This is a genomic window from Citrobacter sp. CK185, assembly GCF_030333565.1.
Classification (GTDB): Bacteria; Pseudomonadota; Gammaproteobacteria; order Enterobacterales; family Enterobacteriaceae; genus Citrobacter_B; species Citrobacter_B koseri.
Map to the genome: position 1 here is coordinate 576714 of NZ_JAOWFR010000023.1, position 57671 is coordinate 634384.

48 protein-coding genes (2 of these 48 cut by a window edge) are annotated in these 57671 nt (G+C 56.3%); 16 read left to right on the top strand and 32 right to left on the bottom strand.

The genetic code is table 11. The features are described from left to right. Positions 1–1993 carry the 5' portion of an autotransporter adhesin EhaB gene (ehaB, locus tag OGV79_RS10395; protein WP_214319084.1) on the bottom strand. The gene continues 929 nt to the left of window position 1, outside the view, so only the first 1993 of its 2922 coding nucleotides appear in the window; it begins with the start codon at positions 1991–1993; the stop codon falls past the left edge of the window. 494 nt (positions 1994–2487) lie between these two features. Here ehaB and hemB point away from each other — a divergent pair, with 494 nt between their 5' ends. Both hemB and olsF read left to right on the top strand, forming a co-directional pair. Further along, on the top strand, positions 2488–3462 hold the full coding sequence (gene hemB / locus OGV79_RS10400; protein WP_199976778.1) for a porphobilinogen synthase: 975 nt from the start codon (positions 2488–2490) through the stop codon (positions 3460–3462). Positions 3463–3630: 168 nt separating this feature from the next. Further along, positions 3631–5346, top strand: a complete 1716-nt coding sequence (olsF, locus tag OGV79_RS10405; protein ID WP_286468301.1) for a bifunctional ornithine lipid synthase OlsF — start codon at positions 3631–3633, stop codon at positions 5344–5346. 97 nt (positions 5347–5443) lie between these two features. Here the strand turns inward: olsF and tauD are convergent, their stop codons facing one another. From tauD to tauA, 4 genes are read right to left on the bottom strand one after another with little or no spacing between them, the layout of a single operon-like run. Further along, entirely contained in the window at positions 5444–6295 is an 852-nt protein-coding gene (gene tauD / locus OGV79_RS10410) for a taurine dioxygenase (protein ID WP_112002459.1), read from the bottom strand. Next, complete coding sequence (gene tauC / locus OGV79_RS10415) at positions 6292–7119, bottom strand: taurine ABC transporter permease TauC (RefSeq protein WP_012133629.1); 828 nt, start codon at positions 7117–7119, stop codon at positions 6292–6294. Before tauC ends, tauD begins: the two co-directional genes overlap by 4 nt. Beyond that, positions 7116–7883, bottom strand: a complete 768-nt coding sequence (gene tauB, locus OGV79_RS10420) for a taurine ABC transporter ATP-binding subunit (protein ID WP_286450923.1) — start codon at positions 7881–7883, stop codon at positions 7116–7118. The genes tauC and tauB overlap by 4 nt, the downstream gene beginning before the upstream one ends. 10 nt (positions 7884–7893) lie before the next feature. Beyond that, positions 7894–8856 (bottom strand): taurine ABC transporter substrate-binding protein, encoded by a 963-nt coding sequence (gene tauA / locus OGV79_RS10425; RefSeq protein ID WP_115615023.1) that lies wholly within the window; start codon positions 8854–8856, stop codon positions 7894–7896. Between the two features lie 343 nt (positions 8857–9199). On the opposite strand from tauA, the gene OGV79_RS10430 reads away from it, so the two are divergent. The 6 genes from OGV79_RS10430 (at position 9200) to fbpC (ending at position 16993) form a co-directional block, all read left to right on the top strand. After that, positions 9200–9829 carry a response regulator transcription factor gene (locus OGV79_RS10430; RefSeq protein ID WP_047458568.1) on the top strand — a complete coding sequence of 210 codons (630 nt, stop codon included), beginning with the start codon at positions 9200–9202 and terminating at the stop codon, positions 9827–9829. Next, complete coding sequence (locus OGV79_RS10435; RefSeq protein WP_012133636.1) at positions 9829–11370, top strand: MASE1 domain-containing sensor histidine kinase; 1542 nt, start codon at positions 9829–9831, stop codon at positions 11368–11370. Before OGV79_RS10430 ends, OGV79_RS10435 begins: the two co-directional genes overlap by 1 nt. Before the next feature lie 85 nt (positions 11371–11455). After that, a complete protein-coding gene (uhpC, locus tag OGV79_RS10440) occupies positions 11456–12760 on the top strand; it encodes an MFS transporter family glucose-6-phosphate receptor UhpC (protein ID WP_199971308.1) in 1305 nt (434 codons plus the stop codon). Further along, positions 12757–13788 (top strand): ABC transporter substrate-binding protein, encoded by a 1032-nt coding sequence (locus OGV79_RS10445; RefSeq protein WP_012133638.1) that lies wholly within the window; start codon positions 12757–12759, stop codon positions 13786–13788. The genes uhpC and OGV79_RS10445 overlap by 4 nt, the downstream gene beginning before the upstream one ends. A 68-nt stretch (positions 13789–13856) precedes the next feature. Next, positions 13857–15935 carry an ABC transporter permease gene (locus OGV79_RS10450; RefSeq protein WP_214143496.1) on the top strand — a complete coding sequence of 693 codons (2079 nt, stop codon included), beginning with the start codon at positions 13857–13859 and terminating at the stop codon, positions 15933–15935. Between the two features lie 11 nt (positions 15936–15946). After that, a complete protein-coding gene (gene fbpC, locus OGV79_RS10455) occupies positions 15947–16993 on the top strand; it encodes a ferric ABC transporter ATP-binding protein (RefSeq protein ID WP_024130614.1) in 1047 nt (348 codons plus the stop codon). A gap of 79 nt (positions 16994–17072) precedes the next feature. Here fbpC and mmuM read toward each other — a convergent pair whose 3' ends face one another. Further along, a complete protein-coding gene (gene mmuM / locus OGV79_RS10460) occupies positions 17073–18005 on the bottom strand; it encodes a homocysteine S-methyltransferase (RefSeq protein ID WP_286468302.1) in 933 nt (310 codons plus the stop codon). A 421-nt stretch (positions 18006–18426) separates the two neighbouring features. On the opposite strand from mmuM, the gene OGV79_RS10465 reads away from it, so the two are divergent. Together OGV79_RS10465 and OGV79_RS10470 are read left to right on the top strand one after the other, a co-directional pair. Further along, complete coding sequence (locus OGV79_RS10465) at positions 18427–19509, top strand: LacI family DNA-binding transcriptional regulator (protein WP_060815881.1); 1083 nt, start codon at positions 18427–18429, stop codon at positions 19507–19509. Positions 19510–19630: 121 nt separating this feature from the next. Further along, positions 19631–22708: a beta-galactosidase gene (locus OGV79_RS10470; protein WP_286468303.1), complete on the top strand. Its 3078-nt coding sequence runs from the start codon at positions 19631–19633 to the stop codon at positions 22706–22708. A gap of 96 nt (positions 22709–22804) precedes the next feature. On the opposite strand, the gene prpE is transcribed toward OGV79_RS10470, so the two are convergent. The 4 genes from prpE to prpB all read right to left on the bottom strand — a co-directional run bounded on the left by prpE (position 22805) and on the right by prpB (position 28402). After that, positions 22805–24691 (bottom strand): propionate--CoA ligase, encoded by a 1887-nt coding sequence (gene prpE / locus OGV79_RS10475; RefSeq protein WP_200026832.1) that lies wholly within the window; start codon positions 24689–24691, stop codon positions 22805–22807. 33 nt (positions 24692–24724) lie between these two features. After that, a complete protein-coding gene (locus OGV79_RS10480) occupies positions 24725–26176 on the bottom strand; it encodes a bifunctional 2-methylcitrate dehydratase/aconitate hydratase (RefSeq protein ID WP_248623424.1) in 1452 nt (483 codons plus the stop codon). Between the two features lie 39 nt (positions 26177–26215). Beyond that, positions 26216–27385 carry a bifunctional 2-methylcitrate synthase/citrate synthase gene (prpC, locus tag OGV79_RS10485; RefSeq protein WP_024130617.1) on the bottom strand — a complete coding sequence of 390 codons (1170 nt, stop codon included), beginning with the start codon at positions 27383–27385 and terminating at the stop codon, positions 26216–26218. Positions 27386–27523: 138 nt separating this feature from the next. Then, positions 27524–28402: a methylisocitrate lyase gene (prpB, locus tag OGV79_RS10490; protein WP_024130618.1), complete on the bottom strand. Its 879-nt coding sequence runs from the start codon at positions 28400–28402 to the stop codon at positions 27524–27526. A 265-nt stretch (positions 28403–28667) separates the two neighbouring features. Between prpB and prpR the strand changes: the two genes are divergently transcribed. Beyond that, the gene (gene prpR / locus OGV79_RS10495) at positions 28668–30254 is read left to right on the top strand and encodes a propionate catabolism operon regulatory protein PrpR (RefSeq protein WP_012133650.1); all 1587 of its coding nucleotides are present in this window, start codon (positions 28668–28670) and stop codon (positions 30252–30254) included. Positions 30255–30515: 261 nt separating this feature from the next. Here prpR and yahO read toward each other — a convergent pair whose 3' ends face one another. Beyond that, a complete protein-coding gene (gene yahO, locus OGV79_RS10500) occupies positions 30516–30791 on the bottom strand; it encodes a DUF1471 family periplasmic protein YahO (RefSeq protein WP_012133651.1) in 276 nt (91 codons plus the stop codon). 198 nt (positions 30792–30989) lie between these two features. Between yahO and OGV79_RS10505 the strand changes: the two genes are divergently transcribed. Further along, positions 30990–31622 carry a LysE family transporter gene (locus tag OGV79_RS10505; protein WP_115181929.1) on the top strand — a complete coding sequence of 211 codons (633 nt, stop codon included), beginning with the start codon at positions 30990–30992 and terminating at the stop codon, positions 31620–31622. Here OGV79_RS10505 and OGV79_RS10510 read toward each other — a convergent pair. From OGV79_RS10510 to OGV79_RS10555, 10 genes are all read right to left on the bottom strand, one after another. Continuing rightward, positions 31588–32757, bottom strand: coding sequence for a multidrug effflux MFS transporter (locus tag OGV79_RS10510; protein ID WP_115181930.1), 1170 nt, complete (start codon positions 32755–32757; stop codon positions 31588–31590). The genes OGV79_RS10505 and OGV79_RS10510 overlap by 35 nt on opposite strands. An 18-nt stretch (positions 32758–32775) precedes the next feature. Beyond that, positions 32776–34140, bottom strand: coding sequence for an efflux transporter outer membrane subunit (locus OGV79_RS10515; RefSeq protein ID WP_012133654.1), 1365 nt, complete (start codon positions 34138–34140; stop codon positions 32776–32778). Positions 34141–34143: 3 nt separating this feature from the next. Further along, positions 34144–37251, bottom strand: a complete 3108-nt coding sequence (locus tag OGV79_RS10520) for an efflux RND transporter permease subunit (RefSeq protein ID WP_286468304.1) — start codon at positions 37249–37251, stop codon at positions 34144–34146. Beyond that, positions 37251–38372: an efflux RND transporter periplasmic adaptor subunit gene (locus OGV79_RS10525; RefSeq protein ID WP_012133656.1), complete on the bottom strand. Its 1122-nt coding sequence runs from the start codon at positions 38370–38372 to the stop codon at positions 37251–37253. The genes OGV79_RS10520 and OGV79_RS10525 overlap by 1 nt, the downstream gene beginning before the upstream one ends. A 160-nt stretch (positions 38373–38532) precedes the next feature. Next, entirely contained in the window at positions 38533–39099 is a 567-nt protein-coding gene (locus OGV79_RS10530; protein WP_047458599.1) for a TetR/AcrR family transcriptional regulator, read from the bottom strand. A 188-nt stretch (positions 39100–39287) separates the two neighbouring features. Further along, positions 39288–40181, bottom strand: a complete 894-nt coding sequence (locus OGV79_RS10535) for a MurR/RpiR family transcriptional regulator (protein WP_012133660.1) — start codon at positions 40179–40181, stop codon at positions 39288–39290. A gap of 2 nt (positions 40182–40183) precedes the next feature. Further along, positions 40184–41131, bottom strand: coding sequence for an iron-siderophore ABC transporter substrate-binding protein (locus OGV79_RS10540; RefSeq protein WP_012133661.1), 948 nt, complete (start codon positions 41129–41131; stop codon positions 40184–40186). A 15-nt stretch (positions 41132–41146) separates the two neighbouring features. Then, the gene (locus tag OGV79_RS10545; protein WP_047458603.1) at positions 41147–42199 is read right to left on the bottom strand and encodes a FecCD family ABC transporter permease; all 1053 of its coding nucleotides are present in this window, start codon (positions 42197–42199) and stop codon (positions 41147–41149) included. Continuing rightward, positions 42196–43209: a FecCD family ABC transporter permease gene (locus OGV79_RS10550; RefSeq protein WP_049008662.1), complete on the bottom strand. Its 1014-nt coding sequence runs from the start codon at positions 43207–43209 to the stop codon at positions 42196–42198. Before OGV79_RS10550 ends, OGV79_RS10545 begins: the two co-directional genes overlap by 4 nt. Then, positions 43206–44033, bottom strand: coding sequence for an ABC transporter ATP-binding protein (locus OGV79_RS10555; RefSeq protein WP_012133664.1), 828 nt, complete (start codon positions 44031–44033; stop codon positions 43206–43208). The genes OGV79_RS10550 and OGV79_RS10555 overlap by 4 nt, the downstream gene beginning before the upstream one ends. A 449-nt stretch (positions 44034–44482) precedes the next feature. Here OGV79_RS10555 and OGV79_RS10560 point away from each other — a divergent pair, with 449 nt between their 5' ends. The 4 genes from OGV79_RS10560 to mtr all read left to right on the top strand — a co-directional run bounded on the left by OGV79_RS10560 (position 44483) and on the right by mtr (position 49857). Beyond that, on the top strand, positions 44483–46645 hold the full coding sequence (locus tag OGV79_RS10560; RefSeq protein ID WP_060816139.1) for a TonB-dependent siderophore receptor: 2163 nt from the start codon (positions 44483–44485) through the stop codon (positions 46643–46645). Between the two features lie 221 nt (positions 46646–46866). After that, positions 46867–46962 carry a tryptophanase leader peptide gene (gene tnaC / locus OGV79_RS10565; protein WP_024130621.1) on the top strand — a complete coding sequence of 32 codons (96 nt, stop codon included), beginning with the start codon at positions 46867–46869 and terminating at the stop codon, positions 46960–46962. Positions 46963–47087: 125 nt separating this feature from the next. After that, positions 47088–48476, top strand: a complete 1389-nt coding sequence (tnaA, locus tag OGV79_RS10570; RefSeq protein WP_012133668.1) for a tryptophanase — start codon at positions 47088–47090, stop codon at positions 48474–48476. Between the two features lie 136 nt (positions 48477–48612). Then, a complete protein-coding gene (mtr, locus tag OGV79_RS10575) occupies positions 48613–49857 on the top strand; it encodes a tryptophan permease (RefSeq protein WP_024130622.1) in 1245 nt (414 codons plus the stop codon). An 80-nt stretch (positions 49858–49937) separates the two neighbouring features. On the opposite strand, the gene OGV79_RS10580 is transcribed toward mtr, so the two are convergent. The 11 genes in view from OGV79_RS10580 to fliD are tightly spaced (at most 43 nt apart) and all read right to left on the bottom strand, a layout consistent with a single transcriptional unit that may run on beyond the window. Then, on the bottom strand, positions 49938–50588 hold the full coding sequence (locus OGV79_RS10580; RefSeq protein WP_115591170.1) for a hypothetical protein: 651 nt from the start codon (positions 50586–50588) through the stop codon (positions 49938–49940). Further along, the gene (parM, locus tag OGV79_RS10585) at positions 50581–51615 is read right to left on the bottom strand and encodes a plasmid segregation protein ParM domain-containing protein (protein WP_196491298.1); all 1035 of its coding nucleotides are present in this window, start codon (positions 51613–51615) and stop codon (positions 50581–50583) included. The genes OGV79_RS10580 and parM overlap by 8 nt, the downstream gene beginning before the upstream one ends. Positions 51616–51658: 43 nt before the next feature. Beyond that, positions 51659–52471, bottom strand: a complete 813-nt coding sequence (locus OGV79_RS10590; RefSeq protein ID WP_502873214.1) for a C40 family peptidase — start codon at positions 52469–52471, stop codon at positions 51659–51661. A gap of 16 nt (positions 52472–52487) precedes the next feature. Then, positions 52488–53435, bottom strand: coding sequence for a putative lateral flagellar export/assembly protein LafU (gene lafU, locus OGV79_RS10595; protein ID WP_012133673.1), 948 nt, complete (start codon positions 53433–53435; stop codon positions 52488–52490). After that, positions 53435–54298 (bottom strand): flagellar motor stator protein MotA, encoded by an 864-nt coding sequence (gene motA, locus OGV79_RS10600; RefSeq protein ID WP_012133674.1) that lies wholly within the window; start codon positions 54296–54298, stop codon positions 53435–53437. Before motA ends, lafU begins: the two co-directional genes overlap by 1 nt. 7 nt (positions 54299–54305) lie before the next feature. Then, positions 54306–55001 (bottom strand): FliA/WhiG family RNA polymerase sigma factor, encoded by a 696-nt coding sequence (locus tag OGV79_RS10605; protein ID WP_012133675.1) that lies wholly within the window; start codon positions 54999–55001, stop codon positions 54306–54308. 19 nt (positions 55002–55020) lie between these two features. After that, positions 55021–55491 carry a flagellar basal body-associated FliL family protein gene (locus OGV79_RS10610; protein WP_012133676.1) on the bottom strand — a complete coding sequence of 157 codons (471 nt, stop codon included), beginning with the start codon at positions 55489–55491 and terminating at the stop codon, positions 55021–55023. Between the two features lie 13 nt (positions 55492–55504). Beyond that, positions 55505–56578, bottom strand: a complete 1074-nt coding sequence (locus OGV79_RS10615; RefSeq protein WP_012133678.1) for a flagellar hook-length control protein FliK — start codon at positions 56576–56578, stop codon at positions 55505–55507. Further along, complete coding sequence (locus OGV79_RS10620) at positions 56578–56883, bottom strand: hypothetical protein (RefSeq protein WP_199971300.1); 306 nt, start codon at positions 56881–56883, stop codon at positions 56578–56580. The genes OGV79_RS10615 and OGV79_RS10620 overlap by 1 nt, the downstream gene beginning before the upstream one ends. Continuing rightward, entirely contained in the window at positions 56880–57272 is a 393-nt protein-coding gene (gene fliS, locus OGV79_RS10625; RefSeq protein ID WP_012133681.1) for a flagellar export chaperone FliS, read from the bottom strand. Before fliS ends, OGV79_RS10620 begins: the two co-directional genes overlap by 4 nt. Before the next feature lie 22 nt (positions 57273–57294). Next, positions 57295–57671: the 3' end of a flagellar filament capping protein FliD gene (gene fliD / locus OGV79_RS10630; RefSeq protein WP_286468305.1), read on the bottom strand. Its footprint extends 952 nt past the window's final position; the window shows 377 of its 1329 coding nt (coding positions 953–1329); the start codon falls outside the window, past its right edge; its stop codon occupies positions 57295–57297.

The following is a 57671-nucleotide window of genomic DNA, read 5'->3' on the forward strand; positions in this document are numbered from 1 at the left end:
TGTTGCCTTCCTGCTGAGCCTGATAGGTGTATGCCCCCAGGTCAGCTTTGTTCGCTGCGGAGAAGGTGGCTTTGCTGTTCTTGTCGTTAACGTAGATCAGCTCTTTGCCTTTGTAATCAGCGACAGAACCTTCACCGGTCGCGTTATCGATACGCACTTTGTAGTTACCGGTTGCCGCAGCAACGTTATCACCCACGTTATCGACTTCAGATTGATCGCCAGTCCAGGCATCGCCATTACCGTTGATGGTCAGGTGACCATCAGAGTTCATCGCGATCACACCGTAGCCGTAGTTAGACTTAGTGATGTCGTTAGTACGATCGTTAGTCAGATCGGCATCCAGCACAAAGCTGTTGCTGTGAACGTTGAAGACACCTGCATTCACGTTACCGTTAGCATCGGTGTAGCTGGTCAGATTCAGGGTATCAGCTTGCAGCGCATACGCGGTGCTGTTGCCCACATCCAGAACGCCGTTGTTGGTGACGTTGATGGTGTTTGCATACAGTGCGGCATCGTACACGCCCCAGCCAGCAGACACATCATCAGCAATCGTGACGGTACTGTTGTTGATTGTCAGTTCATCAGTTGCAACATGACCATCTTCATTGATATTCAAGGCCGCGCCGCCGGTCAGGGAGATGCTGTCAGAAACCAGATCAGAGTCTGCCACATTCACGACGGAACCGCTGTTGATGCTCAGCGTATCAATCAGCGAGGTTTTCGTGGTATCCCACTGTGAACCACCGTTCAGCGTCACATTGAACAGGCCGCTTTGATAGACTTCGTTACCAACAACATGACCATCTTCGCCATACGCGGTGTCATTATTGTCAATGCCGTAAGTAGAGGAAGGCCACAGGCTGTTAGCCGCAATGTCGATCAGCGTCGCAGTGGCATCGGTGCCCGCAGCAAAGCTGTCGTACACGCCATCGCCATCAGAATCAACCTGATGTACGGACATTGCCGCGCCAACCCACTTGCTGCCGTTGTTCAGCGTAACATCCATACGGTCAGTGCCATCCCAACCGTTGGTGTCCAGGTCAGCGTCCGTATCGCGATAAGTATCCGCCCCGTTCGGGAAGAAGTTTTCGTCAAAGTTGCTGGAGAAAACAACGTCGCCCATCAGGGTAGAATTGCTGAGGTTAACAGTGGTCTGCATTGCGTTATCCGCATTCGGATGCGCAATCGCCGCAATCGCCACGTCATCAGCAGTATAAGAATCGCTGTAATCGCTCGCGTTGTTGGTGTTACCGAACCAACCGGAAGTCCCTTCATCTGACCATGAGCCAGAGGTCACCGTAGAGTCAGTCACCGTGACGGTGTTGTTGAACACTTCAGCGCTGTTGACGCCGGTGCTAACGGTATTATCGTCAATGTCTTCCCACTCATAACCCTGAGTCAGCGTAATACCCGCAACGTGGGAATTATTTTTGATGACCAGGTCAACTTCCTGATCCAGCGTAATCGCAGTACCCAGGTTGTAAACGTCAACAACATGCGTATCCGCCGTACCATCAGTGTACGTGCCATTATAGGTATAATGCTCGTAGTTATCATCGATGGTTGAGTTATCAACAGTCAGCGCCAGACGGTCATAAACATAACCGGTCGCATCGCGACCCACGCAATCGGTGGTCATGCACTCAGAGGTGATCATCCCGTGAATGGTGCTGTTTTTGATTGTCAGACTATTACTGTTGGTGTTGGTAGAAAGACCATCATCCAGATAGTAGGTTGAGATTACGCCGTTAACGGTAGCGTTGTTGATAACCGGATAAATATCACCGTTATAAACGCTATCGGTCGCGTAGTTGTTCCAGCCTACGTAACCATCATAATAAACACCATCAGCGTAGGTTGCGTCGTTATAGTGGTTGAATGTTGTGTAGGTGGTTCCAGAAATATCCGTAGAAGCATTTGCCTGAGAGGTGATTGCCAGAGTGCAGGCCAGTGCTAATTGTGAGACTACAAGTTTCTTTTTCCAGGAGTGCATTTGTCATCCCTCCTCAGGGACGTAATATAGTTGATCCATCAATTATCAATGCATAGAAAACATTTTATGTTTCGCAGGTCGATTATGCGGCGTCAGCATTGAAAGGTTCAATTATTCTTTGTTTAATGTCCGAAAGCGGACAATTAAAAAATCACCAGCAAAATCACAGATATTTTTTAAATCGCCAGTTTTCAATAAATTAGAAAGGGAAATGGAAGTTACTTATTTAACTGAATGATATATGATGAAGAAATAAAGAAATCACCAATAAATAAAGGACAGAAGAGCTTAAAACAACATTTAATAAAATTAAAACCAGAAATAAATGTATCACTAACAAAAATAATCTTATTCATAGAAATACTAATTGCGAATATTTAATCGCTTCATTAACAGCAACCCGCAATACTTCACATAAGGACAACTTTCGTAAAACACCTCGCGGCAGGTTCAGGTATACTCGACGTTTCGATTCCACAAACATCAGGCATACCATGACAGACCTAATCCAACGCCCCCGTCGCCTGCGCAAATCCGCTGCGCTGCGCGCCATGTTTGAAGAGACAACACTCAGTTTAAACGACCTGGTGTTGCCGATTTTTGTTGAAGAAGAACTCGACGACTACAAAGCGATCGACGCCATGCCTGGCGTCATGCGCATTCCTGAAAAACACCTGGCGCGCGAGATTGAACGCATCGCCAACGCCGGCATTCGTTCAGTGATGACCTTCGGCATTTCCCACCATACCGACGACACCGGCAGCGATGCCTGGAAAGAAGACGGCCTGGTGGCGCGCATGTCGCGCATCTGCAAGCAAACCGTGCCAGAAATGATCGTGATGTCTGACACCTGTTTCTGTGAGTACACCTCCCACGGTCACTGCGGCGTGCTGTGCGAACACGGCGTCGACAACGATGCAACCCTGGCGAACCTCGGTAAACAAGCGGTGGTCGCCGCCGCTGCGGGCGCTGATTTTATTGCCCCTTCCGCCGCGATGGACGGTCAGGTGCAGGCGATTCGCCAGGCGCTGGATGCCGCCGGTTTTACGGATACGGCCATCATGTCCTACTCCACCAAGTTCGCCTCCTCTTTCTACGGCCCGTTCCGTGAAGCGGCCGGTACGGCACTGAAAGGCGATCGTAAGACCTATCAAATGAATCCGATGAACCGCCGTGAAGCGATTCGCGAGTCGTTGCTCGACGAAGCGCAGGGCGCGGACTGCCTGATGGTGAAACCCGCTGGCGCTTATCTGGATATTCTGCGTGATATCCGCGATCGTACCGAATTACCGCTCGGCGCGTATCAGGTCAGCGGCGAATACGCCATGATCAAATTCGCCGCGATGGCGGGCGCGATCGACGAAGAGAAAGTGGTGCTGGAAAGCTTAGGCTCGATCAAACGCGCGGGCGCGGATCTGATCTTCAGCTACTTCGCGCTGAATCTGGCGGAGAAAAAAATCCTGCGTTAATCCTTTCTGAGATGCAGTGCCTGCTGGTACTGCGCTTATCCGGCCTACGGGATTGACATCTGTAGGCCGGGTGCCGCCATCTGGCACTGTCACAAAACGTCACCTCATCGTCATACAAACGACATTTGTACCTTCTACTGTCAGCACAGGACGGGAGGAGGAGCCGCTATGTTTAGTCTCGATAACGTACTCGACGACCTGTGGCCTCAGGCGAGGCCGACACCCTGGCAAAAAAATCTGCTCAGGCGGTTGCTGTATGAAGAAGAATTTCAGCAATTTGCATCCCGCCATCCCCATCTGAAAGGGGTGGACATGGTGGAACAAGTTCTCGAACACCTTGAAATACGCTGCGATATCCCCGCACACGACCTCGAAAACATCCCCGCACATGGCCCGCTGGTCATCATTGCCAACCACCCGACAGGCACGCTTGATGGGCTGGCCCTGCTGTATGCCATCTCGCGTGTGCGCCGTGACGTGAAAGTAGTGACCAACCGCCTGCTCTCGCATCTGCAACCGCTCAGCTCACTTTTCATTCCCGTGGACAACATCGGCGGGCGCACGCCAAAATCATCGCTACAACAGATAGATGCGCATTTACAGGCCGGCGGAGCGTTAATTTTCTTTCCGGCGGGCGAAGTGGCGCGCTTCACATCGCAGGGAATCAGGGAAGGCCGATGGCATTCCGGGTTTATCCGGGTGGCGGAGAAATACCGCACGCCGCTGCTTCCCGTACATATCAACGCGCGTAACAGCTCGCTGTTTTACGCCAGCAGCCTGGTGTCCCCCACCTTCGCATTGCTGCTCCTGATGCAGCAGATGTTTCGTCGGCGTCGCAGCAGCCTGCCGCTCCGCATCGGCCAACAAATCGCCTGGACACAGTGGTCCGCCACGAAAACCAACGTCCGCGAGCAGGCCGAAAAATGCCGTCAGCACGTCGCGGCATTAGGTAAAGGACGCCCTGGGTTATTCACCACCGAAAGTACGATAGCCCGCGCAGAAGACAGAGCGCACCTCAAACGCGATCTCGCCCAGGCGGAATGCCTTGGGCACACCGCCGACGGGAAGCACATTTACCTCTGGCAGCGCAACGGCAAAGAGGATGTCCCCATCCTGCGGGAACTGGGGCGGCTGCGTGAAATCGCCTTTCGCGCGGTTGGCGAAGGCAGCGGAAAGCGTCGGGACACCGACCGCTATGATGACGACTATCTGCACCTGATTTTATGGGACGAAGACGATCTGGAAATTGTTGGCGCCTATCGGTTCATTCCCTGCGCGCAGCAGCAGGAAAAACATGGCATAGAAGGGCTTTACAGCTACAGTTTGTTCCATTACGACGAGCAGATGGCGCAAGTGATGCAGCACGGCATTGAGCTGGGTCGCAGTTTTATCCAGCCGCGTTACTGGGGACGTCGCGGGCTGGACTATCTCTGGTCTGGCATTGGCGCTTATCTGGCGCGCTATCCGCAATACCGATACCTGTTCGGCCCGGTGTCTATTTCCGGCGGTCTGCCTGCGGATGCGCGGGATTTACTGGTGGCCTTTTATCGCCTGTGGTTCCCGCCGACGCACCCGCTGGCGATATCACGCCAGCCCTACCCCGCGTCATTGCCGGACGTACTGGCGCAGTTTGAAGGCAAAAGCTACAACGACGATCTGACGCGGCTGAAATCGCTGCTCGGCAATCTGGGCTGCGGTATTCCCCCGCTCTACAAACAGTACTCCGAACTTTGCGACCCCGGCGGCGTACAGTTTATTGATTTCGGTAACGATCCGGCGTTCAGCAACTGCGTGGATGGTCTGGTGCTGGTCGATTTAACCTATCTGAAGGCAAACAGGTATCAGCGCTATATTGGCGCGCATTTGGGTTTCCAGGCAGGATAAGGCGTTTACGCCGCCATCCGGCGCGGTGCCACATCGTGCCTGATGGCGCTGCGCTTACCAGGCCTGAATTTCCCTAACCGAATAGTGTGGTTATCTATTACGGTGCGCGATAAAACGGCTTATCTCCCAGAATCGTCGCCCGGTGCATAATGCGCCGCTGCGGCAGGTAATCAGCGTTGGCATAATGCTGGGTGACGCGGTTATCCCAGATGGCTACGTCATCAGGCTGCCAGCGCCAGCGCACCTGAAACTCCGGTTTTGTGATGTGCGCAAACAAGAATCCAAGCAGCGCCTCGCTCTCTTTCTCCGTCACATCGACAATCCGCGTGGTAAAGCCTTCATTCACAAACAGCGCCTGTTTGCCGCTCACCGGATGGGTACGCACCACCGGATGCAGCAAAGGCGGATGTTTTGCTACCGCCTCAAGCCAGCGCTGATGCTCCTCGTCAGTTTTGCGGTATTTGTATTCCGGGAACGATTTACGGAAATCATGCTCCGCTCGCAAACCGCTCAGCAACTGGCGAAACGGTTCGGAAAGCGCGTCATATGCGGCAATGCCGCTGGTCCATAGCGTATCCCCGCCGGTAGAGGGCAGTTCCTTTGCCGCCAGAATCGCCCCTGCTGGCGGCGTCTCAATAAAGGTCACATCGGTGTGCCAGTTATCGTTATCCGGCGGGTTATCGTTATGGGTATCCAGCACGATAATCTCTTCGACGCCTTCGGCGTGGGGATAGACCGGATGAATATGCAGATCGCCAAAACGCTGTGCCAGCGCGCGCTGTTGCTGCGGCGTAATGGCTTGTTCACGCAGAAAAACCACCTGGTGGCGCAGCACCGCGTGATACAGCTGTTCGAATTGATTATCGCTCAGCGGGCGGGTCAGATCCGCGCCGGAAACCAGCGCGCCAATATACGGCCCCAGCGGGGTAATGCTCAGACGTTCACTCATTGTACTTCTCCATGCCAGGGCGTCAGGCGGCGCTGAAGCGCACGCAGACCCAGTTCTAAAATAAACGCGATCACCGCAATCACCGCGATCCCCGCCAGCACCACGTCGGTTGCCAGAAATTCCCCGGCGGACTGCACCATAAACCCTAAACCCCGGGTGGCGGCAATCAGCTCAGCCGCCACCAGCGTCGACCAGCCCACGCCCAGGCCAATGCGTAACCCGGTGAGGATCTCCGGCAGCGCGCCGGGCAGAATCACAAACCACAATACCTGTACTCGTCCGGCGCCTAACGACTGCGCCGCACGAATGCGAACCTGCTGCGCGCTTTTGACGCCCGCCAGCGCCGACATGGCGACCGGGGCGAAAATCGCCAGATAGATCAGCAGGATCTTGGAGGTCTCGCCAATCCCGAACCAGATCACCATCAGCGGTAAATACGCAAGCGGCGGAACAGGTCGGTAGAGTTCAATGATCGGATCGAGAATGCCGCGTATCGTTGGGCTTAGCCCCATCGCAATGCCCACCGGAATGCCGATAATCACGGCGGCCAGCAGCGCCAGCAGAATGCGCGTCAGGCTCGCCGCCAGATGCTGCCACAGCGTGGCGTCCATAAACCCTTGCGGCCCGGCGATGGCGATCAGTTTTTGCAGCACCTGCCCCGGCGGCGGCAGAAACAGCGGGCTGATTAACTGCAACGCCGCTACGCTCCACCACACGGCCAGAATCACCGCTAATGTGCTGATACTCAGGGTAATGCGACGAGAGAACGGCCAGCGCCATTTCAACCCGCGTTGACGCAGCTTATCGTTGATGACCACGCTCATGAGAAGGCCTCCCGTTGTTCAAAGACGCGGCTTAACACATACTCCCGCGTCTCGATAAACTGCGGATCGGATTTAATGCTGCGGCAGGATTCGCCCCCCACAAAGCGGCGGGCGAAATCAAGCGACAGCCGCTCCTGCACGCGACCGGGGCCAGGAGAAAGCAGCACCAGCTCCGTCGCCATAAACACAGCCTCTTCAATATCATGCGTAATGAGCAATACCTGCTTGCCGGTCTCATGCCAGAGTTTCAGCAACAGCGTTTGCATCTGCTCACGGGTGAAAGCGTCCAGCGCGCCGAAAGGCTCATCCAGCAGCAGGAGTTGAGGATTTGCCGCCAGCGCGCGGGCGATGCCGACACGCTGGCGCTGCCCGCCGGAAAGCTGCCAGATAAAGCGTTTTCCCGCCCCTTCCAGCCCGACTTTTTTCAGCATCTGCTGCGCTACGTGCCGACGCCGGGTTTTGTCCGCTCCCGCCAGTTGCAGGCCAAGTCCGACGTTATCCTGCACGTTGCGCCAGGGCAGCAGTCCTTCGTTCTGAAAGACGACGCCGCGCTCCGCACCCGGCCCATCGACCCGTTTGCCCGCCAGTTGGATCGTGCCGTGCTGATAAGGCAGAAAACCGGCGATCAGATTCAGCAACGTGGTTTTCCCACACCCTGACGGGCCCAGCACCACTAACAGCTCACCGCTGTCGAGCGTCAGATTGATATCTTCCAGCGCCGGTTTACCGGCGTAATCGGCAAAGAGATGGGAAACTTGCAGCATCCGCGCCTCCTTATTGCACAAAGCGATCGGTGACGTACTGGCTGTAATCCGTCGCGACGGCGGGCACTTTACCCTGCTCTTTCAGGAACTGCGCGGTGTCGATAATCGCTTTATTGACCGGCCCGTTCAGCTCAACGGCCTGCTGTTGCGCCGTCAGGTAGGTATTGCCTTTCACCAGCCCCGGCACGTCCGTTTCCGGCACGCCGCTTAAGCGCGACAGTTTGCTGATGTTATCCGGCTGCTGAAGCCACGACTCAGGATTGGCGATATAGGGTTGCTGCGCGTCGATGGCGCTTTTCGCGAATGCTTTGACCACCTCTGGATGTTTTTCCGCGAAGTCTTTACGCACTACCCACACATCCAGCGTCGGCGAACCCCATTCGCCGACTTTCCCCGAGTCTGTCAGCACGTTCCCGTCTTTTTCCAGCGCGTTAACGGCGGGTGCCCAGACGTAAGCGCCGTCAATATCGCCACGCTGCCAGGCGGCAATGATCGCCGGTGGTTGCAGATTGATGATCTCGACCTGCCCGGGCTTAATGCCCCAGTGTTTCAGCGCGGCCAGCAGGCTGTAATGAGTGGTGGAGATAAACGGCACCGCAATGCGTTTGCCGATGAGATCCTCCGGCTTAGCGATCGTTTTCTTCACCACCAGCGCTTCGGATTCCCCCAGTTTTGACGCCAGCAGGAAAACCTCAATCGGCACCTGTTGGCTGGCGGCGACCGCCAGTGGGCTGGAGCCAAGGTTGCCGATCTGTACATCACCGGAAGCCAGCGCGCGCACGATGCTCGCGCCGCTGTCGAATTTACGCCAGTCAACGGTCGCCCCGCTCTCTTTGGCGAAGGTGTTATCCGCCTGCGCCACTTTCGCCGGTTCGGCGGATGTCTGATACGCGACGGTGACGTTAACCGCCTGCGCCTGGAATGCAATAAACGCCAGTGCGGCGAGAAGTGTGTTACGCGATGAAATACCCATTATTGTCTGCTCCCCTGTCTTGTTATGGGGGCAGTATTTCGTTGCGGCCGAGTTTGATAAAGGAATTAAAAATTCTTGCTAATAGCAAAGCGTTTTTAGAAAAAAAACGGGAATGGTTAGTGTGGAAATGTATTTAGCATTGAGTTGCAGGCCGGATCAGGCGTTTGCGCCGCCATCCGGCAATCCATGCCTGATGGCGCTGCGCTTATCAGGCCTACCACGACAACAACACCCTGCAAATTATTGCGATTTTGTTACATTCATTCCATAACCACACCCGGATGATTGCCAGCGCAGCGGGGGCAGGCATCATAGAGGCATTATTCGGCAAGAGAGTAAGCATATGATTCGTGTGGTGCTGGTTGATGACCATGTGGTGGTGCGTTCCGGCTTTGCGCAATTATTAAGTCTTGAAGACGATCTGGACGTAGCAGGCCAGTACAGCAGCGCGGCGGAAGCCTGGCCCGCATTATTGCGCGATGACGTTAACGTCGCGGTGCTGGATATCGCGATGCCGGACGAAAACGGGCTGAGTCTGTTAAAGCGGCTACGCGCGCAAAAACCCACGTTTCGCGCCATCGTCCTCAGCATTTACGACACGCCAGCGTTTGTGCAAAGCGCGCTGGATGCAGGCGCCAGCGGCTATCTGACTAAACGCTGCGGGCCGGAAGAGCTGGTTCAGGCGGTGCGTTCCGTCGGTATGGGCGGCCACTATCTGTGCGCCGATGCGTTGCGGGCGCTGCGCGGCGGCGAACAGCCGGCGCAGGTGCTGGAGGTGTTAACCCCCCGTGAGCGAGAAGTTTTTGATTTACTGGTCAAAGGCGACAGCGTCAAAGAGATCGCATTTAAGCTCGACCTCAGCCATAAAACCGTTCACGTCCACCGTGCTAACGTACTGGGTAAATTGCAGTGCCACAGTACCATCGAGCTGGTGCATTTCGCCCTCGACCACCAGTTGCTGACGGGGCACTGATGTCTCGCGGCGTGCGTTACTGGGTGATCTCACTGTTTATCCTGCTGGCCTGGGGAACAGGTTGGCTGATGCTATGGACGCTGGGCTTTTACCTGACCCATAACGGCCAACAGGCGGCGCTCTTTTTGCCGCACGGCGTTTATCTTGCGCTGTTGATTTTACTCTCCCGCCGTTACTGGCCCGCGCTGATACTGCCGCCAGTGCTGATGCCGTTATGGCTCCATAGCGAGCAATTGCTCAGCGGCTACGTCCTGCTGGCGGCGCCGCTGATCTGCCTGATCCCGGCCAGCATCGGACAAAAATTCTGGCACCGTTTTCCCCTGTACTGGCAGCGCCTCACGCTGCTGCTGGCCGCCGTCACGCTGGCCTCGCTGCTGAATACCGCCCTGCTGTCGCCCTTTATAAAAAGCCCGGCAATGCTGACTGGCCTGGCGTCGTTTACCGGCGGCGTGCTGCTCACCCCCTTTGTTTATCTGGTATTTGAATTTTTACGCCAGCAGCACCGTTATCACCTGTTGGGGCTGGATACCAACAACCCGCCGCTGCGCACTTCGCTGATCATCTGGTGCAGCCTGTTCTTTATTATCGGCATCGGCACGCAAATGGTGCTATCGCCGGAAATTGAACGCCTGCTGCTGATCGTGGTGTTCCTGCCTAACGTGGTGATGGCGTGGAAGTTTGGCTGGCAGGGCGGCGTGCTCTCCGGCCTGCTGGGCAGCATGATGATCACCATCGCCCGCCAGGTCGGCGTCGGGTTTAACAACCTGGTCGAACTGGAGATTTTCCTCGCCACCCAGGCGCTACTCGGTATAGGTCTTGGGATCGCCATCAGCCGCCAGCAGCATCTGGCGCAAAACCTGCACCACTATCGCCAGCGTCTGGAGGCGGAGCTGGCGGCGCGCCGGGCGCTGACCGAAAAGCTGATCCATACCGAAGAGGATACGCGCAAAAACCTGGCGCGCGAGCTGCACGACGAGATCGGGCAGAACATCACCGCCATTCAGATCCAGTCACAGCTCGTGAAACGCGCGCGCGATCCGGCGCAGACGCAGGCCGCCGCCAGCCAGATAAACGATCTCGCCCGCCGTATTCACCACTCTACCCGCCAGCTGTTACGCCAGCTACGTCCCCCCGCGCTGGATGAGCTGTCGTTTAAAGAGGCGCTGCATCATCTGGTCAACGAATTCGCGTTCCCCGAACGTGGGATTCGCTGCCAGTTTGAGTATCGCCTTACGCTTACCCCGGAAAATGAAACCGTCAGGTTTACCCTCTACCGCCTGTTGCAGGAACTGCTGAACAACGTCTGTAAACATGCCGAAGCCAGCGAGGTCACGATTCTGTTAAGCCAGCAGAAACAGACCCTCCATCTGGAAGTTCGGGACAACGGCACCGGCATCCAGCCTGAAAAAATGCCGGGATTCGGTATTCAGGGGATGCGCGAACGGGTCAGCGCGCTGGGCGGCGAACTGACGCTCGAATCGCTGCACGGCACGCGGGTAATTGTTAACTTGCCCACAATTTTGCAACAAACCACGTCCTGACCAGGAAAAAGTCTTAGTCACTGCGGACTTTCTCTCATCCCCTTTGGTTTTCACTTTCCTATAGTCAGCACAAACGGAGACGGCCATGCACCCACGCCCAGTAAACGAAACAGACCAACGATACCGGGCGCTACGCCTGCGGTTGCTGATGTGCATGGTCATTGGGTATGCCGCGTTTTACCTGACGCGAAAAAGCGTGAATTACGTACTTCCGGCGCTGCAAACGGATCTGGGACTCGATAAAGGCGATATCGGCCTGTTGGGTTCACTGTTTTACCTGACCTACGGCCTGTCGAAGTTTACCGCCGGGCTGTGGCACGACAGCCACGGGCATCGCTGGTTTATGGGCGTTGGCCTGTTCGCCACCGGCCTGCTGAATGTGGTGTTCGCCTTTGGCGAGTCGCTGACGCTGCTGCTGGCGGTCTGGACGCTGAACGGTTTCTTTCAGGGCTGGGGATGGCCGCCCTGCGCCCGACTGCTGACCCACTGGTATTCGCGCAACGAGCGCGGCTTCTGGTGGGGCTGCTGGAATATGTCGATCAACATCGGCGGGGCGATTATCCCACTGATTAGCGCTTTCGCCGCCCACTGGTGGGGCTGGCAGGCGGCGATGCTGGCGCCGGGGATCATCAGCATGGCATTAGGTATCTGGCTCACGCTACAGCTGAAAGGCACGCCGCAGGAAGAGGGATTGCCAACGGTCGGCGCATGGCGTCATGACCCGCTGGAGCTGCGCCAGGAGCAGCAAAGCCCGCCGATGGGGCTGTGGCAGATGCTGCGCACCACGATGCTGAAAAACCCGATGATCTGGCTGCTGGGCGTCTCATATGTGCTGGTCTATCTGATTCGCATCGCCCTCAACGACTGGGGCAACATCTGGCTCACGGAAAGCCACGGCGTCAATCTGCTCAGCGCCAACGCCACGGTGATGCTGTTTGAAGTTGGCGGTCTGCTCGGCGCGTTGTTCGCCGGTTGGGGGTCGGATTTGCTGTTCAGCGGCCAGCGCGCGCCGATGATTTTGCTGTTCACGCTGGGGCTGATGGTGTCCGTCGCCGCGTTGTGGTTAGCGCCGGTACACCATTACGCACTGCTGGCGGTCTGTTTCTTTACGGTGGGCTTTTTCGTTTTTGGCCCGCAAATGTTGATTGGCCTTGCCGCCGTCGAGTGCGGGCACAAAGCGGCGGCCGGTTCCATCACCGGGTTTCTCGGCCTGTTCGCCTATCTGGGGGCAGCGCTGGCGGGCTGGCCTCTGTCGCTGGTCATTGAACGCTACGGCTGGTCGGGCATGTTCAGTTTGCTCTCGGTCGCCGCGGTACTTATGGGTTTATTGCTGATGCCGCTGCTGATGGCGGGCATCACCACCTCACTCAGTCAAAGGATAAAACAATGAAATTGACGCTTACCTCTACCCTGATTGCATCCGGCATTGCGCTGGCAACCTTAACCGGCGCCGCGCAGGCCAAAGGCCGCCTGGTGGTTTATTGCAGCGCCACCAATGAAATGTGCGAAGCAGAAACCAAAGCGTTTGGCGACAAATATGACGTCAAAACCTCGTTCATTCGCAACGGCTCCGGCAGTACGCTGGCGAAAGTGGATGCCGAGAAGAAAAACCCGCAGGCGGACGTCTGGTACGGCGGGACGCTGGATCCTCAGTCTCAGGCGGGTGAAATGGGGCTGCTGCAACCCTACAAGTCTCCCAACCTTGAGCAGGTCATGGAGAAATTCCGCGATCCGGCGAAAGTAAAAGGCAACCTCTCTTCAGCGGTGTATGTCGGTATTCTCGGTTTTGGCGTCAATACCCAGCGCCTGAAAGAGAAAAATCTGCCGGTGCCAAAATGCTGGAAAGACCTGACCAAACCGGAATACAAAGGCGAGATTCAGATTGCCGACCCGCAAAGTTCAGGCACTGCGTATACCGCACTGGCGACCTTCGCCCAGCTGTGGGGCGAAGATCAGGCCTTTGATTACCTGAAACAGCTCAACGCCAACGTGTCTCAGTACACCAAATCCGGTATTGCCCCGGCACGTAACGCCGCCCGTGGCGAAACCGCTATCGGCATTGGCTTCCTGCACGACTATTCGCTGGAAAAAGAACAGGGCGCGCCGCTGGAGCTGATCTCTCCGTGCGAAGGCACCGGCTATGAAATTGGCGGCGTCAGCATCCTGAAAGGCGCACGCAACCTCGACAACGCCAAACTGTTCGTGGACTGGGTGCTGTCAAAAGAAGCACAAGAACTGGCGTGGAAGAAAGGCAAGTCTTATCAGATCCTGACCAACACCACAGCGGAAACGTCACCGAACTCGCTGAAGCTCGACGACCTGAAGCTCATCAATTACGACATGGATAAATACGGTTCTACCGACGTCCGTAAGCAGCTTATCAATAAGTGGGTTAGCGAAGTGAAGATGGGTAAATAAGCCCACATTGCGTTCATTTGCCGGGTGGCGGCGTAACGCCGTACCCGGCCCACAATACCGGAACCGCTATGTCACACACACTTGCACACCATCCCGTGAAAAAACGGGATGCGATATTCTTTTGGGTTCTGCTGGGCTGGCTGGCGTTTGCCCTGCTGCCGAGCTGGAGCCTGGATTACGGCCTGCTGGAGTCCACGGGCGATGAAATCCTTGAGTCCTACGGCTGGTCACAGCTCAATATCAGTTGGCTGTGGTATCTGCTGCCAAGCCTGCTGCTGATTCGCCCGTTCCATGAAGCCAGGCGCGAACAGCGCAGCCGCCATTACCTTGATGCGGGCTGGGCGCTGTTGTGTATGGCCTTTATCGTCATCAGCGCCACCGTTGAAGGCCGTGGTTTAGGCTACGCCACTATCGTGCTGTTCGTCGCGCTGGGCGCGATCATGACGCTGGCGTTGACCCGTCTGGAATGGCTGGGCGGCGACCGCTTCGTGATCGGCTCACTTACCGCCATTGTGGCGCTGATCGGCATCTTTATCGTCTGGCCGAGTATCGCGATTTTCATCCCGATGTTCACCAACGACGCCGGGGAGTTCGCGCCGCTGGCGTTTATGACGGTGCTGTCGCAGGCGCATATCATCCAGGTGATCCTCAACTCCATCGCCCTGTCGATTGCGGTGGGCGTGGGCTGTACCTTCTTCGGCCTGGTACTGGCGATTTACACCACCCGCATTGCCAAACGCAGCGCCATTATTGGCCGCATCTTCTCGATTTTGCCAATCGTCACGCCGCCGTTCGTAGTGGGTTTAGGCGTTACGCTGATGATGGGACGCTCCGGCTACGTCACCGAATTTATGGTCGAGTGGTTCGGGCTGACCAACACCAACTGGCTGTACGGGTTTACCGGCATCTGGCTGGCGCAGGTGCTGGCCTTTACCCCGATGGCGTTTATGATCCTCGACGGGGCGATCAAAACTATCCATCCATCGCTGGAAGAAGCCTCGTACACCCTGCGCGCCAGCCGCTGGCAGACCTTTAACGGCGTGTTTGTCCCGCTGCTGAAACCGGCGCTGGCGAACGCCTTCCTGATCGTGGTGGTGCAGTCGCTGGCCGACTTCAGTAACCCGTTAGTGCTCGGCGGTAACTTCGACGTGCTGGCGACGCAGATCTATTTCTATATCACCGGTTCGCAGCTTGATTATCAGGCCGCCAGTACGCTGGGCGCGTTCCTGCTGCTGTTCTCACTGCTGGTGTTCTGTGTGCAGTATATGTGGATCGGTAAGCGCTCTTACGTCACGGTCTCCGGGAAATCGTACCGTGGCGACGTCCAGCCGCTGCCTGTCACCCTGGTGTGGAGCGTCATCGCCATTCTGGCCGTGTGGATAGCCTTCAACGCCCTGCTCTACGGCAGCATTTTCTACGGTAGCTTCACCGTCAACTGGGGCGTGGATTACACCCTGACGCTGGCGAACTTTATCAAGCTGTTCGGCCAGGGAATGAGCGACGGCGCGTGGCCTTCCCTGCTTGATACGTTGCTCTACGCCGGAATTGCCGCGCCGATCACCGCCATCTTCGGTCTGCTGATCGCCTGGATTGTGGTACGCCAGCAGTTCAAAGGCAAAAAGACTATCGAGTTCACCACCATGCTGTGCTTCGCCGTACCGGGCACCGTGGCGGGCGTGTCGTACATCCTCGCCTTTAACAGCGCCCCGGTGTACCTCACCGGAACGGCGGCGATTGTGATTATTTCGATGGTGATGCGTAACGTGCCGGTTGGGATTCGCGCCGGGATCGCCGGATTAGGCCAGATCGATAAATCGCTGGATGAAGCGTCGCTCAGCCTGCGCGCCGGGAGCTTACGCACCATTACGCACATCCTGCTGCCGCTGCTGCGCCCGGCGATCCTCTCGGCGCTGATCTACAGCTTTGTGCGCGCCATTACCACCGTCAGCGCCATTGTATTCCTCGTCACGCCAGACACCCGCGTGGCGACGGCCTACATCCTCAACCGCGTGGAAGACGGCGAATACGGCGTGGCGATCGCCTACGGCTCGATTCTGATCGTGGTGATGCTGGCGATTATTTTCATCTTTGACTGGCTGATCGGGGAAGCGCGTATCTCCCGTTCAAAAGCCAAAAACCAGGCGTAATGGAGCGCACTATGAGTCAGAAAAATTTTGTTGAACTGCGCAACGTCACCAAACGATTCGGCAGCAACACGGTTATCGATAATATCAATCTCACCATCCCGCAGGGGCAAATGGTGACGCTGCTCGGCCCTTCCGGCTGCGGCAAAACGACCATTTTGCGTCTGGTGGCCGGGCTGGAAAAACCGAGCGAAGGACAGATTTTCATTGATGGCGAAGACGTCACCCATCGCTCTATTCAGCAGCGTGATATCTGTATGGTCTTTCAGTCTTATGCCCTGTTCCCGCACATGTCGCTGGGGGAAAACGTCGGCTACGGTCTGAAGATGCTTGGCGTATCGCGCAGCGAAGTGAAAGCCCGTGTGCAAGAGGCGCTGGCGATGGTGGATCTGGAAGGATTCGAAGACCGCTATGTTGATCAGATCTCCGGCGGTCAGCAGCAGCGCGTGGCGCTGGCGCGCGCGCTGATCCTCAAGCCGAAGGTGCTGCTGTTTGATGAGCCGTTAAGTAACCTCGACGCCAACCTGCGCCGCAGCATGCGCGACAAGATCCGCGAACTGCAAAAGCAGTTTGATATCACCTCGCTGTACGTTACCCACGATCAGAGCGAAGCCTTTGCGGTTTCCGATACCGTGCTGGTGATGAACAAGGGGCATATTATGCAGATCGGTTCGCCGCAGGATCTCTACCGTCAACCTGCGTCACGCTTTATGGCGAGCTTTATGGGCGATGCCAACCTGTTCCCGGCGACGTTCAGTCAGGAGTATGTGGATATCTACGGCTATCGGCTGCCGCGCCCGGCGCACTTTGCCGCCCAGGGTTCCGGCACCGTTGGCGTGCGCCCGGAAGCGATTACCTTGAGCGATCGCGGCGAAGAGAGCCAGCGCTGTGTGATTCAGCATGTCGCCTATATGGGGCCGCAGTATGAGGTGACGGTGGCGTGGCACGGACAGGAGATTTTATTGCAGGTTAACGCCACCCGATTGCAGCCGGACGTGGGGGAAAATTATTACCTCGAAATCCACCCGTACGGGATGTTTGTTTTAGCAGACGCAGTGTAATTGATGCCGGGTGGCGCTACGCTTACCCGGCCTACGGTTCGTGCACGTTGTAGGCCGGGTAAGGCATCAGCCCACACACTCAACGTTGCGCGTTCAATTCAGCAATATCCTTCGGCGTCGTCCGGCAACAGCCGCCAATCAGCTTCGCACCCGCCGCCAGCCACTGCGGTAAATACTCCGCCAGCGTGGCGCACGCTTCGCCGTGATGATGCCAGGTTTTGCTTACCGCATCGTACCGCTCGCCCGAATTGGGATAAACCACCAGCGGCAGCGCGGTCAGCCCGTGCAAATGCTGCAATGCGGCGGTGACGTTTTCCAGCGCGATACAGTTTACGCCAGTCGCCACAACCTGCGGGCAGGCGTTGAGGAACGCCGCCACGTCACGCAGCGGCGTACCGTCGCTCAGATGCTCACTGTCGCGCAGCGTAAACGAAAACCATGCCCGCGCCCGTGGATATTCGGTTAACAACTCAGCCAGCGCTTTAATCTCAATAAAATTCGGCAGCGTTTCGCAGGCCAGCAGGTCAACGCCCGCATCCAGCAGCGCTTCCACACGCGGGCGATGAAAAGCCTGGAACGCTTCGGGAGTACATACGTAATCCCCGCGATATTCCGCACCGTCGGCCAGATACGCGCCATATGGCCCGACGGAACCCGCCACCAGCAGCGTGCCCGCCTGCGGGTTCTCAGCCAGATACGCTTCCCGCGCTTTGCGCGCCAGTTCCACGCTCTTGCCGATCAGCGCTTTCGACTGCGCTTCATCAAACCCACGCGCGGCAAGTCCTGCGAGCGTTGCCTGGTAGCTGGCGGTAATCGCGCATTGCGCCCCCGCCCGGTAGTAATCAAGGTGGACTTCGCGGATCAGCGCCAGGTTTTCTACCAGCACCTTCGCTGACCACAGGCTATCGGCTAAATCACAGCCGCGCGCTTCCAGTTCCGTCGCCATCGCCCCGTCCAGCAACAGGAAATCCTGTTTATCGAGGATGGCGCTCAACGGATTATGTTGCGACATAGTCTGGCTCCTGTTTCTGCTTATGAAATCGGCAATGAAACAAGCACCATAACACAGCGCGCCGGGTGGTAATCGGGAGCGCTACGCAATTATTAAAGACCCGTCAGCCTTGTACCAGCCGCAAACGCGCGCGCCGGGCGCTCAGCACCGGGTGAGGAGTAACAATGAGGTAAAGAAAGGGTCGCCAGCTCATGATGCCTCCGCTGCCAGAATCTCTTACAACTCTGGCAACAAGGCGGCGCACCGGCGCTCAGACAGAAGTGGGAACATACCGTCCCCACTCATACGACGGAATGAGAACAACGTCAGGAGCCGGGGTCGATATCAGCCGACCAACTGACGTCAGCCCGGCAGAATGGCGAAAAACCTTCAGGGTGTGGCATCATAACGCGCAGATAACAACAAATTCAGGGTGATGAATGTGAAACCGGTAACGCTCTATGATGTTGCAGACCGTGCAGGCGTCTCTTATCAGACCGTCTCTCGCGTGGTGAATCAGGCCAGCCACGTTTCCGCCAAAACCCGTGAAAAAGTCGAAGCCGCGATGGCGGAGCTGAATTACATTCCCAATCGCGTCGCGCAGCAGCTGGCAGGTAAACAAACCCCGCTCATCGGCGTCGCCACCGCTAACCTCGCGCTGCACGCGCCGTCGCAAATTGTCGCGGCGATTAAATCCCGCGCCGACAGGTCAGGCGCCAGCGTGGTGATCGCGATGGTGGAGCGCAACGGAGTAGACGCCTGCAAAGCGGCGGTACATAACCTGCTGGCGCAGCGGGTAAGCGGGTTGATCATCAACTACCCGCTTGATGAGAACGATGCCATTGCCGTTGCCGCCGCCTGCGGCAACGTGCCGGTACTGTTTCTCGACGTGTCCGATCGGTTCCCCGTTAACAGCATTATTTTTTCCCATGACGACGGCGCGCGTCTGGGCGTTGAGCATCTGGTAGAACACGGGCACCAGCGCATCGCGCTGTTGACAGGGCCGCGCTCGTCCGTCTCTGCGCGGCTAAGACTGGCGGGCTGGCATAAATATCTGACCCACTATCAGCTGCGACCGGTGGCAGAAACGGAAGGCGACTGGAGCGCGATGTCCGGTTTCCAGCAAACCATGCAGATGCTCAATGACGGAACGATGCCCACCGCAATACTGGTGGCTAACGATCAGATGGCGCTGGGCGCCATGCGGGCGATCGCCGAGTTTGGCCTGCGCATCCCGCAGGATATCTCGGTGATAGGCTACGATGACACCGAAGACAGCGCCTGCTACATCCCACCGCTGACCACCATCAGACAGAATTTCCCCCTGCTTGGCGCAACCAGCGTCGACAAACTGCTGCAACTCTCCCGTGGCGAACCCGCCACCGATAACCAGCGACTCCCCGTTTCATTGGTTCAGCGTAAAACCGTGCAGCCCCCCAATGCTCAGGTCACTTCTCCGCAGGCGTTGGCCGACTCCCTGATCCAACTGGCTCGGCAGGTTTCGCTGTTAGCGCCGAAAATGTGAACGCATAACAATTGTGTGAGTCAGTTCACTCATTGAACCTCCTGTCCTTTACAGCAGGAATCCCTTCTTCGTATTTTGACTGAAATTGTGAGCGAATAACAAACCCAATCAGGATACCGCTATGCCCCAGAATGCAGATTCACTCGCCGTCGTTCTGAAACGTCGCGACTGGGAAAACCCTGGCGTAACGCAACTTAATCGCCTGGAGGCGCACCCTCCTTTTTGCAGCTGGCGTAATGCCGATGACGCCCGCGAGAACCGTGACTCCGCACACAAGCGCAGCCTGAACGGTGAATGGACGTTTGCCTGGTTTTCATCGCCTGAAGCAGTACCAGAGAGCTGGCGGACAAGCGATCTGCAACAGGCGAATAGCGTGCGCGTGCCGTCTAACTGGCAAATGGACGGTTACGACGCCCCCATTTATACCAACGTCACCTATCCCATTCCGGTTAACCCGCCGTTCGTTCCGGCAGATAACCCAACCGGATGTTACTCGCTCACATTCAGTATTGACGCAGACTGGCTACAGGCAGGCCAGACGCGGATCATTTTTGATGGCGTGAACTCCGCCTTCCATTTGTGGTGCAACGGTCGCTGGGTCGGATACGGTCAGGACAGCCGTCTGCCGTCTGAATTCGATCTCACGCATTTTTTGCTTAAGGGTGAAAACCGCCTCGCGGTAATGGTGCTGCGCTGGAGTGACGGCAGCTATCTGGAAGATCAGGATATGTGGCGGATGAGCGGCATCTTTCGCGACGTCTCGCTGCTGCATAAACCGGCAACGCAAATCCGTGACCTGCGCATCAACACCCGCTTCAACGATGATTTCAGCCGCGCAGTGCTGGAAGCGGAGGTCAGAACAACGGGGGAACGACGCGATGATTTACGCGTGACGGTACAGCTGTGGGATAGCGAAACATTCGTCGGAGAAAAAACCGCTCCGCTCGGCAGCGAGATCATTGATGAGCGCGGCGCTTACCCTGATCGCACAACCCTTCGTCTGAATGTCGAACACCCGGCGCTGTGGAGCGCGGAGACCCCGCATCTGTATCGTGCCGTTGTACAGCTACACGCCGCCGATGGCACGCTGATTGAAGCCGAAGCCTGCGACGTCGGTTTCCGTCAGGTCAGCATTGAAAACGGTCTGCTGCTGTTAAACGGTAAGCCGCTGCTGATCCGCGGCGCCAACCGCCATGAACATCACCCGGAAAACGGCCAGGTGATGGATAAAGAGACCATGATTAAAGACATTCTGCTGATGAAGCAGAACAATTTTAACGCCGTGCGCTGCTCCCATTATCCGAATCACCCGCTGTGGTACACCCTGTGCGATCGCTACGGCCTGTACGTGGTGGATGAGGCTAATATCGAAACCCACGGCATGGTGCCGATGAATCGCCTGAGCGACGATCCGGTCTGGCTGCCCGCCATGAGCCAGCGCGTGACGCGGATGGTACAGCGCGATCGCAACCATCCGAGCATTATTATCTGGTCACTGGGCAACGAGTCCGGGCACGGCGCCAACCACGACGCGCTGTACCGCTGGATTAAGTCGGAAGATCCCTCCCGTCCCGTGCAGTATGAAGGCGGCGGCGCGAATACGGCGGCAACCGACATCATTTGCCCGATGTACGCCCGCGTCGATCAGGATCAGCCCTTCCCCGCCGTACCGAAATGGTCGATCAAAAAATGGCTGTCGATGCCGGGCGAGCAGCGCCCGCTGATCCTGTGTGAATACGCCCACGCGATGGGCAACAGCCTCGGCGGTTACGCGAAATACTGGCAGGCGTTTCGCCAGTATCCGCGCCTGCAAGGCGGTTTTGTCTGGGACTGGGTGGATCAGTCGCTTATCAAATATGACGACGACGGTCGGCCGTGGTCAGCCTACGGCGGCGACTTTGGCGACACGCCTAACGACCGTCAGTTCTGTATGAACGGCCTGGTGTTCGCCGACCGTACGCCGCATCCGTCACTGTATGAAGCCAAACACGCGCAGCAGTTTTTCCAGTTTGTGCTGCTGCCGGGAGCCGAATGCCAGATTGAAGTGACCAGCGAATACCTGTTCCGCCATAGCGATAACGAGGTGCTCCACTGGTCACTGGCGCTGGATGGCAACCCGCTGACCGCAGGCGTTGTGACGCTGGATATCCCGCCGCAGGGACGTCAGATCATCGCGCTGCCAGCGCTCCCGGAAGCGGAAACCGCAGGCCAGCTGTGGCTGACGGTACGCATTGAACAGCCGCAGGCAACCGCATGGTCGCAAGCCGGACATATCAGCGCCTGGCAACAGTGGAAGCTCGGCGAAAAACTCGCTACGCAGTGGCCGCAGCACGCTGGCAACGCGCCACAGCTCACCAGCAGCGGGACGGCATTCCGTATTGTCGCAGGCGAGAAACGCTGGGAGTTCAGCCGCCAGCAGGGCGTATTGACGCAATTCTGGATTGGCGAAGAGGCACAGTTGCTGACTCCGCTTGTCGATCAGTTCACCCGCGCGCCGCTGGACAACGACATCGGCGTGAGCGAGGCAACCCGCATCGACCCTAACGCCTGGGTTGAACGCTGGAAGGCCGCCGGCCATTACCAGGCTAAAGCGGTATTACTGCAATGCGATGCCGACACGCTTGCCAGCGCGGTACTGATTACCACCGCCCACGCCTGGCAGTATCAGGGCGAGACGCTGTTCATCAGCCGGAAAACCTACCGTATCAACGGCAACGGTGAAATGCAGATAACGGTAGATGTTGATGTCGCCAGCGGGACACCGCATCCGGCGCGCATCGGCCTGAGCTGCCAGCTTGCGCAGGTGGCGGAGCGGGTCAACTGGCTGGGGTTAGGCCCGCACGAGAACTACCCGGATCGTCTCTCTGCCGCCTGCTTTGATCGCTGGGATCTGCCGCTGGAAGAGATGTACACCCCGTATGTTTTCCCGAGCGAAAACGGCCTGCGCTGCGGAACGCGTGAATTGCGCTATGGCGCGCATCAGTGGCGCGGCGATTTTCAGTTCAACATCGGTCGCTACGGCCAGAAACAGCTGATGGAAACCAGCCACCGCCATCTGCTCCAGCCGGAAGCGGGCTCCTGGCTCAATATTGACGGTTTCCATATGGGCGTGGGCGGCGATGACTCCTGGAGCCCTTCCGTTTCAGCGGAATATCAGCTCAGCGCCGGGCGCTACCACTACCAGATAAGCTGGCGGTAAAAGGGAAATTGCCGGATGGCGGTGCAAGCACCGTATCCGGCCTGCGATACATTTTCTTCCAGGCCCGATAAGCGATAACGCCACCGGGCACCTCGGTTACTCCTCAATCACCTGACGGATTTGTTGCAACGAAGCGGGATCGTCAAGCGTGGACAAATCGCCCGGATCGCGGCCTTCGCAAATCGCCTGGATCGTACGACGCAGCATTTTGCCAGAGCGTGTTTTCGGCAACTGTGAAACAAACCAGACGTGCGCCGGGCGGCCAAAATTACCGATCTGACTGTCCACCAGCGACATAATCGCCTTCTCTTCCGTTTGCGCCACGTCCCTGTCCTCCAGCGTGTCACTCTGTTTCGGGATCACAAACGCTACCGCCACCTGTCCCTTCAACGCATCTTTCACCCCCACCACCGCCACTTCCGCCACGTTCGGGTAACTGGAAATGCTTTCCTCGATCTCGCGCGTGCCCAGACGGTGCCCGGCGACGTTGATCACATCATCGGTGCGCCCGAGGATGAAATAATAGCCGTCCGCGTCGCGAATCCCCCAGTCGAAAGTGGCGTACACCTGACGCGAGAACAGCGACCAGTAGGTATTCACAAAACGCGCATCGTCCCCCCAGATAGTCTGAACGCAGCCAGGCGGCAGCGGCCCCTCAATGACCAGCATCCCCTTCTCGTTCACCTCGCAAGGTTCGCCAGTGACCTCGTTGAGCAACTGCACGTTATAGCCGTACATCGGTACGCCAGGGCTGCCCAGCCGTGAAGGCCGGTCGTCCAGCGCGCGGGCGATCGCCATAATCGGCCAGCCGGACTCGGTCTGCCAGTAGTTGTCGATAACCGGCACATCCAGCGTCTCCGTCACCCAGGCGGCCGTCGGCTCATCCAGCGGCTCACCGGCCAGATAGAGCACCTCCAGCGAGGAGAGATCGTGATTGCGGATCTGCGCCGTCGGGAACTTTTTCAACACGCGGATGGCGGTTGGCGCAGAGAACATCCGGCTGACGCGGTATTTCTCTACGATCTTCCACCAGACGCCGCAGTCCGGGTACGTCGGCAACCCTTCATAAACGATGGTTGCCATGCCTGCCAGCAACGGCGCGTAGACAATATAAGAGTGCCCCACAACCCAGCCGATATCCGACGCGCAAAAGAACACGCCGCCCGCTTTGCCGCCGAAGATAGTGTCCATCGAGGTTGCCAGCGCCACCGCATAGCCGCCGACGTCGCGCTGTACGCCTTTCGGTTTTCCGGTCGTGCCGGAGGTATAGAGAATGCAGGAGATCTCATTGGATTCCAGCCAGGCCACCGGCACCCGCGCCCCGAGATGCTGCTGACGCAGCGACGCAAAATCGAGATCGCGCGTCGGTACTCGCGCCATTTTCGCCAGCCCGCGATCCACCAGCAAAACGTGGCGCGGCTGATGCTGCGCCTGCGCGATGGCATCATCCAGCAGCTTTTTATACGGCAGAATCTTACCGCCGCGCGCCCCGGCGTCTGCCGAGACAATCAGCACCGGCTTAGCGTCGTCGATTCGCGCCGCTACGCTGTGCGAGGCAAAACCGCCGAACACCACCGAATGAATCGCGCCAATCCGCGCGCAGGCCAGCAGCGTAATGTGCGCCTCGGCAATCATCGGCATGTAAACCAACACCCGGTCGCCGCGCTGCACGCCCAGCGACAACAGCATCGACGCCACCACGTTCACTTCGTCATACAACTGGCTGAAGGTAAACGTGCGCTCCTCTTCCGTTTCAGAAGAGACGGCAATCAGCGCCAGCGCATCCGGCTGCTTGTCCAGCCAGCGGTCGATAGCGTTATGGCACAAATTAGTGGTTCCGCCGCAAAACCAGCGGGCAAAAGGCGGATGGCTGTGATCCAGCGTTTGAGTAAACGGCTGCTGCCAGTCGATACGTCGAGCCTGCTCGGCCCAGAACGACGCCGGCTGCGTAATGGAACGCTGATAAAACTCGCTAAAAGACATGAAGCTCTCCTGTTGAACTTACTGCCTGCTGGCTCAGATGACAAATAAGTCGAGGTATTCATTGACCGGCATCTGCTCCAGGCGAGTTCTGTCCAGGGAGACATCCAGAATGCGCTGCTGCTGACGGGTCGGGAACTGACGCGCCAGGTTGATTTTGAATTTATCGATAAGCTTCGGAATGCCGTCGGCGCGGCGGCGAGCGTGGCCAATCGGGTACTCCACGACCACCTCGGCAAACTGTGAACCATCGGTAAATTCAAGGGTGATAGCGTTGGCGATGGCGCGTTTTTCCGGGTCGTGGTAGTTAGCGGTAAACGCCGGGTCTTCAAAGCAGGTTATCTTCTCGCGCAGGGCGTCAATGCGTTTGTCCTGCGCTACGCCATCCTCATAATCCGCCGCCGTTAAGCGCCCGAACAGTAGCGGGATCGCCACCATGTACTGAATGCAGTGGTCGCGGTCGGCCGGGTTATTCAACGGCCCTTTTTTGTCGATGATGCGAATGCAGGCTTCATGGGTGCGAATCGTCACTTTCTCAATATCCGCCGCCGTTTTGCCCGCCGCCTGCATCTGTTCAAAAAGGGTCATGGCGGCTTCAACCGCCGTCTGCGAGTGGAACTCCGCCGGGAAGGAGATTTTGAACAGCACGTTTTCCATGACGTAAGAACCATACGGACGCTGGAAGCGGAACGGCTCGCCGTTGAAAGAGACGTCATAAAAGCCCCAGGTTTTCGCCGTCAGCGCCGACGGATAGCCCATCTCGCCAGTTTTTGCCATCAGCGCCAGACGCACCGCACGGGAGGTGGCATCGCCCGCCGCCCAGGACTTACGTGTACCGGTGTTTGGCGCATGGCGATAGGTGCGCAGCGACTGACCATCCACCCACGCCAGCGACACCGCGTTGAGGATCTCATCACGCGTCAGCCCCAGCATTTCGGCGACAACCGCTGTCGAAGCCACTTTGACCAGCAGTACGTGATCCAGGCCGACGCGGTTGAAGGAATTTTCCAGCGCGATGCAACCCTGAATCTCATGGGCTTTGATCATCCCGGCCAGCACCTGCTTCATGGTCAGCGGCGCTTTGCCTGCGGCAACCGCATTACGCGACAGCCAATCCGCGGTTGCCAGAATCCCGCCGAGGTTATCAGAGGGGTGGCCCCACTCTGCCGCCAGCCAGGTATCGTTGAAGTCGAGCCAGCGGATCATCGCGCCGATATTAAACGCCGCCTGCACCGGATCGAGCTGAAACTGGGTGCCCGGTACACGTACGCCGTTCGGCACAACGGTGCCCGGAACGATCGGCCCCAGCAGTTTTTTACAGGCCGGATATTCCAGCGCTTCCAGACCGCAGCCCAGCGTGTCGAGCAAGCAGTAGTGGGCGGTGTCCCAGGCCACTTTAGAGGTGATGTCGTAGTTCATGACGTAATCGACGATATCAACGATTTCACGGTCAAATTCCGGGCGAATGTTCATTATTTGTGCGGACATAGGGTACATTTCCTGCGTTTTATCGTTAGAGAAATAAAGTTATTGGCGCTGATCCAGCGGAATAAATTCGCGATCGTCCGGGCCGGTATAATTGGCGGAAGGTCGGATAATTTTGTTGTCCTGACGCTGTTCGATGATGTGCGCCGCCCAGCCGGTGACGCGGGCGATCACAAACAGCGGGGTGAACATTTCGGTGGGGACGCCCATCATGTTGTAGGAGACCGCCGAGAACCAGTCGAGGTTGGGGAACATCTTTTTCGATTCCCACATCACGTTTTCCAGACGGTCGGCGATGTTGTACATCTTCAGCGAACCACCGGCCTCCGAAAGCTGTTTCGCCACGCGTTTGATCACCTGATGGCGCGGATCGGCAATGGTGTAGACCGGATGGCCAAAACCAATGATCACCTCTTTATTTTCAATGCGTTTGCGGATATCCGCCTCGGCCTCCTCCGGCGTTTCATAACGCTGCTGAATTTCCAGCGATACCTCATTCGCCCCGCCGTGCTTCGGGCCGCGCAGCGCGCCAATCGCGCCGATGATGGCGGAGTAGACATCGGAGCCCGTCCCTGCAATCACCCGGCTGGTGAAAGTGGACGCGTTGAATTCATGCTCGGCATACAGCACCAGCGAGATGTGCATCGCCTTTTCCCAGCTTTGCGACGGCTTCTCGCCGTGCAGCAGATGCAGGAAATGGCTACCAACGGAGTCGTCGTCAGTTTCCGGCTGAATACGTTCGCCGTTATGGCTGTAGTGATACCAGTAGAGCAGGATGGAACTGAGCGAGGCCAGCAGTTTGTCGGCGATATCGCGCGCGCCGGAAACGGTATGCCCCTCTTTTTCCGGCAGCGTACAGCCGAGCGCCGACACGCCGGTGCGCATGACGTCCATCGGGTGCGACGCCGCAGGCAATGCTTCCAGCACGGTGCGTACATTGGCCGGTAATCCACGCAACGCTTTCAGCTTATTTTTATAGGCATGGAGTTCATCGCTATTGGGCAATTTGCCGTGAATTAACAGATGCGCGACTTCTTCAAATTCACAATGCTCCGCGAGATCGAGAATATCGTACCCGCGATAGTGTAAGTCGTTGCCGCTTTTTCCCACGGTACACAACGCGGTATTTCCGGCCGGAACGCCCGATAATGCGACAGATTTCTTGGGCTTAATGACATGGGTGTTGTTTTGCAGGATCGTCGTATCGCTCATGTTGTCCTCGTCATTGTTATATGTAGGGTATTGAGGGTGTACGTTTCGCCGCCGTAGGCCTGATAAGCCGTAGGCCTGATAAGGCGCAGCCGCCATCAGGCATTGCCGGATGGCACTTCGTTTATCCGGCCTACGGCTCTACTTCAGGTTCAGCGCATCCAGCTTCTCTTCGTACTGGTAATAATTGATGCTTTCGTACAGCTCGTTGCGGGTCTGCATGATGTCGATAACGTTTTTTTGCGTGCCTTCCTGGCGCAGCACGTTGTAGACACGCTCGGCAGCGCGATTCATGGCGCGAAATGCCGACAGCGGGTAGAGCGCCATCGCCACGTTAGCGCTGCGCAGTTCGTCGGTGGTAAACAGCGGCGTCGCACCAAACTCCGTGATATTCGCCAGGATCGGCACCGGTACGGCATCGGCGAACTGGCGATACATTGACAGCTCGGTAATCGCTTCCGGGAACAGCATGTCGGCCCCCGCTTCCACATAAGCCCGCGCGCGATCGATCGCCGCCTCTAATCCTTCCACCGCCAGCGCATCGGTACGCGCCATGATCACGAAGTCAGGATCGGTACGCGCATCCACCGCCGCACGAATCCTGTCCACCATCTCCTCTTTGGACACGATCGCCTTATTCGGGCGATGGCCGCAGCGTTTCGCGCCGATCTGATCTTCGATATGCAGCGCAGCGGCGCCGGCTTTGATCATCGACTTCACCGTACGCGCCACGTTAAAGGCGGAGGAACCAAAGCCGATGTCGGCATCCACCAGCAGCGGCAGCGGGCAGACGTCGGTAATACGGCGGATGTCGGTCAACACATCATCCAGCGTGGAGATCCCCAGATCCGGCAGACCCAGCGATCCCGCTGCCACGCCGCCGCCGGAAAGGTAAATCGCCTGATAGCCTGCGCGCTGGGCCAGCAATGCGTGATTGGCATTGATGGCGCCGACGATCTGTAAGGGGTTTTCTTTGGTGAGCGCAGCGCGAAACGCCTGGCCCGGAGAGTGTAGAGACATATCCCGTCCTCTTGTTATCAACTTGTTATTTAATGTTGATTCACATAAAGCAAAGGGAATGCCAGAGCGGTCGCTGAAAAAGAGAGAATTTTGTTTTTTCTTATAATTCAAACAAATAACAAAAAATACAAACTTAACCATACCTTTCATCAGGACAAAAGCGTGTCAGCTAACGTTTCATGAAACGGTTCGCGCTGTTTCATTGCAACATTTATGAAACACGACTAAAACAAAATCTCGGTCCCTCAATACAACATCAACTGCTATGGCTGACACGCACCTTCCCGCTCGCGATAATCATGACAAGCCGGTGATCTGGACGGTCTCGGTAACGCGTCTGTTCGAGTTGTTTCGCGACATCAGCCTGGAGTTCGACCATCTGGCGACCATCACCCCCATCCAGCTTGGGTTTGAAAAAGCGGTGAACTATATCCGTAAAAAACTGGCGACCGAGCGCTGTGACGCCATTATCGCGGCGGGTTCCAACGGCGCTTATTTAAAAAGCCGCCTCTCCATACCGGTAATCCTGATTAAACCCAGCGGATTCGACGTGCTCCAGGCGCTGGCGAAAGCCGGAAAACTGACCTCGTCCATTGGCGTTATCACTTACCAGGAGACGATCCCCGCGCTGATCGCCTTTCAAAAAACGTTTAATTTGCGTCTGGAACAGCGCAGCTACATCACCGAAGAGGATGCCCGTGGGCAAATTAATGAACTGAAAGCCAACGGCATTGAGGCGGTAGTCGGCGCAGGGCTAATTACCGATCTGGCGGAAGAAGCCGGGATGACCGGCATTTTTATCTATTCTGCGGCCACCGTGCGTCAGGCGTTTAGCGATGCGCTGGATATGACCCGGCTGACGCTGCAACATGGCGGCCAATATGCCTCCGGCAACGGGCTGCGCACCCGCTACGATCTGGGAGATATGCGCGGCCATTCCGCGCAAATGGAGCAGGTTCGCCATACGATCATGCTGTACGCCCGCTCCAGCGCGGCGGTGTTGATCCAGGGTGAGACCGGCACCGGTAAAGAGCTGGCGGCGCAGGCGATTCACCGCGAGTTTTTTGCCCGTCGGGGCCAGCGCAGCGGTAAAAAAACGCCTCCGTTTGTGGCCATTAACTGCGGCGCAATTACCGAATCGCTGCTTGAAGCAGAGTTATTCGGTTATGAGGAGGGGGCATTTACCGGTTCCCGACGCGGCGGACGCGCCGGTCTGTTTGAAATCGCCCACGGCGGGACGCTGTTTCTGGATGAGATCGGGGAAATGCCCCTGCCCTTACAGACCCGTCTGCTGCGCGTACTGGAAGAGAAAGAGGTGACGCGCGTTGGCGGGCATCAGCCTGTCCCGGTGGATGTACGGGTCATCAGCGCCACGCACTGCAATCTGGAACAGGCGATAAAGCAGGGACAATTTCGCACCGATCTGTTTTATCGTCTCAGCATTCTGCGCCTGACGCTTCCGCCCCTTCGGGAGCGCCCGTCAGATATCGTGCCGCTGGCAGAGGGATTTTTGAAACAGTCCCTGGCGGCATTAGACGCGCCGTTTGGCGAATCGGTGCGCGAGGGGCTGGCGCAAAGCCAGACCATTCTTCTGCGCTATGCCTGGCCCGGCAATATTCGCGAGTTGCGTAATATGATGGAGCGCCTGGCGCTTTTTTTAAGCGTCGAGCCGCAGCCCAGTCTGGATAGCCAGTTTTTACAGCAGTTTTTACCCGAACTGGCGACGATTCCCGAAGCGCCATCAGCGCTTACGCCGCAGCAGGTTCTGGCGCAGTTTAACGGCGATAAAACCGCAGCGGCGCGATATCTGGGTATTAGCCGGACGACATTCTGGCGACGATTAAAAGAGTGAAGGTTTATCGCCGGATGGCGCTAACGCTTATCCGGCCTACGAGCAGAGTGAGGACTTATCGCCGGATGGCGCTGGCGCTTATCCGGCCTACGAGCAGAGTGAGAACTTATTGCCGGATGGCGCTAACGCTTATCCGGCCTACGAGCAGAGTGAGAACTTATTGCCGGATGGCGCTGACGCTTATCCGGCCTACGAGCTACGAGCAGCACTGAACCGTAGGCCGGATAAGACGTTTACGTCGCCATCCGGCACGATGACAGCTTATTTTTTCTTGTAGATATCCGCAGTACCATGAATTTTATTATCGGTTTGCCCGGAGGTCAGTACGACCACATCAGCCCCTTTTTCATCGGCCTTTTTAAGCAGATCCTCTTTTGCCTCCATAGTTGACGTCTCGTTGCTGGTATTAATGGTGCCTATCTTCGTGTATTGCGACTCCACTTTCTCAAACTCGACCTTTGTCAACAGTTCCGCGGCATAGACGTTGGTTACGACAAACGCTAACGCACCAATCAATACTTTATATCCTGTCTTCATATAAAAGCTCCGGTTGTGTTATTACGCTATCATCGCCTTCTCGGAACGGATGCTCTGTTCTGAGTGATTAAATAACTAGTTGAGATTAGCGGAAAAATCCAGTCAGCCGGATGTATCATAATTTGTGATCTTTCTCTCACCCCTGCACTTTTACTATAAATAGTATGGCGTTAACTATCAGGCCCTGGAAATCTCACTATGGAACCTCTGCACGCGGTTGTCCTGACCGTCAGCCTGTTCGTCTTAACCTTCTTTAACCCCGGCGCAAACCTCTTTGTGGTGGTACAAACCAGCCTCGCCTCCGGGCGTCGGGCCGGTGTATTAACGGGGCTGGGAGTGGCGCTTGGCGATGCGATTTATTCCGGGCTGGGACTGTTTGGCATGGCGACCCTGATTACCCAGTGCGAAGAAATTTTCTCGCTGATCAAAATCGTCGGCGGCGCATATTTGTTATGGTTTGCCTGGAACAGCATCCGCCATCAGGCCACCCCGCAAATGCCGACTCTGCAACAGCCCATTCCCGCCCCCTGGAGCGTGTTCTTCCGCCGGGGACTGTTAACCGATCTGTCAAATCCGCAGACGGTGCTGTTTTTCATCAGTATTTTCTCGGTCACGCTCAGCGCGGAAACCCCGACATGGGCAAGACTGATGGCCTGGGCCGGCATCGTGCTCTCTTCCGTCATCTGGCGCATCTTCCTGAGCCAGGCCTTTTCCCTACCGGCGGTACGCCGCGCTTACGGGCGAATTCAGCGCATTGCCAGCAGGGTGATTGGCGCGATCATCGGCGTGTTCGCCCTCAGGCTGATTTACGAAGGCGTGAACCACCGCTAGCCAGTAGCAGAGCGGCCACATAACAGAGCGCCACCGCCAGACTCATTTTCAGCATGGTTTCGCCGCCCAGCCCCGACAACGGCGCGGCGATGCCACCGAAAACAAACATGCTCATCCCCATCAGCGCGGAGGCGGTTCCTGACTCCTGAACGTCCACCACGCTCATCGCCTCTGCGCCCGCCACGGTGCCAATTCCGCTGCAAAAGGCGACGGTAAAAAAGAGCGCTACCAGCGCCAGAACCGGCTGCTGTAGCCAGGCGCAGAGCAAGGTGATTAACGCGCAGATGACGGCCAACAGCAAGCCGCCGCGCAGCAGCGTCATTGCCGTGATTCGACGCGCAAGACGGGAAAAAATCAGCGAGGCGACGATCAGCCCGATCCCATTAAGGCCAAACAGCAGGCTGAACTGCATCGGGCTTAAGCCATACTCGCTTTGCAGCACAAATGACGAAGAGCCGATATAAGCAAACAACCCCGCCAGCATGAAGGCCTGCATCAGGCAAAAGCGCATAAAGAGACGATTTTTCACCACGCTGCGCCCGGTCGAAAATAACGATGCGCCGCGCGTTCGCTGCGGCAGCGTCTCACTGATAAACAGGATGCAGCAGAGCAAAAGCAGTGTCGCAATCCCCGCCATTACCCAAAACAACATACGCCAGTCAAACGCGGTGGCAATGTAGCCGCCCAGAACCGGAGAAAGCACTGGGGCGATGCCGTTCACCGTCATGAGCAGCGCGAAGAACTGGGTCAGGGTCACACCCTGATATTTGTCCCGCGCAATAGAGCGCGAGAGCACCGAACCACCGGCCCCCGCCGCGCCCTGCACAAAACGCCAGACGATCAGCCAGTGAATATCCTGAGTTGTCGCGCACAGTACCGAAGAGGCAATAAACAGCAACAGCGACAGGATCAACGGAACCTTACGACCAATCCGGTCGCTGAGCGGGCCAAACAGCAGTTGCCCAAGCCCAAGACCGATCAGCGAAGACGTCAGCGTCAGTTGCGTCAGGGTGGTCGTCGTTGCCAGCTGTTCGGACATCTCCGGCAGAGCGGGCAGATAAAGATCGGTACACAGCGGCCCGATCCCGGTTAACAAACCGAGGATCAGCACCCACGAAAGCGACACACGCGCCATAAAAACACCTCCCTCTGATTACCGGGCCCCGCCGCCGAGCGACTGCCAGAGCGTTATGCGGTTTTCATTGTCCGTCAGTTGCAGGGCGATAAGCGTCTGCTGCGCCGACCACAGCGTGCGTTGCGCCGTCAGTACGGTCAGATAATCCCCGACCCCGGCGCGATAACGACGCATCCCGACATCCAGCGTTTTTTGTTCTGCGGCGACATACTGGCGCTGGGCATCCAGCTGTTCATCCAGCGTCGCACGCCGGGCAAGCGCATCAGCCACATCTTTGAACGCGCTTTGCACCGTTTTTTCATAGGTAGCAATGAGTCCCCGTTTTTGCGCTTCGGCATAGCGGAGCTGCGCCAGGTTGCTGCCGCCGGTAAACAGCGGCAGCGTAATGGAAGGGGCAAACGACCACACCTTCATGCCATGACTGAACAAGGACGAGAGCGCATCGCTGCCGACACCGGCGCTTGCCGTCAGGGAGATGGTCGGGAAGAAATTCGCTCGCGCCGCGCCAATATCGGCATTGGCGCTTTTCAGGTTATGTTCCGCTTCCTGAATATCCGGCCGACGCAACAGCACGGAAGAAGAGACGCCAGCGGGCACCAGCGTAATCACCTGCGCATCAAGGCTTTCCAGCGTACCGGGCAGCACGCTTTCCGGCAGCGTTGTGCCCGCCAGCAGGTTCAGGGCGTTGATATCCTGCGCCACCTGAGTCTGATAGCTGGCTACGCTGGCGCGCGCCTGCTGGTAAACGCTCATCGCTTCACTGACATCCGTTGCGGCGGCTGTCCCGACCTGCTGCTGACGTTGAACAATTTTCAGCGAGTTTTCCGCACTGGCCATCGTCTCCCTGGCCAGCGCCAGATTGCTGTTATCTGCCGCCAGGGTCAGCCACGCGGTGCTGATCTCGGCAATTAACGTCAAACGGGTGTTCTGCGCGGTAAATTCGCTGGCAAGCCAGGTTTCCCGCGCCGCCCGCGACAGGCTCTGATTGCGGCCAAACAGATCCAGCTCAAAGCTGGACACCGCGCCATCGGCTTCAGCGCTCGTTCCGGTTCCGTTCGCCAGCGTACGGCTGCGTGTAGAACTGAGTGAAGCATTCACCGTCGGGAACAACGAGGCACGCGCTTCGCCATACAACGCCCGTGCGGAGTCGATATCGGCAATCGCCTTCTGGACATCACGGTTACTGTTAAGGGCAGTGTTCACCACCTGTTGCAGCCGAGCGTCGTTAACAATCTGCTGCCAGTCGCGGCTGACAGCGTTCCCCTGCCCCTGCGCGCCCGGTAAACTTGCCGGAACCGGCGCATCGGGCGTGCTGTAGTGCGGATCAAGCGACACACACCCTGCGCTCAGGAGAGCGAAAACAAAGAGAAAAATACGCAACATAACTTACTCCTGACGACGGGACTTGCGGGTAAACAGATGCCTAACCAGCACGAAGAACAGCGGGACGAAGAAGATAGCCAACAGCGTGGCGGTTAATGTCCCACCGATGATTCCGGTCCCGATCGCCACACGGCTGTTCGCCCCGGCCCCTGTGGCGATAGCCAGCGGCGTAACCCCGGCAATAAAGGCCAGAGAGGTCATAATGATTGGGCGCAAACGGGTCTGCGCCGCTCGCAGCGCAGCCCGGCTCAGGGAATAGCCTTCCGCAACCGCAGCTTCGGCAAATTCGACGATCAGAATGGCGTTTTTCGACGACAGGCCGATGGTGGTCAGCAGCGCGACCTGGAAGTAAACATCATTATTTAAATCACGCATCCAGGCCGCCAGCGCTGCGCCTAACAGCCCCAGAGGGATGACCAGAATCACCGAAAACGGTACCGACCAGCTTTCATACAGCGCCGCCAGGCAGAGGAAAACCACCAGAATAGAGATGGCGTACAAGCTCATAGCCTGACCGCTGGCCAGCTTTTCCTGCAATGACAACCCGCTCCACGCCCATGTGGTGCCGGCAGGCAAGCTGTTTGCCAGCGCTTCCATTTTGTCCATCGCGGCGCCGGAGCTGAAACCGCTGGCGTTTTCTCCCTGAATCTCATAGGCGGCAGAGCCGTTGTAGCGCACCAGACTTTCCGGGCCGTACTCCCAACGGGTGGTGGCGAAGGCGGAAAAGGGCGTCATGCTGTTATCGCTGCCGCGCACGAACCATTTGCCCAGGTCCGCAGGTGAAGAACGGAACTCGCTGTCGCCCTGAATGTAGACTTTCTTCACGCGGCCGCGATCGATAAAGTCATTGACATAGGTTCCCCCCCAGGCGCTGGATAAGGTGCTGGTCACATCGCTTAAGCCAAGCCCCAGTGAGACGGCCTTATTGCTGTCGATATCCACCTGAAGCTGCGGCATTTGCGGCAGGTCATTTGCGCGCACGGCGTGCAGAATATCGCTCTGGTTTGCCTGGGCGATCAGCTGATTACGCATCTGTAACAGGGTATCGCGATCGGTCGCCCCATTCGCCATCAGCTCAAAAGAGAAGCCGTTGCTTTGCCCCAGCCCCTCAACCGACGGCGGCGTCATCGCAAAAAGCGTCGCATCGCGAATGGCGCCCAGTTCTTTACTGGCACGTAGCGCAATAGCCTGTGCGGTATTTTCTTCGCCTTTACGCTCCGACCAGTTTTTCAGCGAAACGAACGCCATCCCGGCATTCTGCCCGCTGCCGCTGAAGCTAAAACCATCGACGGTAAAAATAACGTCCGTATTGGCTTTCTCTTTATTGAGAAACCAGTCTGTCACCTGACGATTGACCTCTGCGGTTCGCGACGCCGTCGCCCCTGCGGGCAGGGTGTACTGCACCATAATTTCACCCTGATCTTCGGTCGGTAAGAAGCTGCCGGGCAGCTTCCACATCGCCAGCGCCATCGCCCCGCATAACAGCGCATAAACGCCCATCACGCTGACGCTGCGACGCAGCACATGCAGGACGCCGCGCTGATAACCCTGTTCAGTTCGGCTATAGAATCGGTTGAATATCCCGAAGAAGCCCTTTTTATGCGGCGCGGTATGGCTAAGAATCGAACCGCACAGGGCTGGGGTCAGGGTCAACGCCACCACGACCGAGAGCAGCATTGCCGAGATAATCGTCACAGAGAACTGGCGATAAATGACGCCGGTAGAGCCGCCAAAGAACGCCATCGGCAGGAATACCGCAGACAAAACAAGAGCGATAGCCACCAGCGCGCCAGCGATTTCCCCCATCGATTTTTCGGTGGCTTCGCGCGCGGGCAGCCCTTCATCGCGCATAATGCGCTCGACGTTTTCCACCACCACAATGGCGTCATCGACCAGCAGACCTATCGCCAGCACCATTGCAAACAGCGTCAGCGTATTGATGGAGTAGCCAAACAGCGCCAGCACGCCAAAAGTACCGAGCAGCACGACCGGAACCGCCAGCGCCGGAATCAGCGTGGCGCGAAGATTCTGCAAGAACAGGTACATCACGCAGACCACCAGAATGATGGCTTCAAACAGCGTCTGAACCACATCCTCTACGGAGATCTTAATAAATTCGGTGCTGTCTTTCGGATACGCCACGTCATAGCCCTGCGGCATATCCCGTTTAAATTCAGCGACTTTATCTTTTACCAGCGTGGCGGTATCCAGCGCGTTCGCCCCCGGCGAAAGCATGACCGCAACCCCCGCAGCCGGATGACCGTTGAGTTTAGCGATGGCGGTGTAGTCTTCACTGCCCATCTCCACGCGCGCCACATCCTGGATGCGTACCACGGCCCCGTCAGACTGGCTTTTGATAATGATCTTTTTGAATTGTTCTACCGTCTGCATGCGTGACTGCGCGCGAACCGTAGCGGTCAATTGCTGTGTGTCAGGGGAAGGTAACGCACCGATTTTCCCGGCGGAAACCTGAACGTTTTGCGCTTCAATGGCGCTCTGCACATCCGACGGCATCAAAGAATAGGAGGCCAGTTTCGCCGGGTCCAGCCAGATACGCATGGCGTATTCCGCACCAAACACCTGTAGGCTCCCGACCCCTTCCACGCGTGCCAGCGGGTCCTGTACGTTACTCACCAGCCAGTCAGCGATATCTGAGCTGCTCGCCCGGTCGGACTTATCATACACGGCGGCAATCAGCAGGAAGTTACTTTGCGATTTCACTACCGTGACGCCGGATTGTTGAACCTCGCTCGGCAAGCGGGATTCCGCCTGCTGCACCTTGTTCTGTACCTGCACCTGCGCGGTGTCAGGGTCGGTGCCCTGTTCAAAGGTGACATCAATACTGACCGAACCATCGGAACTGCTGGTCGAGGTAAAATAGAGCAGGTTATCCAGCCCGGTAAGCTGCTGTTCAATCACCTGAGTCACGCTGTTTTCCAGCGTTTCGGCGGAAGCGCCGGTATAGGTCGCCGAGATTTTCACCGACGGCGGCGCCACGTCAGGATACTGCGCAACCGGCAGCGTTTTAATCGCCAGAATACCAGCCAGCATGATCAGAATGGCGATAACCCAGGCGAAAACGGGCCTGCGCACAAAGAAACGGGAGAACATCAGCCTTTGCCTCCGTTCAGTTGTACATCAACGGCGTTAACCTGCTGACCCGGCGTGACCTTACTTGATCCCTCAACGATCAACCGGTCGCCGCTACGTAAACCGTCCAGCACCAGCCATTTATCCCCATAGGTATCGCCTGTTTCCAGGGTACGCTGCGCCACTTTATTGTCTTTAGTGACCACCAGCGCTGTCGCATTGCCTTTCGCATCGCGCGTGATCCCCTGCTGCGGCGCGAGAATCGCATCGTTCATGATCCCTTCATCAATGCGGGCGCGAACGAACATACCGGGTAACAGCTGCTGTTGAGGGTTGGGGAAAATCGCCCGCAGCGTGACTGAGCCTGTAGACTCATCTACCGCCACTTCCGTCAGCGCTAACTTTCCTTTTTCGCTATAGGTCGTGCCATCTTCAAGCGTCAGCGTCACGTTCAGGGTATCGCTGTTGGTCGCCAGAGACTGCTTACGCAGGCGCAGCAAATCCACGCTGGAGCGGGTAAGGTCGACATACATGGTGTCGAGCCCACGAATGGTCGCCAGCGCCGTCTCCTGTGAAGCCGTCACCAGCGCGCCGGGCGTGACGGATGAGATACCAATGCGCCCGGAAACCGGGGCGGTAATGGTGGTCCAGTCCAGATTGATACGCGCGCTTTCTAACGCGGCTTTCTTTGCCTCCACGCTGGCTTTGTCCTGAGCACAGGTGGCCTGCGCATCATCGGCATCCTGGCGGGAAACACCGTCATCGTTAACCAGCCGCGCGTAACGTTGCGCCTTCTGGCAGTCGGCATTCACCAGCGCCTGCGCCTGTCTGAGCGAGGCATTCGCTTCGTTCCATGCGGCGCGATAGCTGGCGGGATCGATCTGATACAGCGCCTGCCCCGCTTTGACGATATCGCCCTCATTAAACAGGCGTTTTTGAATAATCCCCCCCACCTGCGGGCGAACTTCGGCACTGAGCGCTGCGCTGGTGCGTCCGGTCAGTTCACTGACCACAGAAACGGGTTCTGTTTTAAGGGTCACGACGCCCACTTCCTGAGACGGAGAAGCGGTATTGTCGGTTTGCGTATTATCACAGCCGGATAATAACAATAGCGCGATAATTGATGTTGTTATGTATTTCATCTTTTTTCCAGGGTGAGAAACGCCTGCCCCGTTAAAATTAACAAGGTAGCACCAGGCGACTGAACGTTATTTCAGGTACAGCGGTATCGCGTCATGAGGTATTTCTCACAACGACAATAAGGGAAATAATTTATTTCCCTTTGATTATTAAATTCTTTATTCAGCCATTCACAAGCATGGTAACGATATCCCGATATATCTCCTGTAACGCATCAGGGTCACTTTTTTGCGGCGTCAGGCGACGGTAAACCGCCCCTTCCATCATGGTTGCAATCACTTCAACACAGCAACGGATGCGGACCTCGCTAAGTTGCGGACACGTTTTTCTCAAGTGCGCGCAGGCGTTGTCGAACATCCGCGCATCCGCCTCTTCGAGCATCGCGGCAACATGAGGATTGCGGGTCGATTCAGCCGCCATCTCCAGCATCAGCGCATCATCATCCTCGCTCAGCGTTTGCCGCCAGGCCAGGATTCCGGGGATACGCTCCGTCTGGGTTTTATCTTCTATCTGTGTAATGCGATAGTCGATAATACGGCGGATCATCTCTTCGATAATGGCATCTTTACTGGCGAAGTAGCGATAGATTTGCCCCACGCTGAGACGGGCTTCAGCAGCGATCTGCGACATGCTGGCGCCGTGAAATCCGCTGGCGCGAAAGCACTGGCGCGCGGCGTTGATGATCTCATCCTGTCGTTGTTTCTGGCGGATTTCCAGCTTGCTGCTCATCGCATCTCCTCGTCACCTCAAAAGTGAGAATGATCGTTCTCATTTTGGCTAATTATACGTCTCCTGCGCACATTGAAAAGGATTTTTTTGCTTATTATTTTCCTGCATTATTTGCCAGGAAAATAATGGAGAGATTATGGAGATTTAATGAAAAAAATCTGAAAATCAGATGGAGAGAATATTTAAATTTATTTCTTTGCCCCTGACTTTCCAATTCCCCGGTACAATTCATTGATGCGCTTAACGGACTTAATCGAACGCTGCGGGGCTGTCGAAGCGACAGACAACACGATCATTTCCAGGCAAACCAGCACCGTACCGTGCAACGGCATTTTCCCGTTCTCACCGCCGCGCGGCACATTGATCACCACATCCGCCTCCTTGCTAAAACGTGATTCCAGCGCATTGGTCAGTAAAATCACCGGCACACCCAACCGCTTCGCCTCGCGGATGGTCGTCAACCCTTCGCGATGCGGCGATTTCTGCGCCATCATAATCAGCACATCCCCCCGCTGTAGCGCAATCAGCTGTTCCGCCAGGTTAATCCCGGTACGATTAAACGCCACCGACGGCAAGCCAATACGGCTGAGCAGACGCGCCGTGTAGTCCGCAAGTATCCCGGATGCGCCAATGCCAAATATCCCCACCTGACGCGCCTCCACCAGCAGTGCGACCGCCTGCGCAATCGCGTAACGGTTTTGCGGCGTAGACAGCACGTCGCAGGTGCGCTGATGCCCTTGCAGAACAAAATCAATGCTCGAATTTACATCGCAGGAAAGCGTATTCACCGTGGTCGTCATTTTCTCTTCCGAGGTGATACCCGGGCCAAACCAGTGTTCGATGGTCTGTTTTAAATCGCGCAGCCCGGCAAACCCCAATGCCTGAATCGCCCGGACAACCGTCGCGTCAGAAGTTTGAGTGGCGGCCGCAATTTCTATCGCCGTAAATTCCAGTACCACTTCCCGGTTCTCATGGATATAACGCGCCACCGCCTGCATCCTCGGCGAAAGCAGATGCGCCCGCGCCCGGAAGCGATCGCCGTAGACATCAATACGATTTTTCACTTTCTTCGCCGTCAGCATGGTTATTTCCCCTCCGGTAAGTGGCGCCCGGCAATATGCGACTGTACCTGTGCAACCATCAGGCTGAGTGATGCAAAGGAGTTCGAAATCGCCTCTTCACGGGAGATCAAAACGTAGTGCCCGCGCTGGCAAGCGGTAAGAAACTCGCACCAGCCCGGCAACACGGCATCCATCGCGGCAATTTCATCCTGCGGCTTACCACCGGTATCACCGCGCCAGGTGGCAAAAACAAAATCCGCATCCATCTCTGGCAGACGCTCCGCGCTCACGTCAATCCGCCCTCCCGGCGGAATGCTGTCGATCAGTTTCGGGAAGGAAAACCCGGCATCGCGCAGGACGCGTCCTAACGAATGATAGGTGTGCAACGCATTGATTTTTCCCTGGTTTGCCTGAATGACTGACACCGTAATGTGTTGGGTATCCACCGTGTGCTTCAACCGGTCAATCTCTTCCCGGTAGCGACGCTCCAGAATAGCCAATCGCGCCTGAGTTCCGGTAAGCTGCGCGAGCTTGCGGTAAATTTCCGGCGCGCCGCCGTCGAGATGATCAATGCTCACCGTCGGGGCGATTTTCTCCAGTTGTTCGATGGGCGTATGGCGACTCGGCTCGGTGATGATCAAATCGGGTTTCGCGGCGACAATCGCTTCAATATCAATGTCTGCCGTACCAATAAACTTTATTGTCGAATGATCAAAATCGACGCCGGTCAGCAGCGCGCCCGAACGCAGGAAATGGCTGCCGTCAGGACGCGTTCTGCCGTGGCTGGCGACCGGCGGAACGCCCAGCTCAATCAGCGGAATGGTGATATCAAGATCGTGTAGCGACACAATGCGCTGCGGATGCAGCGGCACGTTCACCACGCGTCCGAGATCGTCGGTAAAAGGCCGGGTGGCAACCTCTGCCTGTACAGAGCACCCCAGCAGCAGCAACAGCGAAAAAAGTAAACGCATACACCCTCTTAAAAATTACAAACGATCCCGACGACGCCAGAGCAACAGTAAAAAGAAAGGGCCGCCGACCAGCGCAATCACGATCCCCGCCGGTATTTGCAGCGGCGCAAAGGCCAGACGCCCGATGGTATCCGTGAGCAGCACCAGCAGAGCGCCAATGAGCGCACTGCCCCACAGCAGCGCCATTTGCCCTCCGCGCAGGCAAAAACGCGCCATATGCGGCGCCATCAGGCCGACAAACCCCAGGCTGCCCACGCAGGAGACGCTGGCGGCGGTCAGAAATACCGGCGCCATAAAACGCAGCAGCGCCAGATGAGACAGACGCACCCCGAGCCCGGTCGCGGTGTGATTACCCAGCAGCGCCACATCCGATGCTCTCGCCGTCGCAAACAGCAGAACAGCCGCAGGCAACGCCCACCCCAGCGCCACCCACAGCAACGGCCAGGTGGCGGCGTGCAGGCTTCCGGCCAGCCAGACCAGCGCCGTTTGCACATCGCGGACATCGGCTGTCGTCATAAAAACGCCCATTCCCGCAGCAAAAAACCACGAGACGCCAATGCCGATCAGCACAAATCGCGGGCGGGAGAAATCACGGGCCAGCAGCATGACCAGCGCGGCGACCAGTAATCCGCCAGCAATACCCGCCAGCGGTCGCCAGACCAGGCTGACCGACGGGAAGAGCAGCACTAACGCCAGTACCACCACGCTACTCCCCTCTTTCACGCCGATAAGACCGGGGTCCGCCAGGCCGTTACGGGTAATCGACTGCATCGCCGCGCCAGCCAGCCCCAGCATTGCTCCACACAGCAGCGCCATCAGCAAACGCGGAAGACGGACATCCCAGACAACATACTGCTGTTGCTCCGTTAACGCCTGCGGAGAGAACAACGCACGCCCGATGGCGGAAGCCGGAACGGGAAGCGACCCCTGCAACACGCCCGAAACCAGCAGTACGGCGGCCAGCGTGGCAAACCCCAGCACACACCACACCGTTTTCAGCCGGACAAGGCGTGAGAATTTCCCCACCCGCCATGCGCGCAGCCCGGCACGCGCCAGAACAACGCTCATTTAAGAAATCTCGACGCAATGAAAATAAACACCGGCGCGCCGACCAGCGCGGTCATCACTCCTGTAGCCAGCTCCTGTGGGGCAAGCAGGGTTCGGGCAACGATATCCGCCAGTAGCAGCACTGCCGCCCCCAGCAGCGCCGCCAGCGGGAGCATCTGGCGAATGTCTTCCGTCACCAGACGTCTGATGACGCCCGGAACCAACAGCCCGATAAAACCCAGCGGCCCGGCGACGGATACCGCCGCGCCGCACAGCAGCGCAATGGCGATCATCGCCATCAGACGAATGCGCAGAATATTAACGCCCAACCCACAGGCCATCCGGTCGCCTAGCGCCAGAATATTCAGCCCCGGCGCTATCGCTATCGCCAGTACAACGCCAACCAGCGACGGCAGGAGGGCCTGGCGTACTTTTTCCCAACTCATCCCCGCGAGATCGCCCACCAGCCAGGTGCGCATCGCCAGCAACGTCTGCTCATCCAGAATAAGGATTGCCGCCGTGAGCGACGACACCATCGCCGACAGCGCCACGCCGCAGAGCGTGACCTTCAGCGGCGTCAGTCCGCCACGCCCGGCGGAAGAGAGCGCCATCACCAGCGAAAAGAGTGCCGCTGCGCCCCCTGCCGCAACCAGTGACTGACTGAGCCCCGCGACGCCCAGCGCGGTACACAGCACTACGGAGAACGCGGCTCCCGCATTCAGCCCCAGAATGTGCGGTTCGCCCAGCGGGTTGCGAATCAATGCCTGTAACAGAACGCCGGCTACGCCCAAAGCCGCGCCAACCAGCATGGCCGCAGCCATACGCAACAGACGCAGAGAGATAACGATTCGGTGATCAAAGTTTTTGGCATCGAAGTGAAATAACGCCTGAATGACGGTCTGCGGACTGACGGCACGCGCCCCGACGCCCAGATGAATCACCGCCAGCATAAACAGCAGCAGTAGCAAGACAGGAAGCGCCAGCAGAAATCGACCACGACGGCGGCCTGATGCGATGACCATAGCCGTCATTCTTCCGCTCCAGCCCTGGCACGAAACGGCATGAAGAATGGCTTTCCGGTCAACGGATTCACCGACATCTGCACATCGACGTCAAACACCGATTTGATCAGCTCCGGCGTACAGTGCTCTCCTTCATGTACGATCCCCTCCAGCCGTCCCTGTCTGAGAAAGACCAGCATATCGCCGTAATTCACCGCGAAATTGAGATCATGTAACACCACCACCACGGTACGACCATGATGACGGGTCAGGGAGTGCAGAAGCTCAAGGATCTCTACCTGATAACGCAGATCGAGAAAGGTTGTAGGCTCATCCAGCAAAATAAACGGCGTTTGCTGCGCCAGCGCCATCGCAATCCAGCACCGCTGGCGCTGCCCGCCGGAGAGACTCTCTACCGGCAAATGGGCGAAGTCGGTTGTTCCGGTGAGCTGTAACGCCTGCTCTACGGCCTGTGCGTCATCATCGGTCCATTGCTGGAGAAAATTCTGCCAGGGAAAACGCCCGCGCGAAACCAGTTCAAAAACCGTTAATCCCTCCGGCACCAGCGGGGATTGCGGCAGGATGCCAAGCTGACGCGAAACCGCTTTGGTCGGCTGTTGATGAATCGCTTTACCATCAAGCAGCACGCTGCCGCCCAACGGCTTCAGCATTCGGGCAATCGTACTTAATAAGGTGGATTTGCCTGAGCCGTTCGCCCCGGCCAGCACCGTCATTTTACCTTGCGGGATAGTGAGGCAGACGTCATGCACGATGGCGTGGTGACGATAGCCAGCAGAAAGCTGTTTCAGCTCAATGCCCGTTCTGTGGGCGGTGTTTTCCACATGCTGTGGCATGTTCACTCCTGCGCCGTCGCAGCCTGGCAAAGCCAGCGCGCGCAGCCTTTCAAATAAAAATAAAACTCATTCTCTTTAAGATCTTGCTGGGTTGCGCTGTAGTAGTCAAGCAATTACGCCCTGTAGTTACATCACCGTACGCACGCAACAAAAACGCCGCAGAAAAAGACGAACAAACTTATAAAAATAAATAGATATCAATAAATTAAAAATTACTTTCCCGCAATAACACTACGGTTTTATGACGTTAATCCCGCTGTAGTTTCTTTTTCATTTTTACGTTTACTACTACAAACTCCCATGATTGAATGATTCTCAATTACACATCTGACGCCGTTTACGTTGGTTAAAAGATGGATAAAACGCATGGCTAGCAAGCCGGGCAATGAACTGGATAAACCTGTTTACCCTCCCGTTTTTGGCAGGGTATTTTGCGGAATAAATAAAAGATGGCTAAGTTAACTCCTTATTTTTCTGGGATGAAAGGGCGAGCGCTGTGCTCCGCTCTGTTTTTGGGTATCACGACGGCTCCTGCGGTCATGGCAGCGGAAAAAGAAAACTCGCCGCTCAAAAATGAAGAGACGATGACCGTGCGCGCAGACGCCTCTTCTGCCGATCAGGCCGTCACGTCAGGTTATCAACCGCTGAGTTCGTCCACCGCCACGCTAACGTCGATGCCGCTGCTGGATATCCCGCAGGTGGTCAATACCGTCAGCGACAAAGTGCTGGAAGATCAGCACGCCACAACGCTCGATGAAGCGCTGTATAACGTCAGCAACGTCGTGCAAACCAACACGCTGGGCGGAACGCAGGATGCGTTTGTTCGCCGTGGTTTCGGCGCGAATCGTGACGGTTCCGTGATGACCAACGGTCTTAAAACCGTATTGCCGCGCAGTTTCAACGCGGCCACGTCGCGGGTGGAAGTGCTGAAAGGCCCGGCCTCCACGCTGTACGGTATTCTCGATCCCGGCGGCCTGATTAACGTCGTGACCAAACGTCCGCAAACGCAATTTGGCGGCTCGATTTCCGCCACCTCCTCCAGCTTCGGCGGCGGCACAGGCCAGTTTGACATCACCGGGCCGATTGAAGGCACCCAACTGGCGTATCGCCTGATCGGTGAGTATCAGCACGAGGACTACTGGCGCAACTATGGTACTAACCAGAGCAGCTTCATCTCCCCTTCCCTGACCTGGTTTGGCGACAACGCGACGGTCAGCGTGCTCTATTCGCACCGTAATTACAAAGCCCCGTTCGATCGCGGCACCATTTTCGATCTCAATACCAAACAGCCGGTTAACGTGGATCGGAAAACCCGCTTTGATGAGAAATTCAATATCACCGATGGCGAATCGGATCTGGCGCAGCTCAATGCCGAATATCGCTTCAACAGCGCGTGGACGGCGAAGTTTGATTACAGCTTCAGTCAGGATAAATACAGCGATAACCAGGCTCGCGTGATGGCTTATGATTCCGCTACCGGGAACCTGACCCGCCGCGTGGATGCGACGCAAGGCTCCACCCAACGGATGCATGCGACCCGCGCCGATTTACAAGGAAACGTGGATATCGCTGGTTTCTATAACGAGATCCTGACCGGCGTCTCTTATGAGAATTACGATCTGCTGCGCACGGATATGATTCGCTGTAAGAACGTGAAAGGCTTTAATATTTACAATCCGGTCTACGGTACGCTCGGCAAATGCACCAGCGTCTCGGCCTCCGACAGCGACCAGACGATTAAGCAGGAGAGCTATTCCGCTTACGTACAGGATGCGCTGTATCTGACCGATAAGTGGATCGCCGTCGCCGGGATGCGCTATCAGTACTACACCGAATATGCCGGGAAGGGCCGCCCGTTCAACGTCAACACCGACAGCACGGATCAGCAGTGGGTGCCGAAATTCGGCATGGTCTATAAGCTGACCCCTTCTGTGTCGCTGTTCGGCAACGTATCGCGCGCCTTTATGCCGCAATACTCCATTGCCAGCTACATTGGCGATCTGCCGCCGGAAACCTCTACCGCCTATGAAGTGGGGGCGAAATTCGATCTCTTTGACGGCATCACCGCCAATATCGCCCTGTTCAATATTGATAAGCGCAACGTGCTGTACAACGAAATCGTGGATGGCGAAACCGTGGCGAAAACCGCAGGGCGCGTACGCTCACAGGGGGTGGAAGTGGATGTCGCAGGCTCGCTGACGCCCAATACCAATATCATCGCCAGCTACGGTTATACCGCAGCGAAAGTCACGGAAGATCCCGATTACAAAGGGAAACCGCTGCCTAACGTACCGCGTCATACCGGTTCATTGTTCCTGACCTATGACATTCACAACGCCTTTATGGGCAATACGTTGACCATTGGCGGCGGCGGACATGGCGTAAGCCGTCGTTCCGCCACCAACGGCGCGGACTATTATCTGCCTGGTTATTTTGTGGCCGATGCCTTTGCAGCCTATAAGATGAAGCTGCAATACCCGGTGACTCTGCAACTCAACGTGAAAAACGTGTTTGATAAAACGTATTACACCTCATCCATTGCCACCAATAATCTGGGTAATCAGATTGGCGACCCGCGTGAAGTTCAGTTCACGGTAAAAATGGAGTTCTGATCCTTCTCGTCCAAATACCCTGTCAATTCTGGCAGGGTATTCCCGCTATTCCCTCACATTAAGATGAATAAACTCACACCGCCCAATGAACGCAAAAATGCGCGCCTCATCAACTTTCTTAACTGAACTGTATCAGATTTAACATTTTGTGATTTTTATCGCGGATAAATTTTAATCTTCCGCTATTTTTAAATTCCCTTTCACTCATGGAGGACGATGTAATGAAACACAAATCGTTTTATCGCCTCATTGCCGCAGGCGGTCTGCACTTCTGGTATAACCTCGATCCGCGTATTTCTAACGACTTTCCGCGTTAATTCTCCTTAGCCGTTCAACATCAATAAAAAATTAACTGAACACTACGTTTGGTCGGTATTTCTTGCGCCTGTTAAAGGCACAAAAATAACGTTCACGTAGCACGACATGCTATTGGAGAAATAATATGAAACGTATTCCTGAGCCGTTCCGCATTAAAATGGTAGAAAACATTCGTATGACCACCTGGGACGACCGTGTTAAAGCGCTTGAAGAAGCGGGATATAACCCTTTTCTGCTCAGAAGCGATGATGTATATATCGACCTGTTGACCGACTCCGGCACTGGCGCAATGAGCGACCGTCAATGGTCAGGCCTGATGATGGGCGATGAAGCCTACGCCGGCTCACGCAACTATTACCATCTGTGCGACAAAGTAAAAGAGCTGATCGGCTACCCGTTCACGATCCCTACGCACCAGGGACGCGGCGCCGAGCAAATTCTGTTTCCCTGCCTGATTGCCCGCCGCAACGCTGAAAAACCGGTCTTTATTTCCAACTTCCACTTTGATACGACCGCCGCCCATGTCGAATTAAACGGCGCGAAAGCCATCAACGTGGTGACGCCAAAAGCGTTCGACACCACCTCATGGTACGACTGGAAAGGCAACTTTGATATCGACCTGCTCAACGCCACTATCGCGGAACATGGCGCAGAAAACGTCGCGGCGATTATCACCACCGTCACCTGCAACAGCTCAGGCGGCCAGCCGGTTTCCATCGCCAATATGCGCGAGGTGTATCAAATAGCGAAGCGGCACAATATTCCGGTGGTCATCGACTCCGCCCGCTTCTGCGAAAACGCCTGGTTTATTAAACAGCGCGAAGAGGGATACGCAGATAAAACGGTGAAAGAGATCGTCCGTGAGATGTACCAGTATGGGGATATGCTGACCATGTCGGCGAAGAAAGATCCGATGGTCAATATCGGCGGGCTGTGCTGCTTCCGTGATGATGAAGATCTGTTCAACGACGTGCGCATTCGCTGCGTGCCGATGGAAGGGTTTGTCACTTACGGCGGGCTGGCGGGGCGCGATATGGAAGCGCTGGCGATCGGCCTCGAAGAAGGGATGAATGAAGATTTCCTCGCCTATCGAATTAACCAGGTGGAATACCTGGGCGAACGGCTGCGCGAAGGGGGGATTCCAATCCAGTATCCAACCGGGGGCCACGCGGTATTTGTCGATGCGAAGCTGCTGCTGCCGCACATTCCGGCAGAACAGTTCCCGGCTCATGCGCTGAATAACGAACTGTACCTGGAAGCCGGGATTCGCAGCGTGGAAATTGGCTCTCTGCTGCTTGGGCGCGATCCGGCCACTGGCAAACAAAAACCGTCGCCAATGGAGTTACTGCGTCTGACGATCCCACGCCGGGTCTACACCAACGATCACATGGACTATATCGCGGATGCGTTAATCGCCGTAAAAGCCCGCGCCGCATCGATCAAAGGGCTGACTTTCACCTATGAACCGCCGGTGCTGCGCCACTTTGTGGCCCGGCTGAAACCGGTGAAATAACGTTCTGATACGCGCTCCCCTGCGGGAGCGCGATTCCGCTATTTAATACGATATTCGACGCATTCAGGCATGAGAAAAGCGGGATCGCCCTTTTCTCTGCACAATGACGGGCATAGCCACGCGAGGAAAACGCACTATGGCTACATTATCGGTCGCAAATAAAGCGCCGTCGCTGATCGGCGGAGCAATGATTATCGGTGGAACCATTATTGGCGCGGGCATGTTTTCTCTCCCGGTGGTGATGTCTGGCGCCTGGTTTTTCTGGTCACTGCTGGCATTAATTTTTACCTGGTTTTGTATGCTGCATTCCGGGTTAATGATCCTGGAAGCAAACCTGAATTATCATATTGGCGCCAGCTTCGACACGATTACCAAAGACCTGCTGGGAAATCGCTGGAATATTATTAACGGTCTGACCGTCGCGTTCGTGCTGTATATTCTGACTTACGCCTATATTTCCGCCAGCGGTTCGGTTATTCACCATACCTTTGCACAAATGGGGATCGTCTTTCCGGCCAGGCTCGGCGGGTTATTATTCGCCCTGGCGGTGGCGTTTATTGTCTGGCTAAGCACCCGGGCGGTGAGCCGTATGACAACCATTGTGCTGGGCGCTAAAATTCTCACCTTCTTTATGACGTTTGGCGGTTTGCTCTGGCACGTCCAGCCGACGATTTTACTCAATACCGCTGAAGTCAGCCCCAGCTACCTGCCCTACGTCCTGATGACGTTGCCGTTCTGTCTCGCCTCATTTGGTTATCACGGCAACGTGCCCAGTCTGATGAAATATTACGGCAAAGATCCGTTGACCATCCGCCGCTGCCTGCTACTGGGAACGTTGATGGCGCTGGTGCTGTATATCATCTGGCTGGTCGGTACGATGGGGAATATTCCGCGTCCGGCGTTTATTGAGATCGCCGAAAAAGGCGGCAATATCGACGTGCTGGTACAGACGCTGAGCGGTTTGCTGAACAGCTCAACGCTCGATCTGCTGCTGACCGTCTTCTCCAACTTTGCCGTCGCCAGTTCGTTCCTCGGCGTTACGCTGGGATTATTTGATTACCTCGCCGATCTCTTCAGGTTCGACGACTCGCCAAAAGGACGTTTCAAAACTGCGCTGGTCACGTTTCTGCCGCCCATCACCGGCGGTTTAATCTGGCCAAATGGGTTTATCTACGCCATCGGTTTTGCCGGGCTGGCCGCCACCGTCTGGGCGGCGATTGTCCCGGCGCTGCTGGCGCGCGCATCGCGCAAACGCTTTAACAGCCCGCACTATCGGGTATGGGGAGGCAACGCGATGATCGTCCTGATTTTATGCTTTGGGGCAGCTAACGCGCTTATCCATATTCTATCCAGCATTAACCTTCTGCCGGTATACCGGTAGTACGCCATGCGCGGCGGCATAAAATAAAAAGGGAACCGCCGGGTTCCCTTTTCAACACTGGTGACGCGCCGGGCGAAAGTCTAAAAGATCCCTTTCTGACGCACTTTACTCATCTTCTGCGTCGGCGCGTCTACGGTACTGAGATCGACTTCTTCAGCATTTACGGATTTAGCCGGTTCCGCCGCTGACGTGCGCCCCGTCACGCGCAGCTGTTGCAACAGCAGATGCTGCTGTTCCAGCAAGACTTTGAGCTGGGCGACCTCTTCACGCAGTTTTGCCGTCTCCTCATGCTGCGTGTTATCCGATGGCGCTGCGGCGACCTGCTGTTTTTGCAGGGTCTGCGCCATCAGCGTACGCATTTGCGCCAGTTGCTGTTCGCTGAAGTCTTTCTCTTTTTCTTCATCGCCATCGCCGGTCATGAGGGCGACGGGCAGCAAATTGCTCTCCTGCAATTCCGCGCAAAGGGATTCGAGGCTCAAACCTTCCCGGCTCAGGGATTCTGCAACATGGCTGCACAATTGCGGGTTGAGAAGATGCAATTGCAGGCCGGACAGATAGATATTGCGATGAAACTGGCGGATCTCCATGTTGGCGTCATTGACGTCGCTCCCGTCCCGCTGCACTGCGCCATACCATTTTTTTAGTTGCAGCATCGCGCGCAAATCCGCGCGCGATCGCTCTGGCGACAAATGCAATGAGAGGTTAACACGGCGGATCTGCCTGTTACTCATCGTCGCCTACCTCAACCATTTGCGGCGAATCAATCTGCTCAACGCCTGACTCAGCATGGTACAGGCAGATCTCGCGAGAGAGCGCGCTTTGCGGGTTGTCGAGCGTCACCACGCGTTCGCCGAGCGTCGAATAGGCCTGGCGCAGAGCGGATTCGATCAGATGCGCACCGCCGCCGACCAGATAAACGCGGTTAGGGTTCTTAGCGAATTTCTTCGCTTCATAAGCCACCTGATCGCCAAGTTCCTGAATCTTGATCTCGATCCGTTCAAGGATCTCGTCAATCCGCGATTCATCGTTGATGACGCTTCTGACAAAATCCAGATCGTTGCGACGCTTAATCAGCTCGTTCGCCACCAGGTAGCTGGAGTCGCTGTCCGCCGCCGCCAGTAATTTACGCGTGGCGTCCGTCACCATCGCCACGCCGATTTCGTTGTTGCCGTAAATTGCGGAAACATCGTCAAACTCGCCGACAATCACCCCCATGTCCAGCGTTGTCCCGCCGCAGTCGATGACCAGCGACTTGGTGAATTCATTCACGTTGGAGTTAAGCAGATGCGACAGCGCCGCAGGCAGGCTCTCCGGCATAACATGCACATCAACGATACGGAACAGCTCGCCTTTATTCAGCGAGATCTCACGCATCAGGTTGCGACGTTTCGCTTCGATGCGCTCATCGTTACGCTGGCAATCGTCCGGCTTGTAGAATTGCGTAATCGGCAGTGTGACGATAACTTCAACGTCACGCGGCGTCAGGCCGGTTTGCAGCAGCGCATGATGAACCGCCAGCAGATTCAAATCGTCATACTGGTATTCGATGTGCGTCGTGGAAAGCGCTTTATCCGAGGTCGCATCATAGGTGTATTTCGTGGTGCCGATGGTGTAGTTGTATACCGACTGACCACGCAGCAGCGCCGCGCTTTTCCAGTCCTTACGGAAGGAGTTCGGCGAAACAACGGTCTTCAGCGTACCGTTTTCAATCCAGCTAATTTTCACATTGGTTGAGCCATCATCAATGGCGAATTTCATACGTGTTGCGGTCATGGGTTTTAACTCAATCTAAGGGTCATTTTTACAGCGTCGCCTCTTCCGTCAGAATGCGGCGAGCGCCGAGGTAATGCGATTGCCAGAAATCATCTGAAAGCTGGCTAATGCGGATATTTAGCCCGCTACGCGGGGCCTCAATAAACTCATCGTTTCCAAGGTAGACGCCAACATGGTCGGCGCCCGGTCGCTGGTTAATGTTAAAAAACACCAGATCGCCGCGACGGAGTTTATCTACGCGAATATGTTTAAGAGTGGGGTCCTGATACATGCCGTTTGCCGTGCGGGGTAGCTTGCGCTCCAGCACATGATTGAAGGCGTAGAAAACCAGGCCACTGCAATCAAATCCTTCCAGCGGATTTTTACCGCCCCAGACATAGGGCTTACCTAACTGGTCTTCCAGACGCTTGATGACGGTATGTAATCGGGACGCCAGTTTCGGGCTGATGCGCCCCGTTTTGTCCTTCCCTTTGCGCGCCTGACTCCACAGTGTGTCGGAGCCGCCCAGGCTACCGGGCTGCCAGCGGGCATGCATTGCCAGCATCTCGCGGTTTTTAGTACGGTCAGCCAGTTTTTTCGCCGTTTCCCGCTGCTTTTGTTCCGGCGTTAACGGTACGACGGCAGTCCGTTTTTTCACTTTCGCCATCAGCCGCTCGCGATTTTTTTTCCGCATCTGCAACGCGTTTTCCTGCTGCGCCATACCCGCTTCTACAGGCTTCGGCTTTGCGATGCTGTAACCCGTCGGCATCAGCAATAACAGGATGAGAGAAAAAAAAGGTACCTGGCGGCACAGAACATGCCGGGCAGGTACAAAACGGACAGAACGGATGAAACGTTTCACAGCAATAACGATCTGATTAATGGTTTTTCGTCAGTTTATCGGTCAGCGGTTTAATGACTTTTTCGCCATGCTGCCCAAAGAACTGGTACAGAGAATCACTGGCGGAATGCGTCAGCACCATAATTTCAATGCGGCGGTTCGCGGAACTCAGCGGATGTTGCGGGTCAAGCAACATCTGATCCGCCATGCCGCTCACTTGCAGAATTTTGCTTTGATCCAGCCCCCCGGTGGTCAGAACCGCTCGCGCCTGCATGGCGCGTTCGCCGGACAAGTTCCAGTTGTTATAAAGCACCTGATCGCGAAAACGCGTGGCATCGGTATGGCCGGTGATGATGATCTTGTTGTCGATCTTGTTCAGCTCCGGCGCGAACTCCGTCAGTAAGCGTTTGAAAAACGGCGTCAGGATTGCGCTACTGCGCTGGAACATCTCGCGTTTTTGATCGTCCGAGACCAGAATACGCAGCCCCTGCGGCACAATTTCCATTTTCAGGTTGGCTTGCGCATCGTACGTCGAGGTGATTTTCATGATAATGCGCGCCAGATCTTCAATCTCATTACGCGAGCGGGCGTTCACGTCGTCCAGGCTTTCCGTCTGTTTCGCCTGCTGAGCAACCTGCTTCTCCGCATCGGTCAACGGTTTTGACGACTCTGCCGTTTTCGACGGTTTAGGCGTTTTCGGATGACGGCTGTCAATCAGCGAAAGCTGCCCGCCCTGCCCCTCTTTTTGCGTAATGGGCGTTAATGAGTTGCCTTCAAAGACCGACTCGCCATTAAGCATGGAGACAATCTCTTTACGTTCTTCTTCCGTTACCGCGCCCATGATCCACAGCACCATAAACAGCGCCATCATTGCCAGCGTGAAGTCTGCGAAGGCCACTTTCCAGGCGCCGCCATGAAATTCATCATGGCTTTTACGCGAGGAGCGTTTGATGATCGTGGTATGTTCTTTGCTGCGGTTACGCATCAGGCATCACCCATCATCTGGTTTACCCAACCGTCCAGCGTCGCGAATGTCGGTTTCGTGTCCATCGGCAGCATTTTGCGCCCGGCATCGACCGCCAGCAGCGTCGGCTTACCGGCAACGTGGTTCACCAGTACGGTACGCACGCACTCCAGCACCGAGATTTGCTTTTTGGTGCGTTGCTCCATGGCGTTCGCCACCGGGTCCATCAGGCAGTAACAGAAGAATACGCCGAGGAAGGTTCCCACCAGAGCGGCCGCAACCTTCACACCGATGACCGCAATCGAGCCGTCAATGGATTGCATGGTAATGATGATGCCAAGTACCGCCGCGCAGATGCCGAATCCAGGCATCGCTTCCGCAGTACGTTGCAAAGAGCGGGATGGTTGCAGAAGGTTCTCTTCCATTGCCACCAGTTCCTGTTCGAGAATCCCTTCCAGCTCGTGCTCGTTGATTTTCCCCATCGCCATCAGGCGGAAGTTATCGGAGATGAACGTCACCAGCGCTTTGTCGTGCAGCATGAGGGGGTATTTCTGGAATAACGCGCTGTTTTCCGGTGCTTCGATATGCTCATCCAGCACCTTCAGGCCACCGTCCTGCACCAGTTCCAGCAGTTCATACAGCAGCATCAGCAGCTGGCGCTGATACTCATCGGTATATTCGTTTTTGCGCATAATGCCGCGAAACTGACGGTACATTTCGCTCAGCACCGCTTTGGGGTTCGCCAGTACCATCGCCCCCAGTCCCGCGCCAAGAATAATGATGATTTCACCCGGCTGCCAGAATGAGGCGAGGTGTCCGCCTGACAAAATAAAGCCGCCGACAACACACCCCATGATGATGAGAATACCTAAGAATTTCTGCATAAACCTTTCACTTCTGGAAAAAAGACTGAATTTTTTGCGCAATGATTTTATTGAGCTGACATACCCTGGCCTCGGTTAAATTGAGGACCAGCGCAATTTCTTTCAGGCTCATTTCATGCTGGTAATAGAGCGTGAGAATAAGTTGCTCACGCTCATCAAGACTCGCCAACGCGTTGCGTAGCGTTCTGCTGACGATGATCTCTTCTTCAAGCGGACGGCTATCCAGCGCCCCCGCATATACGTCATTACCCAGAAGATCGTCGAGACTCTCCAGCGTTTTGGCGCAATCGAGTAAGAGATATTCCTGATACTCTTCAGCCGTAATGGAAAGATGGTGGCTGATATCCTCAAAGCTGGGCGTACGCCCCAGCTGACGCGCAATCTCGCGGATCGCGTCATTGAGCTTATGCGTTTTCTGTCGCAAACGACGCGGACGCCAGTCAAGCAACCGCAGCTCATCCAGTACCGCGCCGCGAACGCGTTGTATGGCATAAGCGGCAAACTGCTCATCAGGATGGCCGTAACGGCGCAACGAGGTTAATAACCCCATTAGCGCGATCTGTTCCATATCATCCCGATCAATAACGCTACTGGTCTGGTAAGCGAGTTGCTTCACCACTTTGTTGACGAGCGGCAGATACGTGCTGACATAGCGCGCTTCATCCGCAGGCGTCAGCGTTTCACTTGCGATAAAATCCATCATGTCCAATACGGCTTATCAATCACTGGAAGACCATTTTGCTGATGATGACGTCATCAAAGGGGACATCCATCTTCAGGCTGTCAAATCTGGCGGCATAGGCGGCTTTGAGTTTGTCGTGCAGGTTGCTGACGCTTAGCGCACGCACGGCGTCATAGTCCATTTCAGAAAACAAATTGACGGTCGCCCCGCGAATCGCAGGGATCATGTCTTGCGCCGTCCGCGCGTTTTCCGCGCTCATGGTCGCCAGGTTCAGTTCCAGCATCAGATAACGCTCCGCATTACCTTTCCCTTTCAGGGTGATGAGGATGTTTTTAATTTCCACGAACTCCACCTGTTGCGGCGTGGAGGATTTAAATAAGCTCGTCAACGGATTGCTCTCCGATGCCGTGTCCGCGCGAAGTAGCCAGGTGCCGGCAACGGTTAAACATGCCGTCAGTAAAGCGGTAACCAAAGCGATCGCCAGCCCAAAGGAGATTGTTTTTGCGTTCATAAATGTCTTTTTGTTAAACGGTCAGTAATACCGAATCATCTTCACGGCGGGTGCTTTCTGATTCCGGCAGACCTGCCGCGATCTCATCTCCCGCCTGAATGATGGCGTGTTGTTGTGCGAACTGCTGTTCTTTGCCCTGCTGCTGCCCTGACTGAGAGGAGACCTGCACGTTTACCTGAACAAAGTTCTGTTCGGTCAGGCTCTGGCGCAGATCGTTGCTCGTTTGCTGAAGCGCACGATAGACCTCAGCATGGCTGGCGTTGATTTGTACCTGTACGCGCCCGTTATCAAGCTGCAACGAGATGTCGATCTTGCCCATTTCAGGCGGATCGAGACGGATAGTGGCGTGCTGGATCTGGTTCTTCACCTGAAGTTGCAGACGATCGCCCAACGCGCTTTGCAATTGCTGCGTCCAGCGGGAGGTTTCCGTATCAAGTTTTAATGTCGAGGTATGCGCAGACATTGCATCAGGCGTCACCGCCGCCGTTGGCGTCGTGGAGACAACGGAGACCGGCTGCGCATTCACTGTCGGCGTCGCCACAGCGACTGCGGTCATAAGCTGCGGCGTAATGTGCTGCAACCCTGCGGTTGGCGTCTGCGGCGACTCGGTCGCAGGCGTTACGTTAACCCCTGCCGCCAGCGTCGGGCGCAGCGTTGGCGATAACGCCCCCTTCTCCTGCAACTGTCCCGCCAGTAACGGCTGCGTCTGCAACGTCAGCGCATTCATCTCGTTTTGCGAACGACCCGCGTAGCTGACGGGTTTAACCGGCATCTGCCCGGTCATCAACAGCGCCTGCAACAGCTGCTGCTGCGCATCGTCTTTCAACGGAGAGGCATCCTTCTGATGCCGATCGCCCGTATCGTCCTCGTCCTGCACGCTCACCGGCTGCGCGCTGACGGTAATCCCCAGGGCATTTTTGCCCTGCCCGCCCATCAGCGTGCTGACAACATTCATCAACGCATCGTTGAATCCTGGCTGCGTCTGCCCGGCAGATGACTGAGCGCCGCTCTGTCCGGCGATCGTCTCCGCCTGCATCGGCAAACCGGAAGCGTGCCCCGCATTTTGAGAAAGATTGAGAATATCCATTACCCCATATCCTCTGCGTCCATAAACGCGGCATACGCCGTCGCACCTTCACGATTGCGCATGGCGAGCGCCATTTTGTTCGCGATAATGTCGCTCTGCCCCTGACAGTAATCGCGCACCTGACGGTGAATTTCCCGCAGTTCGTCCAGGGCTTTGCTGTCTGCCGCGTCCAGGGATTGGCCCCGGACAGCGGTAAGCAATTCAGCAATCTTCAGGTCAACATTCCGTACGGCAGACCAGTTATGGTCGGCTGCGGCCTGGCGTAACGCCTGCATCAGCGTTCGCATCGTCAACGCATAGCTCATGTTCCCTGACCCATTTTTTCCCAGCCGTCCTGAATATTGCCGAGGATAACTTCCACCTCTTCAATATTTTCGACAGACAGCTTGTGGCTGGCGTCATAGAGGCGGTAAACGCAGTAGTCATAAAGATTCGCCAGACTTAATGCCAGCTCGCCGCCTTTTTCAAAATCCAGCGCGCTGGTCAGCGCGTTCAGGATGTCGATGCATTTATTAATGCTTTGCGCCTTACGTTCGTAGCGACGCGCCGCAATATGGCTTTTCGCGCGTACCAGTTCGTCCATCAGGCCATTGAACAACATCAGCACTAACTGATGCGGATTCGCTGCTGCGGCCTGAATCGCCAGGTCAGATTGGTGATAGAGGCCGAAGCCTTCCTGCTCGTTACCGTACATTGAAAGTTAAATTCCCTAAGAATTAGCTAAACATACTCATGGTGTTATTCATCTGCGTCATGATCGACTGCAACTGCGTGAACTGCTTCAGGTAGCGGTTATAGGAGGACTCATAACGCGTGTTCATTTTTTCGGTTTTGGTGTCGATGTCGCGCTGCTGTCTGTCGAGCGTTTCCTGGCGACCTTTTAATAAACCGGTGCTGGTGTTCAGGTATTTATCCAGCGATTTATCCATCGCTTTAATCAGCCCGTTATTCCCGTTGAAGAAATCAGCGACCGATTGCGGATTTGATTTCAGTTGCTCATTGAGCGTGTCGGCGTCGATCGACAGCTTGCCGTCTTTGTCGGCAGTAATGCCGAACTTCGTCATGTTTTGATCGCCGAAGGTGCCGCGCAGCA

Excerpts from the sequence above, each read along its gene's own strand:
- hemB (WP_199976778.1), top strand. The coding sequence starts at position 2,488 with ATGACAGACCTAATCCAACGCCCCCGTCGCCTGCGCAAATCCGCTGCG.
- olsF (WP_286468301.1), top strand. The coding sequence starts at position 3,631 with ATGTTTAGTCTCGATAACGTACTCGACGACCTGTGGCCTCAGGCGAGG.
- tauD (WP_112002459.1), bottom strand. The coding sequence starts at position 6,295 with ATGAGTGAACGTCTGAGCATTACCCCGCTGGGGCCGTATATTGGCGCG.
- tauC (WP_012133629.1), bottom strand. The coding sequence starts at position 7,119 with ATGAGCGTGGTCATCAACGATAAGCTGCGTCAACGCGGGTTGAAATGG.
- tauB (WP_286450923.1), bottom strand. The coding sequence starts at position 7,883 with ATGCTGCAAGTTTCCCATCTCTTTGCCGATTACGCCGGTAAACCGGCG.
- tauA (WP_115615023.1), bottom strand. The coding sequence starts at position 8,856 with ATGGGTATTTCATCGCGTAACACACTTCTCGCCGCACTGGCGTTTATT.
- OGV79_RS10430 (WP_047458568.1), top strand. The coding sequence starts at position 9,200 with ATGATTCGTGTGGTGCTGGTTGATGACCATGTGGTGGTGCGTTCCGGC.
- OGV79_RS10435 (WP_012133636.1), top strand. The coding sequence starts at position 9,829 with ATGTCTCGCGGCGTGCGTTACTGGGTGATCTCACTGTTTATCCTGCTG.
- uhpC (WP_199971308.1), top strand. The coding sequence starts at position 11,456 with ATGCACCCACGCCCAGTAAACGAAACAGACCAACGATACCGGGCGCTA.
- OGV79_RS10445 (WP_012133638.1), top strand. The coding sequence starts at position 12,757 with ATGAAATTGACGCTTACCTCTACCCTGATTGCATCCGGCATTGCGCTG.
- OGV79_RS10450 (WP_214143496.1), top strand. The coding sequence starts at position 13,857 with ATGTCACACACACTTGCACACCATCCCGTGAAAAAACGGGATGCGATA.
- fbpC (WP_024130614.1), top strand. The coding sequence starts at position 15,947 with ATGAGTCAGAAAAATTTTGTTGAACTGCGCAACGTCACCAAACGATTC.
- mmuM (WP_286468302.1), bottom strand. The coding sequence starts at position 18,005 with ATGTCGCAACATAATCCGTTGAGCGCCATCCTCGATAAACAGGATTTC.
- OGV79_RS10470 (WP_286468303.1), top strand. The coding sequence starts at position 19,631 with ATGCCCCAGAATGCAGATTCACTCGCCGTCGTTCTGAAACGTCGCGAC.
- prpE (WP_200026832.1), bottom strand. The coding sequence starts at position 24,691 with ATGTCTTTTAGCGAGTTTTATCAGCGTTCCATTACGCAGCCGGCGTCG.
- OGV79_RS10480 (WP_248623424.1), bottom strand. The coding sequence starts at position 26,176 with ATGTCCGCACAAATAATGAACATTCGCCCGGAATTTGACCGTGAAATC.
- prpC (WP_024130617.1), bottom strand. The coding sequence starts at position 27,385 with ATGAGCGATACGACGATCCTGCAAAACAACACCCATGTCATTAAGCCC.
- prpB (WP_024130618.1), bottom strand. The coding sequence starts at position 28,402 with ATGTCTCTACACTCTCCGGGCCAGGCGTTTCGCGCTGCGCTCACCAAA.
- prpR (WP_012133650.1), top strand. The coding sequence starts at position 28,668 with ATGGCTGACACGCACCTTCCCGCTCGCGATAATCATGACAAGCCGGTG.
- yahO (WP_012133651.1), bottom strand. The coding sequence starts at position 30,791 with ATGAAGACAGGATATAAAGTATTGATTGGTGCGTTAGCGTTTGTCGTA.
- OGV79_RS10505 (WP_115181929.1), top strand. The coding sequence starts at position 30,990 with ATGGAACCTCTGCACGCGGTTGTCCTGACCGTCAGCCTGTTCGTCTTA.
- OGV79_RS10510 (WP_115181930.1), bottom strand. The coding sequence starts at position 32,757 with ATGGCGCGTGTGTCGCTTTCGTGGGTGCTGATCCTCGGTTTGTTAACC.
- OGV79_RS10515 (WP_012133654.1), bottom strand. The coding sequence starts at position 34,140 with ATGTTGCGTATTTTTCTCTTTGTTTTCGCTCTCCTGAGCGCAGGGTGT.
- OGV79_RS10520 (WP_286468304.1), bottom strand. The coding sequence starts at position 37,251 with ATGTTCTCCCGTTTCTTTGTGCGCAGGCCCGTTTTCGCCTGGGTTATC.
- OGV79_RS10525 (WP_012133656.1), bottom strand. The coding sequence starts at position 38,372 with ATGAAATACATAACAACATCAATTATCGCGCTATTGTTATTATCCGGC.
- OGV79_RS10530 (WP_047458599.1), bottom strand. The coding sequence starts at position 39,099 with ATGAGCAGCAAGCTGGAAATCCGCCAGAAACAACGACAGGATGAGATC.
- OGV79_RS10535 (WP_012133660.1), bottom strand. The coding sequence starts at position 40,181 with ATGCTGACGGCGAAGAAAGTGAAAAATCGTATTGATGTCTACGGCGAT.
- OGV79_RS10540 (WP_012133661.1), bottom strand. The coding sequence starts at position 41,131 with ATGCGTTTACTTTTTTCGCTGTTGCTGCTGCTGGGGTGCTCTGTACAG.
- OGV79_RS10545 (WP_047458603.1), bottom strand. The coding sequence starts at position 42,199 with ATGAGCGTTGTTCTGGCGCGTGCCGGGCTGCGCGCATGGCGGGTGGGG.
- OGV79_RS10550 (WP_049008662.1), bottom strand. The coding sequence starts at position 43,209 with ATGACGGCTATGGTCATCGCATCAGGCCGCCGTCGTGGTCGATTTCTG.
- OGV79_RS10555 (WP_012133664.1), bottom strand. The coding sequence starts at position 44,033 with ATGCCACAGCATGTGGAAAACACCGCCCACAGAACGGGCATTGAGCTG.
- OGV79_RS10560 (WP_060816139.1), top strand. The coding sequence starts at position 44,483 with ATGGCTAAGTTAACTCCTTATTTTTCTGGGATGAAAGGGCGAGCGCTG.
- tnaC (WP_024130621.1), top strand. The coding sequence starts at position 46,867 with ATGAAACACAAATCGTTTTATCGCCTCATTGCCGCAGGCGGTCTGCAC.
- tnaA (WP_012133668.1), top strand. The coding sequence starts at position 47,088 with ATGAAACGTATTCCTGAGCCGTTCCGCATTAAAATGGTAGAAAACATT.
- mtr (WP_024130622.1), top strand. The coding sequence starts at position 48,613 with ATGGCTACATTATCGGTCGCAAATAAAGCGCCGTCGCTGATCGGCGGA.
- OGV79_RS10580 (WP_115591170.1), bottom strand. The coding sequence starts at position 50,588 with ATGAGTAACAGGCAGATCCGCCGTGTTAACCTCTCATTGCATTTGTCG.
- parM (WP_196491298.1), bottom strand. The coding sequence starts at position 51,615 with ATGAAATTCGCCATTGATGATGGCTCAACCAATGTGAAAATTAGCTGG.
- lafU (WP_012133673.1), bottom strand. The coding sequence starts at position 53,435 with ATGCGTAACCGCAGCAAAGAACATACCACGATCATCAAACGCTCCTCG.
- motA (WP_012133674.1), bottom strand. The coding sequence starts at position 54,298 with ATGCAGAAATTCTTAGGTATTCTCATCATCATGGGGTGTGTTGTCGGC.
- OGV79_RS10605 (WP_012133675.1), bottom strand. The coding sequence starts at position 55,001 with ATGATGGATTTTATCGCAAGTGAAACGCTGACGCCTGCGGATGAAGCG.
- OGV79_RS10610 (WP_012133676.1), bottom strand. The coding sequence starts at position 55,491 with ATGAACGCAAAAACAATCTCCTTTGGGCTGGCGATCGCTTTGGTTACC.
- OGV79_RS10615 (WP_012133678.1), bottom strand. The coding sequence starts at position 56,578 with ATGGATATTCTCAATCTTTCTCAAAATGCGGGGCACGCTTCCGGTTTG.
- OGV79_RS10620 (WP_199971300.1), bottom strand. The coding sequence starts at position 56,883 with ATGAGCTATGCGTTGACGATGCGAACGCTGATGCAGGCGTTACGCCAG.
- fliS (WP_012133681.1), bottom strand. The coding sequence starts at position 57,272 with ATGTACGGTAACGAGCAGGAAGGCTTCGGCCTCTATCACCAATCTGAC.